Annotated in this window: 50 protein-coding genes and 1 riboswitch (1 of these 51 only partly in view); of the genes, 28 read left to right on the top strand and 22 right to left on the bottom strand. The window is 71.4% G+C overall.

The annotated features are described in order from the left end of the window. Positions 1–584 carry the 5' portion of an IclR family transcriptional regulator gene (locus AP234_RS07440; RefSeq protein WP_235558010.1) on the bottom strand. It extends 193 nt beyond the left edge of the window, so the window shows 584 of its 777 coding nt (coding positions 1–584); the start codon lies at positions 582–584; its stop codon lies off the left edge, out of view. 145 nt (positions 585–729) lie between these two features. On the opposite strand from AP234_RS07440, the gene betA reads away from it, so the two are divergent. The 7 genes from betA to AP234_RS07405 all read left to right on the top strand — a co-directional run bounded on the left by betA (position 730) and on the right by AP234_RS07405 (position 10,627). Next, complete coding sequence (betA, locus tag AP234_RS07435) at positions 730–2,385, top strand: choline dehydrogenase (protein WP_055478755.1); 1,656 nt, start codon at positions 730–732, stop codon at positions 2,383–2,385. Positions 2,386–2,394: 9 nt separating this feature from the next. Then, entirely contained in the window at positions 2,395–3,195 is an 801-nt protein-coding gene (locus AP234_RS07430; RefSeq protein ID WP_055478754.1) for an IclR family transcriptional regulator, read from the top strand. Between the two features lie 113 nt (positions 3,196–3,308). Continuing rightward, positions 3,309–4,787, top strand: a complete 1,479-nt coding sequence (locus tag AP234_RS07425) for an aldehyde dehydrogenase family protein (RefSeq protein ID WP_055478753.1) — start codon at positions 3,309–3,311, stop codon at positions 4,785–4,787. Between the two features lie 13 nt (positions 4,788–4,800). Beyond that, positions 4,801–5,985: a quaternary amine ABC transporter ATP-binding protein gene (locus AP234_RS07420; protein WP_083501853.1), complete on the top strand. Its 1,185-nt coding sequence runs from the start codon at positions 4,801–4,803 to the stop codon at positions 5,983–5,985. Beyond that, on the top strand, positions 5,985–7,994 hold the full coding sequence (locus AP234_RS07415; protein ID WP_083501852.1) for an ABC transporter permease subunit: 2,010 nt from the start codon (positions 5,985–5,987) through the stop codon (positions 7,992–7,994). Before AP234_RS07420 ends, AP234_RS07415 begins: the two co-directional genes overlap by 1 nt. Positions 7,995–8,021: 27 nt before the next feature. Continuing rightward, on the top strand, positions 8,022–9,017 hold the full coding sequence (locus AP234_RS07410) for an ABC transporter substrate-binding protein (protein ID WP_055478752.1): 996 nt from the start codon (positions 8,022–8,024) through the stop codon (positions 9,015–9,017). Between the two features lie 650 nt (positions 9,018–9,667). Continuing rightward, complete coding sequence (locus AP234_RS07405; RefSeq protein WP_055478751.1) at positions 9,668–10,627, top strand: NucA/NucB deoxyribonuclease domain-containing protein; 960 nt, start codon at positions 9,668–9,670, stop codon at positions 10,625–10,627. A gap of 68 nt (positions 10,628–10,695) precedes the next feature. On the opposite strand, the gene AP234_RS07400 is transcribed toward AP234_RS07405, so the two are convergent. After that, on the bottom strand, positions 10,696–11,406 hold the full coding sequence (locus AP234_RS07400) for a hypothetical protein (RefSeq protein WP_152990277.1): 711 nt from the start codon (positions 11,404–11,406) through the stop codon (positions 10,696–10,698). A gap of 275 nt (positions 11,407–11,681) precedes the next feature. Beyond that, positions 11,682–11,804, bottom strand: a complete 123-nt coding sequence (locus tag AP234_RS39135; protein ID WP_268778020.1) for a hypothetical protein — start codon at positions 11,802–11,804, stop codon at positions 11,682–11,684. Positions 11,805–11,863: 59 nt separating this feature from the next. Between AP234_RS39135 and AP234_RS07395 the strand changes: the two genes are divergently transcribed. The 8 genes from AP234_RS07395 (at position 11,864) to AP234_RS07360 (ending at position 24,199) form a co-directional block, all read left to right on the top strand. Continuing rightward, positions 11,864–14,296: a GcvT family protein gene (locus tag AP234_RS07395; RefSeq protein WP_055478749.1), complete on the top strand. Its 2,433-nt coding sequence runs from the start codon at positions 11,864–11,866 to the stop codon at positions 14,294–14,296. A gap of 109 nt (positions 14,297–14,405) precedes the next feature. Next, a complete protein-coding gene (gene glyA / locus AP234_RS07390; protein WP_055478748.1) occupies positions 14,406–15,665 on the top strand; it encodes a serine hydroxymethyltransferase in 1,260 nt (419 codons plus the stop codon). After that, entirely contained in the window at positions 15,662–16,879 is a 1,218-nt protein-coding gene (locus AP234_RS07385) for a sarcosine oxidase subunit beta family protein (protein ID WP_055478747.1), read from the top strand. The genes glyA and AP234_RS07385 overlap by 4 nt, the downstream gene beginning before the upstream one ends. 33 nt (positions 16,880–16,912) lie before the next feature. Continuing rightward, the gene (locus AP234_RS07380; protein ID WP_055478746.1) at positions 16,913–17,191 is read left to right on the top strand and encodes a sarcosine oxidase subunit delta; all 279 of its coding nucleotides are present in this window, start codon (positions 16,913–16,915) and stop codon (positions 17,189–17,191) included. After that, complete coding sequence (locus tag AP234_RS07375) at positions 17,188–20,007, top strand: 2Fe-2S iron-sulfur cluster-binding protein (RefSeq protein ID WP_055478745.1); 2,820 nt, start codon at positions 17,188–17,190, stop codon at positions 20,005–20,007. The genes AP234_RS07380 and AP234_RS07375 overlap by 4 nt, the downstream gene beginning before the upstream one ends. Beyond that, positions 20,000–20,605: a sarcosine oxidase subunit gamma family protein gene (locus tag AP234_RS07370; protein WP_055478744.1), complete on the top strand. Its 606-nt coding sequence runs from the start codon at positions 20,000–20,002 to the stop codon at positions 20,603–20,605. Before AP234_RS07375 ends, AP234_RS07370 begins: the two co-directional genes overlap by 8 nt. A gap of 463 nt (positions 20,606–21,068) precedes the next feature. Then, positions 21,069–22,655: a pectate lyase family protein gene (locus tag AP234_RS07365; protein WP_055478743.1), complete on the top strand. Its 1,587-nt coding sequence runs from the start codon at positions 21,069–21,071 to the stop codon at positions 22,653–22,655. A 374-nt stretch (positions 22,656–23,029) separates the two neighbouring features. After that, entirely contained in the window at positions 23,030–24,199 is a 1,170-nt protein-coding gene (locus tag AP234_RS07360) for an alpha-hydroxy-acid oxidizing protein (RefSeq protein WP_055478888.1), read from the top strand. An 8-nt stretch (positions 24,200–24,207) separates the two neighbouring features. Here AP234_RS07360 and AP234_RS07355 read toward each other — a convergent pair whose 3' ends face one another. From AP234_RS07355 to AP234_RS07345, 3 genes are all read right to left on the bottom strand, one after another. Further along, positions 24,208–24,564 (bottom strand): arsenate reductase family protein, encoded by a 357-nt coding sequence (locus AP234_RS07355; protein ID WP_055478742.1) that lies wholly within the window; start codon positions 24,562–24,564, stop codon positions 24,208–24,210. Between the two features lie 15 nt (positions 24,565–24,579). Beyond that, positions 24,580–24,999 (bottom strand): hypothetical protein, encoded by a 420-nt coding sequence (locus tag AP234_RS07350; RefSeq protein ID WP_055478741.1) that lies wholly within the window; start codon positions 24,997–24,999, stop codon positions 24,580–24,582. Positions 25,000–25,071: 72 nt separating this feature from the next. Then, entirely contained in the window at positions 25,072–25,629 is a 558-nt protein-coding gene (locus AP234_RS07345) for a DUF2231 domain-containing protein (RefSeq protein WP_055478887.1), read from the bottom strand. A 120-nt stretch (positions 25,630–25,749) separates the two neighbouring features. Here AP234_RS07345 and AP234_RS07340 point away from each other — a divergent pair, with 120 nt between their 5' ends. Further along, complete coding sequence (locus tag AP234_RS07340) at positions 25,750–26,568, top strand: helix-turn-helix transcriptional regulator (RefSeq protein ID WP_200926258.1); 819 nt, start codon at positions 25,750–25,752, stop codon at positions 26,566–26,568. A 17-nt stretch (positions 26,569–26,585) separates the two neighbouring features. On the opposite strand, the gene AP234_RS07335 is transcribed toward AP234_RS07340, so the two are convergent. After that, positions 26,586–26,954 (bottom strand): DUF3140 domain-containing protein, encoded by a 369-nt coding sequence (locus AP234_RS07335; protein WP_055478740.1) that lies wholly within the window; start codon positions 26,952–26,954, stop codon positions 26,586–26,588. 205 nt (positions 26,955–27,159) lie between these two features. Here AP234_RS07335 and AP234_RS07330 point away from each other — a divergent pair, with 205 nt between their 5' ends. The 3 genes from AP234_RS07330 to AP234_RS07320 are packed head-to-tail and all read left to right on the top strand — an operon-like array spanning position 27,160 to position 29,816. After that, a complete protein-coding gene (locus tag AP234_RS07330) occupies positions 27,160–28,593 on the top strand; it encodes an MFS transporter (protein ID WP_055478739.1) in 1,434 nt (477 codons plus the stop codon). A 38-nt stretch (positions 28,594–28,631) separates the two neighbouring features. Then, the gene (locus tag AP234_RS07325; protein WP_055478738.1) at positions 28,632–29,261 is read left to right on the top strand and encodes a TetR/AcrR family transcriptional regulator; all 630 of its coding nucleotides are present in this window, start codon (positions 28,632–28,634) and stop codon (positions 29,259–29,261) included. Between the two features lie 9 nt (positions 29,262–29,270). Beyond that, a complete protein-coding gene (locus tag AP234_RS07320) occupies positions 29,271–29,816 on the top strand; it encodes a YceI family protein (RefSeq protein ID WP_055478737.1) in 546 nt (181 codons plus the stop codon). A 4-nt stretch (positions 29,817–29,820) separates the two neighbouring features. Here AP234_RS07320 and cobC read toward each other — a convergent pair whose 3' ends face one another. The 3 genes from cobC to AP234_RS07305 form a co-directional block, all read right to left on the bottom strand. Next, positions 29,821–30,945, bottom strand: coding sequence for an Rv2231c family pyridoxal phosphate-dependent protein CobC (gene cobC, locus AP234_RS07315; RefSeq protein WP_055478885.1), 1,125 nt, complete (start codon positions 30,943–30,945; stop codon positions 29,821–29,823). 11 nt (positions 30,946–30,956) lie between these two features. Next, the gene (locus AP234_RS07310) at positions 30,957–32,474 is read right to left on the bottom strand and encodes a cobyric acid synthase (RefSeq protein ID WP_055478736.1); all 1,518 of its coding nucleotides are present in this window, start codon (positions 32,472–32,474) and stop codon (positions 30,957–30,959) included. 113 nt (positions 32,475–32,587) lie between these two features. After that, positions 32,588–32,701: riboswitch (cobalamin riboswitch) on the bottom strand. Positions 32,702–32,796: 95 nt separating this feature from the next. Continuing rightward, entirely contained in the window at positions 32,797–33,111 is a 315-nt protein-coding gene (locus tag AP234_RS07305) for a hypothetical protein (RefSeq protein WP_055478735.1), read from the bottom strand. Between AP234_RS07305 and AP234_RS07300 the strand changes: the two genes are divergently transcribed. Next, positions 33,110–33,508 carry a hypothetical protein gene (locus AP234_RS07300; protein WP_055478734.1) on the top strand — a complete coding sequence of 133 codons (399 nt, stop codon included), beginning with the start codon at positions 33,110–33,112 and terminating at the stop codon, positions 33,506–33,508. The genes AP234_RS07305 and AP234_RS07300 overlap by 2 nt on opposite strands. 170 nt (positions 33,509–33,678) lie before the next feature. Here the strand turns inward: AP234_RS07300 and AP234_RS07295 are convergent, their stop codons facing one another. The 4 genes from AP234_RS07295 to AP234_RS07280 all read right to left on the bottom strand — a co-directional run bounded on the left by AP234_RS07295 (position 33,679) and on the right by AP234_RS07280 (position 39,515). Beyond that, complete coding sequence (locus AP234_RS07295; protein WP_055478733.1) at positions 33,679–34,032, bottom strand: hypothetical protein; 354 nt, start codon at positions 34,030–34,032, stop codon at positions 33,679–33,681. A 183-nt stretch (positions 34,033–34,215) separates the two neighbouring features. Beyond that, positions 34,216–34,596, bottom strand: coding sequence for a hypothetical protein (locus AP234_RS07290; protein WP_152990276.1), 381 nt, complete (start codon positions 34,594–34,596; stop codon positions 34,216–34,218). A gap of 173 nt (positions 34,597–34,769) precedes the next feature. After that, positions 34,770–37,742: an FAD-binding and (Fe-S)-binding domain-containing protein gene (locus AP234_RS07285; protein ID WP_055478731.1), complete on the bottom strand. Its 2,973-nt coding sequence runs from the start codon at positions 37,740–37,742 to the stop codon at positions 34,770–34,772. Between the two features lie 6 nt (positions 37,743–37,748). Beyond that, positions 37,749–39,515: a thiamine pyrophosphate-dependent enzyme gene (locus AP234_RS07280; RefSeq protein ID WP_055478730.1), complete on the bottom strand. Its 1,767-nt coding sequence runs from the start codon at positions 39,513–39,515 to the stop codon at positions 37,749–37,751. A gap of 83 nt (positions 39,516–39,598) precedes the next feature. Between AP234_RS07280 and AP234_RS07275 the strand changes: the two genes are divergently transcribed. The 3 genes from AP234_RS07275 (at position 39,599) to AP234_RS07265 (ending at position 42,558) form a co-directional block, all read left to right on the top strand. Continuing rightward, on the top strand, positions 39,599–40,780 hold the full coding sequence (locus tag AP234_RS07275; RefSeq protein WP_083501850.1) for an enolase C-terminal domain-like protein: 1,182 nt from the start codon (positions 39,599–39,601) through the stop codon (positions 40,778–40,780). A 230-nt stretch (positions 40,781–41,010) separates the two neighbouring features. Continuing rightward, a complete protein-coding gene (locus AP234_RS07270) occupies positions 41,011–41,562 on the top strand; it encodes an SPW repeat protein (protein ID WP_063842797.1) in 552 nt (183 codons plus the stop codon). 84 nt (positions 41,563–41,646) lie between these two features. Then, positions 41,647–42,558 carry a LysR family transcriptional regulator gene (locus AP234_RS07265; protein WP_055478729.1) on the top strand — a complete coding sequence of 304 codons (912 nt, stop codon included), beginning with the start codon at positions 41,647–41,649 and terminating at the stop codon, positions 42,556–42,558. A 134-nt stretch (positions 42,559–42,692) separates the two neighbouring features. Here AP234_RS07265 and AP234_RS07260 read toward each other — a convergent pair whose 3' ends face one another. Genes AP234_RS07260 through AP234_RS07240 form a run of 5 tightly spaced genes read right to left on the bottom strand, consistent with a single transcriptional unit; the run spans position 42,693 to position 47,872 of the window. Next, complete coding sequence (locus AP234_RS07260; RefSeq protein WP_235558009.1) at positions 42,693–43,538, bottom strand: serine hydrolase; 846 nt, start codon at positions 43,536–43,538, stop codon at positions 42,693–42,695. Next, positions 43,535–45,136 carry an amidohydrolase family protein gene (locus AP234_RS07255; protein WP_055478728.1) on the bottom strand — a complete coding sequence of 534 codons (1,602 nt, stop codon included), beginning with the start codon at positions 45,134–45,136 and terminating at the stop codon, positions 43,535–43,537. Before AP234_RS07255 ends, AP234_RS07260 begins: the two co-directional genes overlap by 4 nt. Continuing rightward, positions 45,133–45,948, bottom strand: coding sequence for an amino acid ABC transporter ATP-binding protein (locus AP234_RS07250; RefSeq protein ID WP_055478727.1), 816 nt, complete (start codon positions 45,946–45,948; stop codon positions 45,133–45,135). Before AP234_RS07250 ends, AP234_RS07255 begins: the two co-directional genes overlap by 4 nt. Beyond that, positions 45,945–46,997 carry an amino acid ABC transporter permease gene (locus AP234_RS07245; protein ID WP_235558008.1) on the bottom strand — a complete coding sequence of 351 codons (1,053 nt, stop codon included), beginning with the start codon at positions 46,995–46,997 and terminating at the stop codon, positions 45,945–45,947. Before AP234_RS07245 ends, AP234_RS07250 begins: the two co-directional genes overlap by 4 nt. Beyond that, entirely contained in the window at positions 46,988–47,872 is an 885-nt protein-coding gene (locus AP234_RS07240) for an ABC transporter substrate-binding protein (RefSeq protein ID WP_055478726.1), read from the bottom strand. The genes AP234_RS07245 and AP234_RS07240 overlap by 10 nt, the downstream gene beginning before the upstream one ends. A 177-nt stretch (positions 47,873–48,049) precedes the next feature. Between AP234_RS07240 and AP234_RS07235 the strand changes: the two genes are divergently transcribed. Then, positions 48,050–48,913 (top strand): SDR family oxidoreductase, encoded by an 864-nt coding sequence (locus AP234_RS07235; protein ID WP_055478725.1) that lies wholly within the window; start codon positions 48,050–48,052, stop codon positions 48,911–48,913. Between the two features lie 62 nt (positions 48,914–48,975). Then, entirely contained in the window at positions 48,976–49,857 is an 882-nt protein-coding gene (locus AP234_RS07230; protein WP_055478880.1) for an alpha/beta fold hydrolase, read from the top strand. 151 nt (positions 49,858–50,008) lie between these two features. Here AP234_RS07230 and AP234_RS07225 read toward each other — a convergent pair whose 3' ends face one another. Together AP234_RS07225 and AP234_RS07220 are read right to left on the bottom strand one after the other, a co-directional pair. Next, on the bottom strand, positions 50,009–50,386 hold the full coding sequence (locus AP234_RS07225) for a hypothetical protein (protein WP_200926257.1): 378 nt from the start codon (positions 50,384–50,386) through the stop codon (positions 50,009–50,011). 211 nt (positions 50,387–50,597) lie between these two features. Then, the gene (locus AP234_RS07220) at positions 50,598–51,848 is read right to left on the bottom strand and encodes a GAF domain-containing SpoIIE family protein phosphatase (RefSeq protein ID WP_055478723.1); all 1,251 of its coding nucleotides are present in this window, start codon (positions 51,846–51,848) and stop codon (positions 50,598–50,600) included. Between the two features lie 517 nt (positions 51,849–52,365). On the opposite strand from AP234_RS07220, the gene AP234_RS07215 reads away from it, so the two are divergent. From AP234_RS07215 to AP234_RS07205, 3 genes are read left to right on the top strand one after another with little or no spacing between them, the layout of a single operon-like run. Then, positions 52,366–52,965, top strand: a complete 600-nt coding sequence (locus tag AP234_RS07215) for a DUF4956 domain-containing protein (RefSeq protein WP_055478722.1) — start codon at positions 52,366–52,368, stop codon at positions 52,963–52,965. After that, entirely contained in the window at positions 52,962–53,792 is an 831-nt protein-coding gene (locus AP234_RS07210) for a polyphosphate polymerase domain-containing protein (protein WP_055478721.1), read from the top strand. Before AP234_RS07215 ends, AP234_RS07210 begins: the two co-directional genes overlap by 4 nt. Continuing rightward, a complete protein-coding gene (locus AP234_RS07205) occupies positions 53,783–55,864 on the top strand; it encodes a CotH kinase family protein (protein WP_200926256.1) in 2,082 nt (693 codons plus the stop codon). The genes AP234_RS07210 and AP234_RS07205 overlap by 10 nt, the downstream gene beginning before the upstream one ends. 328 nt (positions 55,865–56,192) lie before the next feature. On the opposite strand, the gene AP234_RS07200 is transcribed toward AP234_RS07205, so the two are convergent. Next, positions 56,193–56,843, bottom strand: coding sequence for a DUF6461 domain-containing protein (locus tag AP234_RS07200; protein ID WP_055478878.1), 651 nt, complete (start codon positions 56,841–56,843; stop codon positions 56,193–56,195). Positions 56,844–57,003 lie beyond the last annotated feature (160 nt).

Below are 57,003 nucleotides of genomic sequence, written 5' to 3'. Positions count from 1 at the left end.
TAGCCGCGCTCCAGCACCCCGGCCAGCTCACGCTCCAGGGCCTCGCGCGAGGTCACGGTGTTGGGGGTGAAGGCCTCCAGGCCGGTGGCCCGCAGCAGCTCGGCCCGGCGCGCCGCGTCGAGGTGGGCCAGCAGCACCTTGCCGCTCGACGTCGCATGCAGCGGGGTGAGCTGGCCCACCCAGTTGTGCGCGGTCACCGCGGACGGTCCGCGCACCTGGTCCAGGTTGACGGCGTAGTGCGAGCGCAGCACGGCGATGTTGACCGTCTCGCCGATCTCCTCGGCGAGCCGCCGGCAGATCGGCCTGCCCTCCCGGGTGACGTCCATCCGGGCGGCGACGCTCCCGGCGAGGCGGACGACGCCGAAGCCGAGACGATACTTGCCGCGTTCCTCCGTCTGCTCGACCAGGCCGCGCGCCTCGAGCGCGCCGAGCAGCCGGAACGCGGTCGACTTGTGGACGTCGATCTCCGTGGCGAGCTCGGTGACCCCCGCCTCCCCACGCCGGGAGAGGATCTCCATGATGCTGATGGCGCGGTCGACCGACTGCACGCCACCCCCGTTGCCCGCGCCGGCGTCGTTGCTCACAGCGCAACTGTAGGCGCGTCGACAACCCCGGTCCACTTGATCCACACAACCCGTTGATATTTCCTGTTGCGGGTAGTGCAACACGATGCACGATTCGATACGCTTTTCGGTCAGACAATCGTCGCGCGAGCGAGACGAGGGCAGATTGAGCGCACAACAGTACGACTTCGTCATCGTCGGCGGCGGTTCGGCGGGAAGCGCTCTCGCGAACCGGCTGTCGGCGGACCCCTCCACCCGGGTGCTGGTGCTGGAGGCCGGCCGGTCGGACTTCCGCTGGGACGTCTTCATCCACATGCCGGCGGCGCTGACGTTCCCCATCGGCAGCCGGTTCTACGACTGGCGGTACGAGTCGGAGCCGGAGCCGCACATGCACGGCCGCCGGATCTACCACGCCCGCGGCAAGGTGCTCGGCGGTTCCAGCAGCATCAACGGCATGATCTTCCAGCGCGGCAACCCGCTGGACTACGAGCGCTGGGCCGCCGATCCCGGGATGAAGAACTGGGACTACGCGCACTGCCTGCCGTACTTCAGGCGCATGGAGAACTGCCTGGCCGCCGATGACGGGGATGTCTGGCGTGGCCACGACGGCCCGCTCGCGCTGGAGCGCGGCCCGGCGTCGAGCCCGCTGTTCGGCGCGTTCTTCCAGGCCGTGCAGCAGGCGGGATACAACCTGACCGACGACGTCAACGGCTACCGTCAGGAGGGCTTCGCCCCCTTCGACCGCAATATCCGCTCCGGCCGCCGGCTGTCCGCCGCCCGCGCCTACCTCCATCCCGTGATGAACCGGCCCAATCTGAAGGTCGTGACCCGTGCCTTCGTGACGAAGGTCGTCTTCGAGGGCGGGCGGGCCGTCGGCGTGGACTTCTCCTTGCGGGGCGGGCCGGTGCGCCGGGTGCGGGCCGGTGAGGTCGTCCTGTGCGGCGGCTCCATCAACACGCCCCAGCTCCTCCAGCTGTCCGGCCTGGGCGACGCCGCCGAGCTGGAGGCCCTCGGCGTCGACGTGGTGCACCACCTGCCCGGGGTGGGGGAGAACCTCCAGGACCATCTCGAGGTCTACGTCCAGTACGGCTGCAAGCGGCCGGTGTCCATGCAGCCCTACCTCAAGCGGCGGCACCGCCCGTGGATCGGGGCGCAGTGGCTGTTCCTGCGCGGCGGCCCCGCCGCGACCAACCACTTCGAGGCCGGCGGCTTCGTACGGAGCAACGACGACGTCGACTACCCGAACCTGATGTTCCACTTCCTGCCGATCGCGGTGCGGTACGACGGCTCGTCCCCGTCGGGCGGGCACGGCTACCAGGTGCACGTCGGGCCGATGTACTCCGACGCCCGGGGCACGGTGAAGATCAAGAGCAGGGACCCCCGGGTGCATCCCGCGCTGCGCTTCAACTACCTGTCCACCGACCAGGACCGGCGGGAATGGGTGGAGGCCGTCCGCGTCTCCCGGAACATCCTGAGTCAGCCGGCCTTCGACGAGTTCAACGCGGGCGAGCTGTCTCCCGGGCTGTCGGTGCAGAGCGACGAGGAGATCCTCGACTGGGTGGCCAGGGACGGCGAGACCGCGCTGCATCCCTCCTGCACCGCGAAGATGGGCGTCGACGACATGTCGGTCGTCGACCCCGACAGCATGCGGGTGCACGGCGTCGAGGGGCTGCGGATCGTCGACGCGTCGGTCATGCCGTACGTGACGAACGGCAACATCTACGCGCCGGTGATGATGGTGGCGGAGAAGGCGGCCGACCTGATCCTCGGCAACACCCCGCTGCCACCCGTCGAGGCGGCGTTCTACCGGCACCAAAGATGACCGTCGCGGATGGGTAACGCGCCGGGGGAGAGCGCGGTCCAGTCGGTGGACCGCGCGCTCACCATTCTCAAGCTGCTCGCCCGCGACGGAGAGCTCGGGATCAGTGAGATCGCCGTCGAGCTGGGCGTCCACCGCTCCACCGCCTTCCGCCTGGTGGCGACGCTGGAGAGCCACGATCTCGTCGAGCAGGACAGCGAGCGGGGCAGGTACCGCCTCGGCGTGGGCGTCGTACGGCTGGCCGGGTCGGCCAGCGCCCGCCTCGACCTGGTGCGGGAGAGCCGCTTCGTCACGCCCCGCCTGGCCGCCGACGTCGGCGAGACCGTCAACGTGGCCGTCCTCGTCGGGCGTGAGGCGCTGTATGTCGACCAGACGGCCGGGCCGTCGGCGCTCCAGCTGCACAACTGGGTGGGGCAGCGGATCCCGCTGCACGCCACGTCCAACGGCAAGGTGCTGCTCGCGTACGGGCCCGGCGACCTCGCCGAGGAGGTGGCGGCCGGGCCGCTGAGCCGGTTCACCGCCGCGACGATCACCGATCCCGTACGGCTCGGGGCCGCGCTGGCGGAGGTGCGCGAGCGCGGCTACGCCACCGCCGTCGACGAGCTGGAGGAGGGGCTCACCGCGGTCGCGGCGCCCGTCAGGGGAGCGGACGGCACGGTCATCGCCTCAGTGAGCGCCTCGGGACCGACGTTTCGGATGCCCGAAACCACCCTCGCCGAGGTGGCCGGGCAGGTCATCGCGGCAGCTCGGGAGATCTCGCAACGCATGGGTTGTTACTCGACAGTGTCCGTAAAAAACCGGACATCGACTTGACTAAAGCCGACGAGGGGTCAATTCTGTTTCTCCATAAGCAAACAGGTGCGTATTGCGCAACTGAGTGACGACGCGGAGCGCGCCTGTGACCCCAACCGGAAGGCACGCTGCCCGTGGCAGACCTCTTCATCGACGGCGCCTGGACAGATCCAGTCGAGGGCGGACGCCGTACGATCCACTGCCCCGCTGACGGATCCCTCGTCGCGACCGTCTCGGAGGGCACGCGGGCGGACACGGAGGCCGCGATCGCGGCGGCCCGCCGGGCCTTCGACGAGGGCCCCTGGCCGCTGACCCCGGCCCGCGAGCGCGGGCGACTGCTGCTCCGCGTCGCCGACCTGCTGGCCAGGGACAAGAAGGAGTTCGCCCGGGCCGAGTCGCTGGACACCGGCAAGCGGCTCGTCGAGAGCGAGTACGACCTCGACGACGTGATCGCCTGCTTCCGCTACTTCGGCGGGATCGCCGGCACCGACGCGGGCCGGGTCGTCGACACCGGCCGCGACGACGCCGTGAGCCAGATCGTGTACGAACCGCTCGGCGTGTGCGGCCTCATCACCCCCTGGAACTACCCGCTGCTGCAGACCTCGTGGAAGGTCGCCCCCGCGCTCGCGGCGGGCAACACGTTCGTGCTCAAGCCGAGCGAGCTCACCCCGAGCACCGCGATCATTCTGATGCGGACGCTGGATGAGGCGGGTCTGCCCGCCGGTGTCGCCAACCTGGTGCTCGGCGCCGGGCCGCAGGCGGGGGCGCCGCTCGCCGAGCATCCCGCCGTGGACATGGTGTCGTTCACCGGGGGCCTGGCGACCGGCCGGCGCGTCATGGCCGCCGCTGCCGCGACCGTCAAGCGGGTCGCGCTCGAACTTGGCGGCAAGAACCCCAACATCGTCTTCGCCGACGCCGACTTCGAGACCGCGGTCGACTTCGCGCTCACCGCGGTCTTCCTGCACTCCGGCCAGGTCTGCTCGGCCGGGGCGCGGCTGCTCGTCGAGGACTCCCTGCACGACGCCTTCGTCGACGAGGTGGTGCGGCGGGCCGAGCGGATCCGACTCGGCGGGCCGTTCGACCCCGAGGCGCAGACCGGGCCGCTGATCTCCGCTGAGCACCTGGCCAAGGTCGAGGACTACGTCGCAGCGGGCCTCGCCGAGGGCGCGGTGCTGCGCTGCGGCGGCGGCCGGCCGGACGCCCCGGACCTGGCCGGCGGTCACTACTACCGGCCGACCGTGCTGGACGGGTGCCGCCGCGACATGCGGGTGGTCCGCGAGGAGTCCTTCGGGCCGGTCCTCACTGTCGAGCGCTTCAGCGGCGAGGACGAGGCGGTCGAGCTGGGCAACGACACCGACTACGGCCTGGCCGGCGCGGTGTGGACCACCGACGCGGGCAGGGCCCGGCGGGTCGCCGCCCGGCTCAGGCACGGCACGGTCTGGATCAACGACTACCACCCCTACGTCCCGCAGGCGGAGTGGGGCGGATTCAAGCAGTCGGGCATCGGCCGCGAGCTCGGCCCCACGGGCCTCGACGAGTACCGAGAGATCAAGCACATCTGGCAGAACATCCGCCCCCGGCCCCAGCGGTGGTTCCCGGATTTCCCTCACTAGCCGAAGGGTGGCCATGGCCGCACCGTCACTGACCGCGAAGTCCTCCCCGCCGGCCACCGCGCCCGGCGCCGACGACCCCCCGATCCTCGACGTCCGCGGACTGTGGAAGGTCTTCGGCCCGCGCGCGGATCGCGTCGTCGGCACCCCGCTGGCCGAGCTGTCCCGCGCGGAGCTCAAACAGCGGACGGGATGCGTGGCCGCGGTCCGGGACGTCTCCTTCTCGGTACGGCGTGGCGAGGTGTTCGTCGTCATGGGCCTGTCCGGATCGGGCAAGTCGACGCTGGTGCGCTGCCTCACCCGGCTGGTCGAGCCGACCGCCGGGCAGGTGCGGCTCGACGACGAGGACGTGCTCGGCTGCGGGGAGCGCAGACTACGCGAGCTGCGCCGGCACCGCTTCGGCATGGTGTTCCAGCACTTCGGCCTGCTGCCGCATCGGCGGGTGCTGGACAACGTCGCGTACGGCCTGGAGATCCGCGGCACGAAGAAGGACGACCGCTACGAGCGGGCCAGGGAGGTCCTGGAGCTGGTGGGGCTCGCCGGGTTCGAGGGGTCCTTTCCCGACCAGCTCTCCGGCGGCATGCAGCAGCGCGTCGGCCTGGCCCGGGCGCTCGCCGTCGACCCCGAGGTGCTCTTCTTCGACGAGCCGTTCTCCGCGCTCGACCCGCTGATCCGCCGCGAGATGCAGAACGAGGTCATCCGCCTGCACCGCGAGGTCGGCAAGACCATGATCTTCATCACCCACGACCTGAGTGAGGCGCTCAAGCTGGGCGACCGCATCCTCATCATGCGCGACGGCGCGCTCGTCCAGATGGGCACCCCCGACCAGGTGGTCGGCGCGCCGGCGGACGACTACGTGCGGGACTTCGTCAGCGACGTGCCCAGGTCCGACGTGCTGACGCTGCCGTGGATCATGCGGGATCCCCGTCCCGGTGAGCCGCTCGACGGGCCGGAGCTCGCCCCCGACACGGTGATCCGCGACGCGGCCAGGACCGTCCTGTCCGCCGGCCGCCCGGTCAAGGTCGTCTCCGGCGGAGCCCTGCTCGGCGTGGTCACCACGGCGGAGATCCTCGAGGTGATCGCCGGCCCGGACCCGGACACCACCCAGGACACCACCCCGGATGCCGCCTCGGATCCGGACCCGGACCCGGACGGCCCGGATCCTGTCGCCACGGACCGGGACGAGGACGGGCGGTCCTGATGGCGGCAGTGCCCACCACCGCGACCGCCGCCACCGGCGCGGCCGCTCCCGGCCGCGCGGGGTGGCTGCGCGGGCGCTACCTGACCGTCATCGTTCTCGCGGCCTGGGTGGCGCTGTGGGCCCTGCTCAGGGGCCGCGACACGCTCGCGCTCGGCGGCGCGGAGCTCACTCCGCTGCACACCCGGCTCAGCGAGGGCATGGACGCGATCGACGCCGGGCGGAACAGCAACCCGCTGTTCCTGTACTTCATCAACTACATCCGGCTGTTCATCGACGAGTCGGTCACCTTCGTACAGGCGCTGATCAGCCGGCCGTCGTTCGGACGGCCGGTCCCGGTCATCGGCTGGCTCGGCGTGACCGGCATCGCCACGGCCGTCGCGCTGCTGTACGGCAACCGCCGTACGGCCCTGCTGACCGCCGCCGGGTTCGCGTCGTTCGGCCTGCTCGGTCTGTGGGAGGAGAGCATGGACACGCTCGCCCTCACGCTGACCGCAGTCGTGCTGGCCCTCGCCGTCGGCATCCCCCTCGGCGTCTGGGCGGGTCTCAGCGACCGGGTCAACCGGTTTCTCACGCCGGTGCTGGACTTCATGCAGACGATGCCGACCTTCGTCTACCTGGCCCCGCTCACGCTGTTCTTCCTGATCGGCCCGGCCAGCGGCACCGTCGCGACGATGATCTACGCGACCCCGCCGGTGATCCGCATCACCGCGCACGGCATCCGGGAGATCCCGGTCAGCACGCTGGAGGCGAGCACCTCGCTCGGCTCGACCCGCGCGCAGGCGCTGCGCAAGGTACGGCTCCCGCTGGCCAAGCGGACGATCATCGTGGGGGCCAACCAGACCATCATGGCCGCCCTGTCCATGGTCACGATCGCCGCCCTGATCGACGCGCCCGGCCTGGGCAAGACCGTGCTGAAGGCACTGCAGACCCTCGACGTGGGCACCGCGTTCAACGCCGGGCTGGCCATCGTGATCATGGCGATCGTGCTCGACCGCGTCACCTCGGCCGCCGGCCGGCGGGTCGAGGCCGAGCGCAGGTCGGGCAGGGCACGCGGCACGCGGGCGCGGCGGATCGAGGCGGGCCTGGTCCTCGCCGCCACCGCCGTGCTGGTCTACCTCTCGCACGTCTACGTCTGGGCGGCCGAGTTCCCCGGCGGGGCCGGCCTGGGCTCGTACGTGAAACAGGGCGCGGGGGCGGCGAGCCAGTGGGCGCAGGACACGCTCGTCACGTACACGGACGCGCTGAAGAACCTGATCACCTACGGGCTGCTCAACCCGTTCCAGTCGCTGCTGGCCGGCTCGCCGTGGTGGCTGGTGGCCCTGGTCGTTGTCGCGCTCGCGCTGCTGCTGGCCGGAGCGCGGGCCGCCATCGTCGCCGGGGTGTCGCTCGTGCTGCTGGTGCTGCTCGGCCTGTGGCACGACAGCATGGTGACGCTGGCCACCACGCTGGTGGCCACCCTGATCGTGATGGTCCTCGGCGTGGTGGCCGGGGTGTGGATGGGACGCAGCGCCCGGGTCGACCAGGTGCTGCGCCCGGTGCTCGACGCGGGTCAGACCATGCCGGCCTTCGTCTATCTCGTCCCGATCCTGGGGCTGTTCGGCGCGACCCGGTTCACGGCCATCATCGCCGCCGTGGCGTTCGCGGCGCCGGTGTCGATCAAGCTGGTGGCCGAGGCCGTACGCGGCGTGTCGCCGACAGCGGTGGAGGCGGCGACGGCGGGCGGGTCCAGCACCTGGCAGCTCATCGCCAAGGTCCAGCTCCCCATGGCCCGCGCCGGGATCACGCTCGCGGCCAGCCAGGGCCTGATCTACGTGCTGTCGATGGTCGTCATCGGCGGCCTCGTCGGGGCCGGCGCGCTCGGATACGACGTGGTGGCCGGGTTCTCGCAGTACCAGTTGCGGGGCAAGGGGCTGGCCGCCGGGCTGGCGATCGTCGTGCTCGGCATCATGCTCGACCGGATCATGCGGGCGGCGGCGCAGCGCGCGGCCGCGCGTCCGGCACCTCACTGAATGAAATCAACGGGTCTGGAGGACCTCATGGCAGTTTCCTGGATCGCCGGCCTGCGCGCGTGCGCGGTCGTGGCCGGCGCCGCCCTCCTGCTCTCCGGGTGCGGGGGAGCGAAGGTGGGCGAGGACACCGGCGCCCAGGCCTCGGGCGACGGCGGCGGCAAGTCGGCGTGCGGCACGTTCAACCTGGCGGTCAACCCGTGGGTCGGCTATGAGGCGAACGCCGCGGTGATCGCCCACGTCGCCGAGAAGGAGCTCGGCTGCAACGTCGTCAAGAAGGACCTCAAGGAGGAGGTGGCCTGGCAGGGGTTCGCCACCGGAGAGGTGGACGCGATCGTCGAGAACTGGGGCCACGAAGACCTCAAGAAGAAGTACATCGACGAGCAGAAGGTCGCGGTGGCGGTCGGCCCGACCGGCAACAAGGGCGTCATCGGCTGGTTCGTGCCGCCGTGGATGGCCGAGAAGTACCCCGACATCACCGACTGGAAGAACCTCAACAAGTACGCCGACCTGTTCAAGACGTCGGAGTCGGGCGGCAAGGGCCAGCTGCTGGACGGCGACCCGTCGTTCGTGACCAACGACGAGGCGCTGGTCAAGAACCTGAAGCTGGACTTCAAGGTGGTCTACGCCGGCAGCGAGGCGGCTCTGATCACGGCGTTCCGCCAGGCGGAGAAGCAGAAGACCCCGCTCATCGGCTACTTCTACGACCCGCAGTGGTTCATGTCCGAGGTGAAGCTGGTGAAGGTCGACCTGCCCGAGTGGACCGAGGGCTGCGATGCCGACGCCGCCAAGGTGGCCTGCGACTACCCCGTGTACGACCTCGACAAGATCGTCAGCAAGAAGTTCGCCGACTCGGGCAGCCCCGCCTACGAGCTCGTCAAGAACTTCAACTGGACCAACGACGACCAGAACGTCGTGTCCAAGTACATCTCCGAGGACGGCATGACGGCCGAGCAGGCGGCCGAGAAGTGGGTCGCCGACAACCCCGACAAGATCAAGGCCTGGCTGCCCGCCGCGGCCGGCTGAGCTCGAGCCGCCCTCCCTCCGCGGCTCGACGCGCCCGGGGCCGGTCGTTTCGCCGACCGGCCCCGGGCACTACTTTTTAGGACGCCGCATCTGCTGTCGATCGGTCCCTATGAACGGCTGGGGGAGTTGTTCACCGTCGCCGCCGGCGTACGCGACGTGGCCGCCGGGCGTCTGCGTCCTACACCGCTGTCGAGATCGGTTCGCTCCCCAAAATGATCACGGCCTCGATGATCGCCCCTATGCGGCCACCCTCCCGGCCGCCCACTCCACGGAGATCACGACCTTCGGCCGTCGTGACGGAGCAGGGCTTTCCCATTACTAAAAATGATCTTTACTTTTATAGCTTCCTTATGTCATGATCACTCCGGTCCGCTGCAGGCGTCAACGGCGCCTGGACCACCTGGCACACCGCCACGATCAATACCGCCGGTGGAGGCCAGCCCATTCCCAGCGGCGAGCGGGCGACCCAGTCCACTGTTGCTGCCGCGGACAGTTTCGATCTGGAGCACATCTCGACAGAGACCTGCCGGGACGAAGGCTGGAAGGGTTTCCCACCCCAACCCATTCTCCACGACCAATATCGGCCCTTCACGTGGTGCTACACCTGGACCTACGGGGTCGTCCTCTTTCACAAGGTCATCGTCGATGGCGTGAAGGTGAAAATCCCTGCGGGATTCACGCAGTTCACCGCCACCACGGTGATTCTCACTCGCATCGGCAACTACTTAACCCAGGCCTGGGATGACCCCAGCAGACACAGCCGCGACATCGACGTCTGGTACAAGATCGAACCCGAGGGTCTCAGCATCAACGACAACGGCATCATGCTGAACGCCAACATCACGACGGCGGGCGACCCCGGTCCTGGCGTCTGTGCCGTCGACGGGCCCTCTTCCAGAAATGCGTCGCGCGCGGCCTGGAAGTTGAACCCCTACGCACACTTCAAAATCAAGTCCCGTACCACCGACAGCAGCGGACCCGACCGGGTCGGCACCTGCAAGATAGGCCCGTACATCGAAGTCGGGGGATATCTCAACGGCAAGCGCCTGAAGGATGAGGACGTCAAGAACTTTTGCAAGGAGCCGGAGGTGATGTGCGACACCTCGCCCAGGTATCGGACCCATTACGGGGGCTGCATTTTAGGCAAGGGGAACAGGTTCATCACCTACTACGAAAAGAGCGTGAAACACGGGGAGGTCGCTGGTCACATCAAAAGCGCCTTCGCCAACACCAACAAGGTGATCCCGGGAGACTTCCTGGAGTACATCGTAAGCGGTGTCAGGGGCCGCGGCGCTCCGCTGCACAGGATCTGGGATGAAGACAACAACCCTCTCTACGCGGAGAACACCAGGGAGAAGGATAGGGCGTGTGCGCTGATCACGAGGCCAGCCGGGTACCAATGCGATGAGCACCCCTTCGCCAGTGCCTACGAAGGAGCCGGAAGGGACTACGCCGGGAAGCTCACGGCGAATATCAGCTACAAGTACGTGTCGCAGCCGCACAACGGCAGTGCGGGCACGTCCTTGAGATGGTTCTACCAGCGATACAGGCTTCTTGAGGAAGACCCCTTTTGGGTTCTCATCTCCCCAGGTGCGGAGCCTACGTCGTAGGCTGACACCGCTTTTCCAGAACGGGCGTCGCCGGCTTCATCGGTGGCATGGAGCTGGCGACGCGAGCCTCAGCTCTGCGACGGGCGGCCCATGAAGTGGGCGAACTCGGCATCGCTCATAGCTGGTAACGGGCTGGCGATGGTGAATCCCGCATCGGGCGAATCCGGCCTTTCGACATCCGCTGGAAAGGTGGCGCCCGAAATGCGTTCCATGAGAGTGACGCAGGCGTACTTGTGCCGGGGAATGGTGCGCCGACCCGACCTCGAACCCCTCCCGGACTGCTGTGTCGCGACCGTAAGAGGGCTGAAGTCCAGGTCGTGCAGGTACGGGTCGACCGCCCCGGTATTCCAGCCGCAGCGGGCGGACGGGTCGGCTCTGTTGAAGTCATAAGGGTCGAACCCGACGTCCAGTCTCCCGTTCGCGGCGTAGGCGAAGTAGGTCAGCGATGCACCCGCAGCGTGCCATGGGTCCATCCTGGAGTAGGTCTTCGCCCACGGGAGGAGCGAGATTCCCCACACCACACAGACGGCCAGATGGCCATGGCGTGACAGGGCGCTCATGACCTCTTGGCGGGCACATTCGTACCCGTAGTAGGGCTGTGCGATCAGGATCCCGTCGCCCCAGCGGATGATGGTGGCGGTGCTCGGGCTGAGAGCCTCTGGGGAACGGTAGTCCACCGCTAAAGGGACTCCGCCGATCAGCGACGCGACAGTCTCAACGTCGTCGTGGGTTGTGAACGTGGTGCAGAAATCCGCAACGACGGAGAGATCCAGTGTCACGCGTTCCACTCCCTGGGCCCTATCGTCGCGCTCCATCATGATATCCACCGCAGGTCTGGAAATTGGGGGCTATCTCGCCCAAACGCGCCGACCGAGTCCCTTGTCACCTACCTCACGCCACTGACGGCAGGCAGGTCCTCAGAATATTCAATCAGAGGAAAATCCGTGGAGCCGGACGAGAGCATTAGTTAGTTCGGCATTGGCGCTGATCGGACGGATCACAGTAACAGCCGTGGCCGCCGACTGGCTCGAGGCGTTGCACTCTCGCATCAGACCTACCTCTTGAGCCGCGCGCAGGTGATCGTCTCGCCCTGGTCGTGGACCGCCACTTCCTTGGCTTCCTGCTCGCCGCTGGCGGGCGGAATCTCGTTCTTGACACTCGGCGGGCTGCGCGTCACGCTTGTTGCGTTGGGCGCATGATGTTGCATTATGCGCAACCTCTCGCCTGGAGGTGGGAATGACGGGCCCCCGCGTCGTCATCATCGGAGCCGGTGTCGTCGGGGCAGCGCTCGCCGACGAGCTGTCCGCCCGTGGCTGGTCGGACATCACCGTCGTCGACCAGGGCCCCGTGCCCGCGACCGGGGGATCCTCGTCCCACGCCCCCGGGCTGGTCTTCCAGATCAACGCGTCGAAGACCATGGCCGAGTTCGCCCGCTACACCGTCGAGAAGCTCGGCGCGCTCGACCTGGACGGCGAGCCCTGCTTCCGCCAGGTCGGCGGACTGGAGGTGGCGACCACCCCCGAGCGGCTCGCCGAGCTGCACCGCCGCCACGGCTGGGCCACGGCCTGGGGGATCGAGTCCCGGCTGCTGACCCCGGAGGAGTGCGCCGAGCGCCATCCCCTCGTCGACCCCGACGTGGTGCTCGGCGGCCTGCTCATCCCCACCGACGGCCTGGCCAGGGCCGTACACGCGGTCGAGGCCCAGCTCCGGGCGGCCCGCTCCCGCGGCGTGCGGGTCCTGGAACGGCACGAGGTGCTGGACGTGCGGACCGAGGACGGCCGCGTGACCGGGGTGGTGACCGACCACGGCGAGCTCGCCGCCGACATCGTGGTGTGCTGCGCCGGCATCTGGGGGCCGCGGATCGCCCGCATGGTCGGGCTGCCCCTGCCGCTCACCCCGCTCGCCCACCAGCTCGCCTGGACCGGCCCCGTGCCGGCCCTGGCCGGACGTACGGACGAGGCGACGCTGCCGATCCTGCGGCACCAGGACGCCGACCTCTACTACCGGCAGCGCTTCGACGGCCTCGGCATCGGCTACTACGGGCACCGGCCCATGCCGGTCGACCCCGACGACATCGTCTCCGTGGACAAGGCCGAGGTCATGCCGTCGGTGCTCACCTTCACCCCCGGCGACTTCGCCCCCGCCTGGGCCGAGACGCACCGGCTGCTGCCCGCCACCGCGGCCGCCGAGATCACCGAGGGCATCAACGGGCTGTTCTCGTTCACCACCGACCAGATGCCGCTGATGGGGGAGGCCCCGGACGTCAAGGGCTTCTGGGTCGCCGAGGCGGTGTGGGTCACCCACTCGGCGGGCGTCGGCCGGGCGATGGCCGAGTGGCTGGTCGACGGCCACTGCTCGTCCTTCGACCTGCACGAGTGCGACCTGAGCCGCTTCGAGCCCCACCAGCTCGCGCCCGACTACGTGCTGGCCCGCGACTGCCAGAACTACGTCGAGGTCTACGACATCCTCCACCCGCTCCAGCCGATGGAGGAGCCCCGGCCGCTGCGCCTGAGCCCGTTCCACTCGCGCCAGCGGGAGCTGGACGCCTTCTTCCTCGAGGCGTCCGGCTGGGAGCGCCCGCAGTGGTACGGCGCCAACGCCCGCCTGCTGGACGGGCGGGACATCCCGGTGCCGAACGACTGGGCGGCCCGCTACTGGTCGCCGATCGTCGGCGCGGAGGCCCTGGCCTCCCGCGAGTCCGTGGCCCTCTACGACATGACCGCGCTGAAGCGGATCGAGGTCTCCGGCCCCGGCGCGGTGGCCTTCCTCCAGCGCCTGACCACCGGCGACGTGGACAAGTCGGTCGGCTCTGTGACGTACTGCCTGCTGCTCGACGTCGACGGCGGCATCCGCAGCGACATCACCGTGGCCAGGCTCGGCCGCGACCTGTTCCAGGTCGGCGCCAACGGCAACCTCGACCTCGACTGGCTGCACCGGCACGCGGACGACACGGTCGTGATCCGCGACGTCACGGCCGGCACCTGCTGCGTCGGGGTGTGGGGACCGCTCGCCCGCGACCTCGTCCAGCCGCTCGCCGACGCGGACTTCTCCAACGAGGGCTTCCGCTACTTCCGCGCCAAGCGCGCCCACATCGGGGCGGTCCCGGTCACCGCGCTGCGGCTGTCGTACATCGGCGAGCTCGGCTGGGAGCTCTACACCACGGCGGACATGGGGGCCAGGCTGTGGGACACGCTCTGGGCGGCCGGCCGGGAGTACGGGATCATCGCGGGCGGCCGGGGGGCGTTCACCAGCCTGCGGCTGGAGAAGGGCTACCGCTCCTTCGGCACCGACATGACCTTCGAGCACGATCCGTACGAGGCCGGGCTCGGCTTCGCCGTCAAGATGGACAAGGGCGACTTCATCGGCCGCGCCGCGCTGGCGGAGCGGGCCGCGTCGATCCGCCGCAGGCTCACCTGCCTGACCATCGACGACCCGGCCGATGTCGTGATGGGCCGGGAGCCGGTGTACGACGGCGCGACCTGCGTCGGGTACGTCACCAGCGCCGGGTTCGGCTACACGATCGGCAAGGGCATCGCCTACGCCTGGCTGCCCGCCGAGCTGGCCACCCCGGGCCGGGCGCTCGACATCGGCTACTTCGACCGGAGGGTGGCCGCCATCGTGGCCGAGGAGCCTCTGTACGATCCCGCGATGCGGCGTCTTCGCGCATGAGGATCTTCGAGTGCGAGGGCCGCCGCGCATGCGGGGCTCCCAGGGCTCCGCACCCGAGGCGCTCCGTGCGCACCACGCGTAGAAAGGCTGGAAACCGGTGACAGAACCGATGATCGACACACCGCTCGCCGAGGTCGACCCCGAGATCGCCGCCGCGATCGGCGACGAGCTGCGCCGCCAGCGGACCACGCTGGAGATGATCGCGTCGGAGAACTTCGCCCCCGTCTCGGTGATGACGGCGCAGGGCTCGGTGCTCACCAACAAGTACGCGGAGGGCTACCCGGGCAGGCGCTACTACGGCGGCTGCGAGCACGTCGACGTGGTCGAGGCGCTCGCCATCGACCGGGTCAAGGAGCTGTTCGGCGCGCAGGCCGCCAACGTGCAGCCCCACTCGGGCGCGCAGGCCAACGCCGCGACGATGGCCGCGCTGCTGGAGCCGGGCGACACGATCCTCGGGCTCGACCTGGCGCACGGCGGCCACCTCACCCACGGCATGCGGATCAACTTCTCCGGCAGGCTCTACAACGTGGTCGCCTACCACGTCCGGCGCGAGGACAACCTCGTCGACATGGACGAGGTGGAACGGCTGGCCCGCGAGCACCGGCCCAAGCTGATCATCGCGGGGTGGTCGGCCTACCCCCGCCACCTCGACTTCGCGGCCTTCCGGCGGATCGCCGACGAGGTCGGCGCCTACCTCATGGTCGACATGGCGCACTTCGCCGGTCTGGTCGCCGCCGGGCTGCACCCCTCGCCCGTGCCGCACGCCCACGTGGTGACCACGACCACCCACAAGACGCTCGGCGGGCCGCGCGGCGGGGTGATCCTGTCGACCGAGGAGCTGGCCAAGAAGATCAACTCCGCGGTGTTCCCCGGACAGCAGGGCGGCCCGCTCGAACACGTGATCGCCGCCAAGGCCGTCTCCTTCAAGGTCGCGGCGGGCGAGTGGTTCCGCGACCGCCAGCGGCGCACGCTCGAGGGAGCGCGGATCCTCGCCGACCGGCTGCTCGCCGCCGACGTCGCCGGGGCGGGCGTACGCGTCCTCACCGGCGGCACCGACGTCCACCTCGTGCTGGTCGACCTGCGCGAGTCCGAGCTGGACGGCAGGCAGGCCGAGGACCGGCTGCACGAGGCGGGCATCACGGTCAACCGCAACGCCGTGCCGTTCGACCCCCGGCCGCCGATGGTCACCTCCGGCCTGCGGATCGGCACGCCGGCCCTGGCCACCCGCGGGTTCGCCCGCTCCGAGTTCGAGGAGGTCTCCGACGTGATCGCGCAGGTGCTCAAGCCCGGCGCCGACCTGGCCGCGCTGCGCGAGCGGGTCGGGGCCCTCGCGGCCAAGCATCCCCTCTACCCGGAACTGACCCGATGACAGAGAGTTCGCCGGACCACCCGGACCGGCTGTGGGCCGCCGCCGAGCCGAAGCGCTCGTACGACGTGGTGATCGTCGGCGGCGGCGGCCACGGCCTCGCGACCGCCTACTATCTGGCGAAAAATCATGGCATCACGAACGTCGCGGTGCTGGAGCGCGGCTGGCTCGCCGGCGGCAACATGGCGCGCAACACGACGATCATCCGGTCCAACTACCTGTGGGACGAGAGCGCGGGCATCTACGAACACGCGCTCAAGCTCTGGGAGGGGCTCGAGGACGATCTCGGCTACCCGCTGCTGTTCAGCCAGCGCGGCGTGCTCAACCTCGCCCACAGCCTCCAGGACGTGCGCGACGGAGTCCGCCGCGTGCACGCCAACCGGCTCAACGGGGTCGACGCCGAGTGGCTCGGACCGGAGCAGGTCAAGGAGGTCTGCCCGATCGTCGACGTCTCCCCGGACGTGCGCTATCCCGTGCTCGGCGCGACGTACCAGCCGCGCGCCGGCATCGCCAAGCACGACTACGTGGCGTGGGGGTTCGCCCGCGCCGCCGCGGCGTACGGCGTGGACCTGATCGAGAACTGCGAGGTCACCGGGCTGGACGTGCGCGACGGCCGGGTGACCGGGGTGCGGACCACCCGGGGGCCGATCGCGGCGGGCCGGGTCGCGCTGTGCGCGGCCGGGCACTCGTCGGTGGTCGCCGCGATGGCCGGGGTGGCGCTGCCGCTGCAGAGCCATCCGCTGCAGGCGCTGGTGTCGGAGCTGCTGGAGCCGGTGCACCCGACCGTGGTCATGTCCAACGCGGTGCACGTCTACGTCAGCCAGGCCCACAAGGGGGAGCTGGTCATGGGGGCGGGCATCGACGCGCCCAACTCCTACCGCCAGCGCGGGGCGTTCCACGTCATCGAGCGGCAGATGTCGGCCGCGCTGGAGCTGTTCCCGATCTTCGCGCGCGCCCACGTGCTGCGGACGTGGGGCGGCGTGGTCGACGTCACCCCAGACGCATCGCCGATCGTCGGGCTCACCGGAGTCGACGGCCTGTACGTCAACTGCGGCTGGGGCACCGGCGGGTTCAAGGCCACCCCCGGGGTCGGCTGGTGCTACGCCCACACGATCGCGCACGGCGAGCCGCATCCGCTGAGCGCCCCCTTCTCCCTCGACCGATTCACCACCGGGGCGCTCGTCGACGAGCACGGCGCCGCCGCCGTCGCCCACTGATTCCGCTTGCCGTGCACTGAGGAGCCCCTCCGAATGCTGCTGATCCCCTGCCCCTGGTGTGGGCCGCGTGACGAGATCGAGTTCCACTACGGCGGTCAGGCGCACGTGGCCTATCCGGACGACCCCGCCGCTCTCTCCGACGAGGAGTGGGCGCGCTACCTGTTCTTCCGGGACAACCCCAAGGGGCCCTTCGCCGAACGGTGGAGCCACTCGGCGGGCTGCCGCCGCTGGTTCAACGTCGTACGGGACACCGCGACCAACGAGATCCACGCCGTCTACCGGATCGGCGAGCCCCGGCCGGTGATCGCATGACGGCGACGGAACGGCCGGTTCAGGCCGATCGGCCGGGCGAGGTGCTGCGGTTCCGCTTCGACGGCCGCGACTACGAGGGCCGCAGCGGCGACACGCTCGCGGCCGCGCTGCTGGCGTCCGGCGTCCGGCGGGTGGCCACCAGCGTGAAGCTCGGCCGGCCCAGGGGGATCTTCTCGGCCGGCGTCGAGGAGCCCAACGCGCTCGTCCAGGTCGAGAGGCCGTTCCCCGAGCCGATGCTGCCCGCCACGACCGTCGAGCTCTACGACGGCCTGGTCGCCACCGGCCTGCCCGGAAAGGGACGGCTCGCCGACCGGCCGGACCCGGCGCGCTACGACAGCGTGCACGCCCACTGCGACGTGCTCGTGGTCGGCGCGGGACCGGCCGGTCTGATGGCGGCCGCCGAGGCCGCGCGCGGCGGGGCCAGGGTGATCCTCGCGGACGAGCGGCCCGAGCCCGGCGGGAGCCTCCTCGGCACCGCCGAGACCGTCGACGGCCTGCCCGGCCGCCGCTGGGCCGCCGAGCGCGCCGCCGAGCTGGGCGGCTTCGACGACGTGCGGGTGCTGTGCCGTACGACCGTCTTCGGCCACTACGACGACAACTACGTCGTCGCGGTCGAGCGGCGGACGAACCATCTGGGTGCGGCCGCGCCCGCCACGATGGCACGCGAACGGATCTGGCGGATCCGGGCCCGGCGGGTGGTGCTGGCGACCGGGGCCCACGAGCGCTTCCCCGCCTTCGCCGGCAACGACCTGCCCGGCGTCATGCTCGCCGGGGCCGCCCGCGCCTACGTGAATCAGTACGGCGTGCGGCCCGGGCGGCGCGCGGTCGTCTTCACCACCAACGACAGCGCCTATCCCGCCGCGCTCGACCTGGCCGGCGCCGGGATCGAGATCGCCGCGATCGTGGACGTACGGCGGGCGCCGGGCGAGGAGTGGGCGCGCCGGTGCGCCGAGCGCGGCATCGAGGTGCGCACCGGGCATGTGGTGCGGGCAGCGGTGGGAGACGGCGAGGTCGCCGCCGTCTCGATCGCATCCGAGGCCGGTGGGCAGGCCCGCGAGGTGCCCGCCGACCTGCTGCTCGTCTCCGGTGGCTGGACGCCGGTCGTCCACCTGTTCAGCCAGGCCGGCGGGGCGCTGCGATTCGATGAGGAGATCGGCGCGTTCGTGCCGGGCGAGATCCGCCAGGCGGTGGAGGCGGCCGGGTCCGCCCGTGGCGTGCCGACCCTGTCCGGCTGCCTGCGCGACGGCGCGGAGGCCGGTCGGCGGGCGCTCGCCGCCGCGGGCTTCGCCGTACCGGACCCGGCTCCGCCGCCGGCGGTCGAGCACGAGCCCGAGGCGGCGCCCGCGCGGCACCTGTGGCTCGTGCCGCCCGCCGACGGCGCCGACCACCGCGAGCACTTCGTCGACCTGCAGCGGGACGTGACCGTCGCCGACGTGCTGCGTGCCACCGGGGCGGGCCTGCGCTCGGTCGAGCACGTCAAGCGGTACACCACGGCCGGGACCGCCCACGACCAGGGCCGCACCTCCGGGCTGCTGACCAGCGCGATCACGGCGCACGCCCTGGGCGTCGACGTCGCCGACCTCGGCGTGACGACCTTCCGCGCGCCGTACGCGCCGGTCTCCTTCGCCGCCCTGGCCGGGCGCGACCGGGGGAGTCTGCACGACCCGGTGCGCGTCACCGCCATGCACGACCGGCACGTGGACAGCGGGGCGCTGTTCGAGAACGTCGGGCAGTGGAAGCGGCCGTGGTACTACCCCAGGGAGGGGGAGGACATGGCGGCCGCGGTGCTGCGCGAGTGCCGCGCCGCCCGCGAGGACGTGGCGATGATGGATGCGTCGACGCTCGGCAAGATCGACGTGATCGGGCCGGACGCCGCCGAGTTCCTCGACCGGCTCTACACGAACATGATGAGCACGCTCGCCGTCGGCTCGATCAGGTACGGCGTGATGTGCCGCCCCGACGGCATGGTCTTCGACGACGGCACCGTCATCCGGCTGGCCGGCGACCGCTTCCTCGTCACCACGACCACCGGCAACGCCGCGGCGGTGCTCGACTGGATGGAGGAGTGGCTGCAGACCGAGTGGCCCTCGCTGCGGGTGCACTGCACGTCGGTCACCGAGCAGTGGGCGACGGTGGCGCTCGTCGGGCCGCGCTCGCGCGAGGTCCTCGCCGGACTCGCGCCGGGCCTCGCCGTGGACAACCCGAGCTTCCCGTTCATGACCTGGCGGGACGCGGAGGTCGCCGGCATCCCGGCGCGGGTGTGCCGCATCAGCTTCTCCGGCGAGCTCGCCTACGAGATCAACGTGCGGTCATGGTACGGCCTCGCGCTGTGGGAGGCGGTGGAGGCCGCCGGCGTCACGCCGTACGGCACCGAGACCATGCACGTCCTGCGCGCGGAGAAGGGATATCCCATCATCGGGCAGGACACCGACGGCACCGTCACCCCGCAGGACCTCGGCATGGCCTGGGTGGTGTCGAAGAAGAAGCCCGACTTCATCGGCAAGCGGTCGTTCGGCCGGGCCGACACCGCCCGGCCGGACCGCAAGCAGCTCGTCGGGCTGCTGCCGGAGGACACCGGTCGGCTGCTGCCCGAGGGCGTCCACCTGGTGGAGCCCGGCGGCACGCGCCCGCTCGGCCACGTCACCTCCAGCTATCGCAGCGCGGCCCTCGGGCGGACCTTCGCGCTCGCTCTGATCAGCGGCGGACGCGAGCGCATCGGCGCGCGGCTGCACGCGGCGATGGGGGCGGAGACGGTCCCGGTGACGGTCGCTCATCATGTGCTGTACGACCCGGAAGGAGCACGCCGCGATGGCTGAGCGCCGGAGTCCCCTGGCCGGGTTCGCGGCCAGGTTCGAGGCGGCGGGCGCGGGCGGGCGGCTGCGCCTGGCCGAGCTTCCCTTCCTGACGCAGATCAACGTCCGGGTGCACCCCGAGGGCCGGGCGGCCGGGCGGATCGGCCGCGCGCTCGGCGTCCCGCTGCCCGCCGAGCCGGGCGGAGCCGTACGATCCGGCGACCTGACCGTGCTGTGGCTCGGCCCCGACGAGTGGCTCGTCGTCGGCCCGGATGAGGGCGAGGACGAGGGCGATGCCCGCGGCCCCGGGCTGCGGGACCGGCTGGCGGAGACGGCGGCCGGGACGGCGGGCGATCACGTCTCCGTGGTGGACGTCTCGGCGCAGCGGACGACGCTGGTGGTCGCGGGAGCGCGGTCGCGCGACCTGCTGGCCCACGGCTGCGCGCTCGACCTGCATCCCCGGGTCTTCGGCCCCGGCCGGTGCGCGCAGACGCTGCTGGCGCGGGCCCAGGTCGTGCTCGTCGCCCGGGAAGCCGACGAGTTCTGGGTGCTGTGCCGCGCGTCCTTCGCCGGCTACACGGCCGAATGGCTCCTCGACGCCGCCACCGAGTACGTCACCTGACGATCGGCGGCCCCGCCCTGACTTCACCGTGCGTGAAGGCCGGCGACGCCGGGGTCCGGCAGGACTCCGCCGGACGGACGGCATGAAAGTTTCTTCGCCTCCGCCCGGCCGGGCACGGGCCGCCCAACTCCTCCCGCCACCCGCGTCGACCTGCGTGAATCCGTGATCCACGACGGTCGGCGCGGCTCGGTCCCGCAGGCCGTTCGCGGCGTCGGGATCGGGCGCCGCCGCGAAATCGGCCGTTTTCGCTTCACATGCTCCCCGTGCTGTGCTTCACTCGCCTCTGAAAGCGCTTTCAGAGGAAGTTCGACGGTACGCAGGTCGCCGCACCACCCTGCGCGGATCCGTGCGCCATATCCGATCCGAGCAAGGCTCAGTACGGGCAGGCCCCGACGTCCGCCGCCGCTTCCGCATCCTCGCGACCGAGAACCCCCCAGCCCGTGAAGAGGAAAGGCGAGAAGAGATGAACCGAGCAGCCGTACGGCGAAACGCGGCGGCGCTGGCCGCCGCGGCCCTCGCGACCACGATCGGTGTGGCCTTACCGCAGACGCAGGCCTCGGCCGCCGCCGGCGGCGCCACCGGCTACGCGTCCGTCAACGGCGGCACCACCGGCGGCGCGGGCGGGCAGACGGTGCGGGCCACCACGGGGACCGCCATCCACGCGGCCCTGTGCAACCGGGCCAGCAGCAGCACCCCGATCATCATCGAGGTCGAGGGCACCATCAATCACGGCAACACCAGCAAGGTGTCGGGCAACAGCTGCAACACCAACGACGGCGTGATCGAGCTCAAGCAGATCAGCAACGTCACGATCATCGGGGTCGGCGGCGGGGCCGTCTTCGACCAGCTGGGCATCCACATCCGCGAGTCCAGGAACATCATCATCCAGAACGTGACCGTGCGGAACGTGAAGAAGTCGGGGTCGCCCACGTCCAACGGCGGGGACGCCATCGGCATGGAGAAGGACGTGCGCAACGTCTGGGTCGACCACGTCACGCTGGAGGCCTCCGGCGGGGAGTCGGAGGGGTTCGACGGCCTCTTCGACATGAAGAACAACACCCAGTACGTGACCCTGTCGTACAGCATCCTGCGCAACTCCGGCCGCGGTGGGCTCATCGGGTCCAGCGAGAGCGACCTCTCGAACGGCTTCGTCACCTTCCATCACAACCTGTACGAGAACATCGACTCCCGTGCGCCCCTGCTGCGCGGCGGCATCGCGCACATCTACAACAACTCCTACGTGAAGCTCAACAAGTCCGGCATCAACTCCCGGGCCGGGGCCCGGGCCAAGGTGGAGAACAACTACTTCAAGGACTCCAAGGACGTCCTGGGCACCTTCTACACCGACGCGACCGGCTACTGGCAGGTCGCCGGCAACATCTTCGACAACGTGACCTGGTCCGCCCCCGGCAGCAAGAACCACCCCGCGGGACCCGACCCCCGGTCCAACACCACGGTCAGCGTCCCGTACTCCTACGGACTGGACGGGGCGTCCTGCGTGCCGGACATCGTCCGCCAGACGGCGGGCGCCAACAAGGGCCTGCGGGTGTCGAACGGCAGCTGCACGCCCCAGACGCCGGCACCGACGCCGACGCCGACGCCGACGCCCACTCCCAAGCCGACGCCCACCCCCACACCGACCCCCACGCCGACCCCCACGCCGACGACCGACCCGACACCCGGCGGGACCAACCTCAGCATCGGGGCCGGCTCCGACGGCTCGAGCAAGGCCTCCGGAACGAGCTACGGCGACGTGCGGGACGGCGACATGAGCACCTACTGGTCGCCGAACGGCTCGACCGGTGACATCTCGATCAAGTGGGGCTCCGCCAAGACGGTGTCCAGGATCATCATCCGTGAGGCGGCGGGCTCCGCCGGCACCATCCGCTCCTGGCAGGTGCTCAACCACGACACCGGCGCCGTCCTGACCTCCGGCAGCGGGGCGGGCTCCATCGGCTTCGCCCCCACCACGCTGAAGAAGATCACCTTCAGGATCACCGGGTCGAGCGGCACGCCGAAGGTCGCCGAGTTCGAGACCTACGCCGGATAAGTGGCCAACGCCTGGAGAGTCGGTCAGGTAGCCGCCATCCGGGGGCAGGGAGCGGAGCGGGCGGGAGCGAGGACCGCACGGGAAGCCCGCGGCCGGCGGGCTTCGCAGCGGACCGGAGCTTCCTCCCGGCGCATCCTCGAACTCCGCGGAAATTCCGAGCCTGCGAGGAATCTTCGTGGGTGGAGGGACCGACGCCGCAGCAGCGGTGACGACACCTGACCGATGCTCCAGGGAACCCACGCGGGACGGGGGACCCTCGCCGGAAGAGGACCGTCCCGGCCGCCCGCCATCGGAGCGGCCGGGAACGCGGTGGGCCCGTCAGACCGGCGGGCCCACAGGTCGCATCACGTGGAGATCGGGGAATGAACCCCCGCATGGGTTCGCCGGCTGACTTCCAGAACGAGATCTACCTGAACGGGCTCGGCGACGTGCTGCCGGAGCTGCCCACCGACCTCACGATGCTGGAGCGGCTCGCGGGCGAGCGGATGGCGCCGGCCGCGTACGGCTATGTGGCCGGGGCGGCGGGCACCGAGGCGACGGCCCGCGCCAACCGGGAGGCGTTCGAGCGCAGGCGGCTCGTCCCGCGCATGCTGCGCGACGTCGCCGTACGGGACCTGTCGGTGCGGCTGCTCGGGCAGACGCTGCCGGTCCCGGTGCTGCTCGCGCCGATCGGCGTCCTGGCGATCATGCATCCCGAGGGGGATCTCGCCGTGGCGCGTGCCGCCGCCGACCTCGGCGTGTCGTTCGTGGCGAGCACGGCGGCCTCCCACTCGATGGAGCAGGCGGCGGAGGCGAACGCCGGTGGCCTGCGCTGGTTCCAGCTCTACTGGTCCAGCGACCGCGACGTGGTGGCCGGCTTCCTGGCGCGTGCCGTTGCCGCCGGTTACACGACGCTGGTCGTCACCCTCGACACGCACACGCTCGGCTGGCGGCCCCGCGACCTCGATCAGGCGTACCTGCCGTTCCTGCGCGGCGTCGGCGTGGCGAACTACTTCACCGATCCGGCCTTCCAGCGGGCGATCGGGAGCCGCGGCCCGATCGAGGACGCCGACCGGGACGCGGCCGTCATGCGCTGGGCCGCGACCTTCGGCGACCCCTCGCTCACCTGGGACGACCTGGCCTTCCTGCGGGAGCACTGGGCGGGGCCGATCGTGCTCAAGGGCGTCCAGCACGCCGACGACGCGCGGCGGGCGGCCGACGCGGGGATGGACGGCGTCGTCGTGTCCAACCACGGCGGCAGGCAGGTGGACGGCGCGATCGGTTCGCTGGACGCGCTGCCCGGGGTGGCCGCCGCCGTGGGAGACCGGATCACCGTGCTGTTCGACAGCGGCATCCGTACGGGCACCGACGTGCTCAAGGCGCTGGCGCTCGGGGCGAAGGCCGTCATGCTGGGCCGTCCGTACGCCTATGGCCTCGGCCTGGCGGGAGAGGCCGGAGTGCGGCACGTGATCCGCTGCCTGCTGGCCGAGCTGGAGATCGCGATGGCGCTGACCGGGGTCACCTGCCCGGCCGAGATCACGCCCGAGCTGCTCGCGTCGCCCTGAAACACGACTCAGGGCAGGACGGACCGCACCGCCTCGGGAGAGCGGCCGACCACCGCCGTCCCGTCGTCGGCCGTGATGATCGGCCGTTGGATCAGGGAGGGGTGTGCGGCCAGGGCCTCGATCCACCGCGCGCGATCCGCCTGACCACGCGGCCACGAGGCCATGCCGAGATCGACGGCGGGCGGTTCGCCGAGGCGGGTGATGTCCCAGGGCTCCAGCTTGAGCCGGTCCAGCACGTCCCCGATCTCCCGGGCCGTGGGCGGCTCCTCCAGGTAGTACCGGATGGTGTATTTCGCGCCCTCGTCGTCCAGGAGGGACAGCGCCGACCGGCACTTCGAACAGGCCGGATTGATCCAGATCTCCATGGGTCCATTCTCGCCTCAGAGCACGCCGCCGGCATCCAGCGCGGACAGCAGCACGAGCACCACGGTCGCGACGGCGAACAGGCCGTGCGCCACGACGACGGGCACCGGGAAGCCCCGCTCGGCGGATGTGTGCCGCCCGGCGGCGGCCTGGCCCGCCCTGCGCTGGGAGATCCAGCGGGCGAACATGGTGAACCCCAGCAGCGCGACCGGCACGAGCAGGACGAACGCGGCCCACGCCAGCGCGGTGCCGCCCATGATCAGGTGGGCGATCCACACGATCAGCCCGACGGCGGCGAGGGCGAAGTGGCCGAGGACGACCGGGACGGGCAGCCGGCTCGCGCCGCTCCGGGCGCCGCCCCGTGAGATCCAGATGCCGAGCATGTAGAAACCGCCGAGGGCGGTGACGAGCCAGGTGACGAGTGCGGCGATGTCCATTGTCTCTCCAGACGGGGGTTGGGAGCGGCCGTCGCGGGATGGCGGCCACGGAAACGGGGGAGGGAATGCGGGTCAGCGGGCGCCGGCGCCGTCCCTGTCGGCGTCGGTCTTGTTCACCGGGACGAAGCCTTCGGCCTGGGTCGTCTCGTCGGCGACCCGCACGCCGTAGCGGTAGGCGAGCATGCCGCCCAGATATCCGGACACGGCGAGCACGGCCAGGCCGGCGGCGTTGAGCGCGAGCTGTCCCGGCTCGACGCCGCCGCTCGGCGGGGGACCGGCGTGACGCCACCAGAAGCCGCCCGCGTAGGCGGCGGTCACCAGCAGGTTGAGCGCCATATGGGTCAGACCGACGCGGAAGGCCCGGGTGCCGGGCGGGATGGCGAGCAGGTCGAGGAACCCGACCATGGCGGCCGCCAGCGCGCCGATCACGCCGAGCCCGATCAGCCACATCGCCGCCCGGGCCGGGAACTCCGGCTCGCTCGCGAACAGCGAGGCGACGTCGAAGACGAGGCTCGCCACCCATGCCCCGATCGGCACCGTGACCAGCATGGGATGGAACGGGTGTCCGTACGGCCCGGCGAGCGCGGCGCTGACCGGCCGCTTGGCCTGCGGTCGCGTGGTTCCGCTCACGTCGACCACCTCCTTTTCACCAACGAATATTGGTCTTATTGGGGGCGGGTGGTCAAGCGCTCCTGATGAAAAGGCCGATGCTCGGCTCGGACCCATGCTCGTCGGCGTTACTGTGGGACCGTGGCCGCCCAACCGACCCCGCCCGACATGCCCCCGCCCGACGCCCCGGGCACGCCTCCGCCGGACGCGACCCCGACTGACCCGACCGATGTGATTGATCAGGCCGAGGCGGATCGCTCCGGCGACGCGGCGATCGAGTCGGTCAGCGTGCTGGGGGAGCGCACCCGGCGTCAGATGTTCGCCTTCATCCGCCGCGCCCGCCGTCCCGTCACCCGGGACGAGGCGGCGGCCAGCGCCGGCATCTCCCGCAAGCTGGCCGCCTTCCACCTCGACAAGCTGGTCGACGCGGGCCTGCTGCGGGCCCGCTACGCGGCTCCCGGCGGCGTACGGAAGGTCGGACGGCAGCCCAAGGCGTACGAACCCACCGACACGCAGATCCGGGTGAGCATCCCCGACCGCCGCCACGAACTGCTGGCCGACATGCTCATGCGGGCGGTGCTGACCGAGCGCGACGACGAGACCGCCGGGCAGGCGGCCACCCGCACGGCGGGGGAGACCGGGCGGGAGCTGGGCGAGGCCGAGCGCGGACGGACCCGGCTCGGCCGGCTCGGCGCGGAACGCGCGCTCACGATCTGCCGGCGGATGCTCGACGAGCATGGATTCGAGCCCGTCCGGGAGACCCCCACCCGGCTGCGGATGCGCAACTGCCCGTTCCATCCTCTCGCCGCCAAGGCCCCCGACCTGGTCTGCGGCATGAACCTCGCGTTCCTTGAGGGCTATCTCGGCGGGCTGCGCTGCACCGCCGTCGAAGCCGTGCTCGATCCCCGTCCCGGCGAGTGCTGCGTCGAGCTCCGTCGGTCGGCGGCTCCCCGGCCGTGAGGGGTCTCCTCAGCGGGTCATGATCCTCGGGGGGATTCGCCCTGTCCGGGAGTGGGCTGCAACGGGTCGTGGCCCACGGTCATCAGCGCGTGGCGCCAGTCGGCGTCCTCGAGCGGACGGGGCTCGGCCAGCAGGTCCCGGATGCGACGGATCACGTGCCGCATCACCTCGACGTCGGCATCGGTGAGATCGACCTTGCGCTTGCCCTGGATGTGCACCACGCCCCGGCCCAGATCGGGGAGGTTCAGGTCCGGGCCGGCCCCGAAGCCCTCCTCGCCCGATGCCTGGGTGAGCAGCCAGGTACGCAGCTCCTCCGAGCTCATGTTCACCAGTCCGTGGAACTCCCCCCAGAGTCGCTCCATTTCGGGGTCGAAACGATCGGGCATCGGTGTCCCCTCCTCCGGACGCGACGGCGGGTCAGCCCGCCGCCCTACCCGGACCCACCCTCGGCAAACCCTCCGGCTCGCGGTCGGGCCGACGCCGTACGGCCTGGTCCGCGAACGTCCGCCCAATTAAGCCGAACGCTCGTGTTCGGGTTATGTTACCTTCAACTCGAACAGTAGTGTTCGACTTCGGAAGGTGAAGGTTGCCATGACCCATGCGTCCCCCGGCCACGCCCCGCCCGCTCGTTCCACCCCGGTTCCCGCGCCGCACCGGTGGTGGGCGCTCGCGGTGCTCGGCCTGGCCCAGTTCATGGTCGTCCTCGATGTCACGGTGGTGAACGTCGCGCTGCCCGACATCCGTGCGGATCTCGGACTCGGCCTGTCCGCCGCGTCCTGGGTCGTCACCGCGTACACGCTGTGCTTCGGCGGCCTGATGCTGCTGGGCGGACGGTTGGCCGACATTCACGGCCGCCGCCGGGTCTTCCTCGCCGGTCTCGTCCTGTTCACGCTGGCTTCGCTCGTCGCCGGGCTCATCGGCCGGGGCCTCACCGGTTCGGGAGCCGCGCTCATCGCGGCCCGAGCCGTACAGGGCGTCGGCGCCGCGCTGCTGTCCCCGTCGGCCCTGTCGATCGTGACCACCACCTTCCACGGGCCGGAACGGCACCGCGCCCTGGGCGTCTGGGCGGCGATCGGCGGCGGGGGAGCGGCCGTGGGCGTCCTGCTGGGCGGCCTGCTCACCTCGGGCCCCGGCTGGGCGTGGGTGTTCATCGTCAACGTGCCGGTCGGTGTCCTGGTCGCGATCGCCATGCCCCGCCTGGTGACGGCAGGAAAGCCCGACACCCCCGGCCGCGGAGGGCTCGATCTGCCCGGTGCGCTGTCGATCACCGCAGGCGTCGCACTGATCATCTACGGCATCCTCAAGACCGGCGACGGGGGGTGGCCGAGCCCGGCCGCGCTGCTGCCGCCGGCGGCCGGGGCGGCGCTGATCGGGGTGTTCGTGCTCGTCGAACGGCGCGCCGCGGCCCCGCTGGTGCGGCTCGGCCTGTTCGCCAGGCGTCCGATCGCGTCGGGCGGCATGGTCATGCTCGCCGCGTCGGCGCTGCTGCTGTCGGCGTTCTTCCTCACCTCGCAATATCTTCAGTACGTCGCCGGTCTGTCCGCGCTTCAGACGGGCCTGGCGTTCCTCCCGGCGGCGCTGGCCACGGTGGCCGGGGCGCATCTGGCGGCGCACCTCATCCCACGTACGGGTCCCAGGCCGGTCGCGGTCGTCGCCTTCCTGATCACGGCGGCCGGGATGTGGCTGCTGTCGCGGCTGCCGGCCGCACCGGAGGTCCTCCTCGACGTCGAGCCCGGATTCGTGCTGGCCGCGCTCGGCCTCGGCGCGGCCTTCGTCACGGCGACGACCACCGCGATGACGCACGTCGCGGATGAGGAGGCGGGCGTGGTCTCGGGAACGGTCAACATGGGTCACGAGCTCGGGGCGAGCCTCGGCATCGCCGTGGTCGCGGCGGTCGCCTCCGGCGGTTTCGCCCAGGGATATCTCGTCTCGGCCGTCACGGCGATCGTGGTCGCGGTGGCGGCGGCGCCGGCCCTGCCCAAGGGCAGGCCGCCCGCGCACACCGGCCCGATCTTCGCCCACTGAGCCGTCCCGTCACCAAGCCGGGGCCGTACGCTTCAGACATGCCCACTGATCGGAAACACGGCGGCAGACGCCGGGCCGACGCCGAGCGGAACATCGAGGCCATCGTCGCGGCGGCGCTGGCCGAGTTCTGCCGGAACCCGGGCGTGAGCATGACCGACATCGCCCGGGCGGCCGGCGTCGGACGGGTCACGCTGTACGGTCACTTCCCCTCACGGGAGGATCTCCTCGACGCCGTGATGGCCCGGGCGATCGAGGACGCCCGGGCCACGCTCGGGGCCGTCCCCACCGATGGCCTGCCGGCACGCGACGCGCTCGCCGCTCTGATCAGGTCGGCCTGGCAGGTGCTCGACCGCCACCGGCGGCTGCACGCGGCGGCCGTGCAGATCATCGGCCCCGACCGCCTGCGTGAACACCACGAGCAGCCGCTCCTGCTGGTGGAGGATCTCCTCGATCGCGGCCGCCGGGACGGCACGGTCCGCGCCGATCTTCCGCCCCACTGGCTCGCGACCACCGTCTACAGCATGCTGCACGCCGCCGCGCTCGAGGTCGACGCCGGCCGGCTCACCTCCGCGGGCGCCGCCGACGTCCTCGAGGCGACCCTGCTACCCGCGATCTCTCCGGTACGGCAGCGCGACGGGGGCGGCCGCGGTCCCGGGGACACGGCCTAGCCTGGGGATATGGACGTCGCTGCGGGAACACATCAGCTGGGGACGCGGTCCGGCCGGCTTCTCGTGCGGACCGGCCGGACCGGACTCGGCGCGAAGGCGGGTCACGATCTCGTCATCGAGGTCGCACGCTGGCACGGGGAGGCGGTGGTCGACCCCGGCGACCCGGCGGCCTCCTCCCTGACCGTCGAGGCCGAGGCCGGCTCGCTGGAGGTCAGGGAGGGCACCGGGGGCGTGAAACCGCTCACCGACTCCGACCGCCGGGAGATCGAGAAGAACATCCGGGAGAAGGTCCTGCACACCGCGGAGCACCCGACGATCGCCTTCCGGTCGACCGGCGTCGAGGGGACACCGGAGTCGTTCCGGGTGCACGGCGATCTCACCATCGTCGGCGTGGCCCGGCCGGTGACACTGGACTGCCGGTTCGAGGGGGACCGGGTGCGCGGCACGGCGACCGTCACCCAGAGCCGCTGGGGGATCAAGCCGTACTCCGCGTTCTTCGGCGCGCTCAAGCTCAGCGACGACGTCGAGGTGCGGTTCGACGTCGGCCTCGACTGAACCGTCAGGCGCGGTCCGGGAGAGCCGGGGCCGAGGCCCCGGCGATGACCGATGCCAGCTCGGTGAGCAGGCGGTCGGTCAGGGCGGGCGGCCGTACGGCGATGCGCAGGTGGTCGGGGCCGAGACCGGGGAACGTGTCGGCCCGGCGGACCGCGATGCCGGCCGCGCGCAGCCGTTCGCGTACATCGAGGCCGCCCGCCGTGCGGACGAGCACGAACGAGGCGGACGACGGCGCGGCGACCTCGATCCCGAGCTCGGCGAGACCGGCGACCAGACGGGTACGGTGCTCACCGAGCAGCGCCGCGGCCCGGTCGGCCTCGGCCAGCGCGGCGGGCGAGCAGCACGCCACGAGCGCGGCCAGCGCCGGTGTGGACACCGACCACAGCGGCTGCGCCCGCGCCAGCGTGCGGACCATCGCCGGTTCCGCCAGCACGTAGCCCACCCGCAGCCCGGCCAGCCCCCACGTCTTGGTCAGGCTGCGCACCACGACGAGGCCGGGGACGTCCCGCCGGGCCGCGAGACTGCCCCGCTCGCCAGGGACGGTGTCGATGAACGCCTCGTCCACGACGAGGATCCGGCCCGGCCGGGCCAGCCGCACCAGGTCGGCGGGGTCGTGCAGCACGCCCGTCGGGTTGGTCGGGTTGCCGAGCACGACGAGGTCGGCGTCGGCCGGGATCAGATCGGCCGGGATGGAACCGGCGGAGGCCGGCTCGGGCCGCAGGCCGTACGGCTCGGGCAGCACCACGCGCTCGACGGCGTGTCCGGCCGCGCGCAGCGCCGCCTCGGGTTCGGTGAACGACGGGTGCACGCACACGGCACGGCGCGGCCGAAGCGCCCGCGCGAGCAGTACGAACGCCTCGGCCGCACCCGCCGTCGGGAGCACCTCGTCGACGGGCCTGCCGTGCCTGGCGGCCGCGGCGGCGGTCGCCGCGCCCGCGTCCGGATAACGGCCGAGCGTGCCGAGCGCGTCGACGAGCACGGCACGCAGCCATTCGGGCGGCGCGGTCAGGCGTACGTTGACCGCGAAGTCGAGCATCCCCGGCACGGCCTCGGCGTCGCCGTGGTGCCGGAGATCGTAGTCACCGTGTCCGAGGTCGTGCCCGGTCGCGGGGGTGGTGGCAGCGTTCATCACCGGGTCCATCAGATCTGGTGGTCGGGCGAGGTCAGGGCGACGGTGGACAGCCCGGCGGGCACGCCGCGCTCGATCAGCCGCCACACCGCGTCGGTGTCCAGGTGCTCCTCGACCAGGTCGCCGACCGCGTCGAGGCGGGCCTCACGGCGCTCGGCGAACGACTCGGTGCCGGGCAGCCAGGTGCGGCCGGCCGCCCGGGCCACCTCGGCCAGGAACGCCCGCCGGAATCCGTCGCGCTCGAAGATCCCGTGCCAGGTCGTCCCCCACACCTGACCGCTGCGGCAGCCGTCGAGGAACGGCTCGCCGCCGTCGACGGAGATCCGGCCGTGGTGGATCTGGTAGCCCGACACCTCCTGGTCGCGCCAGCGTCCGGTCGCCGACGCCAGCACCTTCGACCGGGTGAAGACGGTGCGCACCGGCAGCAGTCCGAGACCGGGGACGGCGGCCGTCCCGCTCTCCACGCCGTCGTCGTCGCCGATCTCGGTGCCGAGCATCTGCAGCCCGCCGCACACGCCGAGCACCGGCCGGCCGTCCCCGGCCCGGCGCCGCAACTCCGCGTCGATGCCGCGCGCACGCAGCCAGGCCAGATCCGACACCGTCGAACGGGTGCCCGGCACGATGACGAGGTCGGCCTCGGCCATCTCGGCGGGGGTGGTGACCAGCCGCACGCTCACGCCGGGTTCGGCGGCGAGCGCGTCGGCGTCGGTGACGTTCGACATCCGCGGGAGCCGTACGAGCGCGACCCGCAGGATGTCCCGCCCGACGGGCGGGGTGAGCAGTCCGGGCCGGCTGTCGAGGTCGAGGGAGTCCTCCACGTCGAGCCAGAGTCCGGCTCGCCAGGGCAGCACGCCGAGGCAGGCCCGCCCGGTGGCCCCGCGCAGCCAGTCCAGGCCCGGCCGCAGCAGCGCGGGGTCGCCGCGGAACTTGTTGACCACGAAACCCGCGATGTGCCGCTGGTCGGCCGGGTCGAGGACGGCCAGGGTGCCCGCGAAGTGCGCGAGCACCCCGCCCCGGTCGATGTCCCCGACGACCAGGACGGGCAGGTCGGCGGCGCGTGCCAGCCCCATGTTCGCGATGTCGCGGTCGCGCAGGTTCACCTCGGCCGGGCTGCCCGCGCCCTCGCAGATCACCACGTCGAAGCGGCGGCGCAGGTCGGTCAGCGCGGCCACGGCGACGTCGAGCAGCGCGGGCTTGTGCCCCCGATAGGAGAGCGCGTCGACCTCGGCGTGCGGGCGGCCGAGCACGACGACGTGGGAGTGCCGCTCCCCGCCCGGCTTGAGCAGCACGGGGTTCATCGCCGCCTCCGGCTCGACCCGTGCGGCGGCCGCCTGCATCGCCTGGGCGCGGCCGATCTCGCCGCCGTCAGCGGTGACCATCGAGTTCAGCGACATGTTCTGCGCCTTGAACGGCGCGACCCGCACGCCGCGGCGGGCCAGCCACCGGCACAGCCCGGCCGTGAGGACGCTCTTGCCCGCGTCGGAGGTGGTGCCGGCGACGAGCAGCGCGCCGCCGTTGTGTCGTGGCACGTCAGAGGATGGGCCGCGAGGCCGGCGATGAGGTGCGTGCGCGCGGGCCGGAGCCGGCCATGGCGTGTCCTCCCTGGGGTCCGCGCCCCCGGTCGAAGGTCCGACGGCCGGAATATCCTGGCTCCCGGTCGGGCGCTCTCCCGGCCTCGCCCATGAGGGCGGCGGCCGAGATCGAGGGTCACCCCCGGTGACAGTGGCGGGACCGCGCCGGATTCACACCGGACTTCACTCCGCTTCCGTCGCTTGCGGCTCGGAGCCTACACCAGGCCTCCGGCGCGGGCCGCGCGCGGGGGCCGGGGGCTCGTACGGCTCGGCACGCGTGTCACAGCAGCGTCCGGACCAGGCCGAGCCCGGTGCCGGCGAGCCCGCCCAGCAGCGGAGGCGCGGCGGGCGCGGACGCGTCGGCGGCCCGGCGCCGTACGGGCCGAGACCCGACCCGCTCCGCCGTCCCGACGCGCTCCGCCGCCGCGGTCGGCCGGGTCTCGGCGGCCGGGATTTCAGCGGCCGGGGCTTCGGCGGGCACGGTTCCGGCGGCCGGGGTTTCGGCGGGCTGCATTTCGATCGGGGGCAGGGCGGGCACCGGAGGCACGGAAGGCACGGGCACGGCGGGCGGCGACGGGATCTCCGGCAGACTCATGATCGGCGTTTTCCGCGATTTCCCCCGCATCGCTTTTCTGATCTTCTTTTTGAACTTCTTGAAATTCTTGGGCACGACGAGAACTATTCTCTGGACCACGTTGCAGACCTTCGCGCCCTGGCACTGGGCGTTCTGCATGTTCGCCATCCGAGTTTTGATCTTGGATGAGTTCCGCCGAATGCGCTGGTCGCGTCCCGCGCTCGGGGAGGGGCCGCGGACACCTTTTCCGCCGCGGTCGGATCTGAGGTTCTTCGACGTCTTCCCGGCCGGATGGGGCTCGGTGTCCGGGCCGGCCGAGGCGGGGGCGGCGCCGCCGAGGAGGAGTACGGCCGAAATGGACACACCGGCGGCGAGGCACGCGGAGAGCGATGTTCTGGATGCCTTGCCGTACCGCTGACGAATCATTCGCTTTCGCCCCTGGGAGTCGGACGGGTCCGGGCAGGCGCCCGGCCGACCGGACGCCTTGGTCAGCGTACGCGGCGGCATTCTCCGAGGTGCGTCTCCGACGATCAGGGGCGGGTCATGGACGTCCCATTTCCGTATGGTCCGCCGGAGGTCGTTCCCTGGTCACCATTGGGTCCACAATTGCTGGTTGATGTTGCACATCTGCATCCGCTGGTTGCAGACGGCCGCCTGAAAGGTGCTGAGCCCGTTCACCGTGATCGCCGCCTGCTGGATGGGGGTTCCGCCGCTGGAGTTGACGGCGCTGCCGGTGCCCGTGCCCGTGCCGCCCCCGTTTCCTCCTCCTCCCGCACCGGCCGGGGCGATGCCGGGAACGGCGGGGCGCGCTACCGCCGCGTGCGCGGCGACCTGCGGAGCGGCCAGGGCCCCCGCGGCCGCGATCGCGACGGTCGCGAGCGTGAGCCGTCGCGCACCGGCACGTACCCCGGCGAGCGGCGTCCCCGCACTGTGACGAACCATTTCTCTTCGCGCCCCCATCTTCCAGGTCGTGTGGTGAGCCCAGCCCATCCCCATTTGTGGGACATGACCGGTGAGAGGGTGTCTACCCCCTGCGTGCCGGCCGTCTCCGGTCCGAATGATCTCCGCTCCAGATCATTACCACTGCTTTTCCGCTGCCCCGGGCGTGATCGGCCGGCGCGCCTCTCACCACCCGCCGCGCCGGACCGCGGCCGTCTGGTGATGGTTGCAGACGCGGAAGTCCTGGTCGCAGCTGGCGGTCTGAAAGGTGTTGTATCCGTTGATGGTGAACACGGCCTGCTGGACGGGGGAGCCCGCGCTGGCGTTGTGGGCGTTCCCGCTGCCCGTGCCGACGCCGTCCCCGCCGTTCCCGCCCGCCGCACCGTCTCCGTCTCCGAGGCCGACCGCCGATGCGGCCGGAGCGGCCGTCCGCGGCGCCGTCGCGTGCGCGGCCCCCGGTGGGAACGCCAAGACTCCGGCGATCGCGAGCGCGGTGAACGCGGTCCGCCGTACGCCGGGCGCCGTGCCGTACGGCACCCGCGCACCGTGATGGATCACTTTCGTCACGCTCCTGTTCGTGCTGTTCGATTCGTGCCGTTCACACGGCGGGCAGGAAGTCACCGGCTTATCGCGACATGACCGGTGAGAGGTGCCTACCCCTCGGCGGGGCGCCGGCGGCCATCCGGATGATCTCCGTTCCGGATCATTACCTCGCCTTTCCCGTCCTCCCCGTGCGGATGTCAGCCGCCGATCAGGCGCTCGGGGTGGTCGCCGAAGGGGGTGCCCCGCTGGGTGGCGGCCAGGATCTCGGCGAGGTGCAGGCCCCGGCGGCCGCAGTGGGAGTGCTCGATCTGGGTGCGGCAGCTGAACCCGTCGGCCAGCACCAGCGTGGCGGGGTCGGCGGAGCGGATCGCGGGCAGCAGCTCCTGCTCGGCGCAGGCCATCGAGACCTCGAGGTGGCCCGCCTCGAACCCGAAGTTCCCGGCCAGGCCGCAGCAGCCGCCGACCGCGTCGAGCCGGACCCCGGCGGCCGCCAGCAGCTCACGGTCGGCGTCGTAGCCGAGCACCGAGTGCTGGTGGCAGTGCGGCTGGGCGACCGCGGCCCGGTCGATCCGCGGCGGGCGCCACCCGTCGGTGCCCGTGAGCAGCTCGGCGAGCGTCCTGGTCTGCCTGCCGAGCCGGGTCACGTCCCTGTCGTGCGGGAACAGGTCGACGGCGTCGGCGCGGAACACCGCGGTGCAGCTCGGCTCCAGGCCGACGATGGGGAGCCCGCGGCGCAGCGCGGGCGCGAGGGTCCGCAGCGTACGGCGCAGCACCCGCTTGGCGACGTCGAGCTGCCCGGTGGAGATCCACGTCAGCCCGCAGCACAGCGTGCGCGGCGGCAGCACGACCCGATAGCCGGCCTCCTCCAGCACCTCGACGGCGGCCTGCCCGACGTGCGGGGTGAGGTTGTCGGTGAAGGTGTCCGGCCACAGCACCACCGGCCCCCGTCCGCCGTCGCCGCGCGGTCCGCGCCTGCCGTACCAGTCGCGCAGGCGCTCCCGGGCGAAGCGCGGCAGGGGCCGCGCCGGCTCGACTCCGGCCAGCCGCTTGCCGAGCCGGCCCAGCAGCGGAGCGTGGGTGAGCGCGTTGACCAGACCCGGGGCCGCCGCGGCCAGCCGCGCCCACAGCGGCAGCCAGCCCATCGAGTAGTGGGCGGCCGGACGCAACCGGCCGGCGTAGTGGTGGGCCAGGAACTCGGCCTTGTAGGTCGCCATGTCGACCCCCATCGGGCAGTCGTGGCGGCAGCCCTTGCAGGCCAGGCACAGGTCGAGCGCGTCGCGCACCGCATCCGAGCGCCAGCCGTCCCCGACCGCCGAGTCGGCGTGGCCGTTCAGCATCTCGAACAGCAGCCGGGCCCGGCCGCGGGTGGAGTGCTCCTCCTCGCCGGTGGCCCGATAGGAGGGGCACATCACGCCGTCGCCGTGCTGCCGGCACTTGCCGACGCCGACGCAGCGCATGACCGCCCGCTGGAAGCTGCCCTCGTCGTCGGGATAGCCGAAGTGGCCGGCCGGGTCGGCCGGCGTCCACCCCGGACCGAGCCGCAGGTTCTCGTCCAGCCGGTACGGCGCCACGATCTTGCCGGGGTTCATCCGGTCGCCGGGGTCGAACACCGCCTTGACCTGCTCGAAAGCCCTGATCACCACCGGGCCGAACATCTTGGGCAGCAGCTGCCCGCGCGACTGGCCGTCGCCGTGCTCCCCGGACAGTGACCCGCCGTAGGAGACGACCAGGTCGGCGGCCCGGTCGAGGAAGGCCCGGAACGCCGCGACGCCGTCGGCGGTGACCAGATCGAACGGGATGCGGGTGTGCACGCAGCCCTGCCCGAAGTGCCCGTACAACGAGGCGTCGCCGTAGCCGAACTCCCGGAACAGCCCGCGCAGGTCGTTCAGGTAGCCGGCGAGCCGGTCGGGCGGGACCGCGGAGTCCTCCCAGCCCTCCCAGGTCTCGCGCATGCCCGGGACACGGGCGGTGGCGCCCAGCCCCGACTCGCGGACCTCCCACAGCTCCTTTTCCACCCGCTTCTCGTCGGTGAAGTCGATGTGCGGGGCGTGCTCGGTGCGGCGCAGCTCCTCGACCAGGGTGCGGGCCCGCCGGTCGGCCTCCTCCCGGGTGTCGCCGCCGAAGGAGACCATCAGCCAGCCGCCGCCCTCCGGCAGCCGGGTGAGGGCGTCGGGATGCATGTGCTTGCGGCGCTCGTAGTCCACGAGCCTGTCGTCGACGCCCTCGAGCTGGAGCGGGCCGTACGCCGCGATGTGCGGCACCGCGCGGGCGGCCGCGACGATGTCGTGGTAGCCGAGCAGGACCAGGGCCTCCGCCTTGGGCGCCGGCACCAGGCACAGCTCGGCCCGCAGCACCGTGACCAGTGTGCCCTCGGTGCCGACCAGCGCCCTGGCCAGGTTGAAGCCGCCCTCGGGCAGCAGCTGTTCGAGGTTGTAGCCCGACACGCGGCGGGGGATGTCGGGGAACCGGCGGCGGATCTCGCCGGCGTGCGTCTCGACGATCGAACGCAGCTCCCGGTAGATCTCCGCGCGTCGTCCGCCCGCGGCGACGATCCGCCGGAACTCCGGCTCGTCGGTGGAGCCCACCCACATGCGCAGCCCGTCGTAGGTGACGATCTCCAGCCGGGAGACGTTCTCCGCCGTCTTGCCGTACGCCTGGGCGGTGGACCCGCAGGAGTTGTTGCCGATCATCCCGCCGAGCGTGCACTGGCCGTGGGTGGACGGACGCGGCCCGAACATCAGCCCGGTGCCGGCCAGCTTCCGGTTGAGCACGTCGAGCACGATGCCGGGCTCGACGACGCAGGTCGCGGCCCCGGCGTCCACGGACACCAGGCGGTGGCAGTACTTCGACCAGTCGATGACGACGGCGGTGTTGCAGGTCTGCCCGGCGAGGCTGGTCCCGCCGCCCCGGGAGGTGATCGGCGCCCGGTGCGCACGGCACACGGCGATCGCCTCCACCGCCGCGTCGACCGTGCGCGGCACCACCACGCCCAGCGGCACCTGCCGGTAGTTCGATCCGTCGGTCGAGTACGCGCCGCGCGTGCCCGGGTCGAACCGCACCTCGCCGTCGACCCGCTCGGCGAGGTCCCGCTCCAGGTCGCGCAGCCGCACGTACGGCTCGGCCCGGCGGGCGGCGGAGACCGACGGAGGGAGGGTCACCTGGCCGGTCATCGGTGATCACCCGCCCAGTTGGGAGATCTTGTCCTTGAACAGCGTGGTGGCGATGGACGCCTTGCGCGGCTGCCCCTTGATGAACGCCTTGGCGAACTTCACCGCCTGGTCGTGCGTGACCTTGCCGGGCATCGGCGGCTCGTCGGGGTTGACGTCGACGTCCACCAGTGCCGGCCCGTCGTGCGCCAGCGCCTGCCGTACGGCCTCGTCGACGTCCGCCGGGTCGGTGACCTTGCGGCCGTAGCCGCCGCAGGAGCGGGCCCAGGCCGAGAAGTCGGCGGCCGGAAGGCCGAACCGGACGCCGTGCTCGGGGAAGCCGAGCACCATCTGCTCCCACAGGATCTGGCCCAGCGAGTCGTTGTTGTTCACGACGACCGTGATCGGGAGGTTCAGATGGGCGGCGGTGCGGAACTCGGCCATCAGCATGGCGAATCCGCCGTCGCCGATGAACGCGATCACCTGCCGTCCGGGGAAGGCGAGTTGCATCGCGATCGCGTACGGCAGGCCGGGCGCCATCGTGGCGAGGTTGCCGGACAGATAGAACCGCCGGTCCCCCCTGATCGTCCAGTGCCGGGCCGCCCAGGTGGCGATCGTGCCGGAGTCACAGGTGAGGATCGCGTCGTCGGCGGCCGCCCGGTCGATGCAGCCCATGAGGTACTGCGGGGCGATCGGGTCGCGCTCCGGGGACTGCAGCGCGGCCATGTCGTCGCGCCACCGGTCCATCGCCCGCCGGTACTTCTCCAGATGGGAGCGGTCGGAGCGGGGCTTGAGCAGGGGCAGCAGGGCGGCCAGCCCCTCCTTGGCGTCGCCGACCATCGGCACCTCGGTGGGCACGCGCACCCCGGCGCGGATCGGGTCGGCCTCGATCTGCACCACGCGGGCCCTGCCCGGCTCCGGCAGGTGCTTGGTGTAGGGGAAGTTGGTGCCGGCCATCAGCAGCGCGTCGCAGTCCTCGATCAGCTCCTCGCCCGGCCGGGTGCCGAGCAGGCCGATGCCGCCCACGGCGTACGGAGAGTCGTCGGGGATGACGGCCTTCCCGGGCAGCGTCTTGATCACCGGTGCGCCCAGCGCCTCGGCGACGGCGAGCACCTCATCGCGGGCGTGCAGCGCGCCCGCTCCGGCGAGGATGGCCGGTCGCTCGCTCGCGTTCAGCACGTCGGCGGCGGCCTCCAGGTCCTCGGTGCGCGGCAGACCCGGCGGGGACAGGTAGACGGGCGCGGTCGCCGGCGGCCTGGCCGGGGCCACGTGCTGGTACGGATCGGCGTCGGCGGGGGCCACCTGGACGTCGTTGGGGAGGCTGAGATGGGCCACGCCGCGCCGGGCGTACGCCGTGCGGATCGCGATGTCCACCACCCCGGGCAGCTGCGTCGGGTTGTCGACGATGAGGTTGTACTCGGCGACGTCGGAGTAGAGGTGTTCGAGGTGGACCTCCTGCTGGTAGCCGGTGCCCAGCACGCTGGTCTCCTGCATGCCGGTGATCGCCAGCACGGGCTGGTGGTCCAGCTTGGCGTCGTAGAGCCCGTTGAGCAGATGGATGCCGCCCGGCCCCGAGGTGGCCAGGCACACGCCGACGCGGCCGGTCGCCTTCGCATGCGCGGTCGCCATGAACGCCGCGGCCTCCTCATGGTGGACGAGGACGAAGCGGACCCGGTCGGTCTGGCGGCGCAGCCCTTCCATGATCCCGTTGATGCCGTCGCCGGGCAGGCCGAATACCGTGTCGACCCCCCAGTCGGCCAGACGTTCGATGAGCACTTCAGCGGCGATTCGGGTCATACTCTGCCGCCTTGCCGCCAGGTGATGGGACAAACCATCGCGTTCCGGAAAATTGCGAAACGCGACGGGTAGGGGACGGGGTGATGACCGAGATCCCCGGCGGGGCCCACGACCCGCTCGACGGCGTGACCGACCGCGTGGCCGACCGCGTGACCGACCGTGCGATCGACGCGGTGGTCGACGACGTGCGCGCCGCGGCCTACCGCGTGCCGACCGACCGGCCCGAGGCCGACGGTACCTTCGCCTGGGACGCGACGACGCTCGTGGTGGCCGAGATCAGCGCGGGGGAGGTCACGGGCACGGGCTGGACCTACGCGCCCGCCGCGGCGGCCCCGTTCCTCGAGCGGACGCTGGCCCCCGTGGTGACGGGCGCCGCCGCGCTGGACATCCCGGGGATCTGGCGTGCGATGGTCCGCCGGGTGCGCAACGCCGGGCGGCAGGGGATCGCCGGTTACGCGATCTCCGCGGTCGACGTGGCCCTGTGGGACCTCAAGGCGCGGCTGCTGGGCGTGCCGCTGGTGCGCCTGTTCGGCGCCACCGGCGACCGCGTCCCCGTGTACGGCTCGGGCGGCTTCACCACCTACGACGACGACACCACCGCGGCGCAGCTGCGGCACTGGGTGCACGACCAGGGCATTCCCCGCGTGAAGATCAAGATCGGTGAGTCGTGGGGCACCGAGCCGTTGCGCGATCTGCACCGCGTCGCCCTCGCCCGGAAGGTGATCGGACCGGACGCCGAGCTGTACGTCGACGCCAACGGCGGCTACACGGCCAAGCAGGCCGTCCGCCTGGAGCGCCGGATGCGCGACCACGATGTGCGGTGGTTCGAGGAGCCGGTCTCGTCCGACGACCTGGCGGGGCTGCGGCTGGTGCGCGAGCGCTCCGAAGCCGACGTGGCCGCCGGAGAGTACGGCGGGGACCAGGTCTACTTCACCCGGATGTGCGCTGCGGGCGCGGTCGACTGCCTGCAGATCGACGCCACCCGCTGCGGCGGCTACACCGGCTGGTTCGCTGCGGCCGCGGTCGCGGCCGGGCACAACCTGCAGGTGTCGGCGCACTGCGCGCCGAACCTGCACCTCCCGGCGGCCGCGGCCACCCCCGGCCTGCGCCACGTGGAATGGTTCCACGATCACGCGCGGATCGAGACCGAGCTGTTCGACGGCGCCGCCGACCCGGCCGGTGGCGGCCTGCGACCGGGGGCGGACGTCCCCGGTCTCGGCCTGACCCTGCGACACGACGCCGCGGAACGCCATCGCGTCGCCTGACCGCGTCGCCTGGCCGCGTTGCCTGACCGCGTCGCCTGACCGCGTTGCCTGGCCGCGTCGCCCGACCGCGCCGGGCATTCGTTTTTCCCGATGGCCGAACGCGGACGCTGCCGCCTTTCCCGCTGCCAAACCAAGAAAAGACGTGCTTATTGGAAATTTTGGAGAATGGGGAGATGAGGGCGGGTAGGGCCGCGATTGTTCGTCCAAATCAGCAGGAAGGCGGTACGGACATGGTTCGACCCACCGGCTTAGAGCGCCATCCCGATCTCGCCGAACTCCGGCAGACATACGACCGGGTGGGGTCGACGACCCCCGCCCAGATCGTTGACGGGCTCACCTTCCTGAGCGGGCTCTATCTGGCCCTCTCGCCCTGGATCGTGGGGTTCAATCGCTTCTCGGGGCTCGCCGTCAGCAACCTGGTCGTCGGGCTGTCGGTCGCCGCCCTCGCGCTCGCGTGCGCGTCGGCCTTCGGCCGTACCTACGGCATCAGCTGGCTGCTCCCGCTCCTCGGCATCTGGACCCTCGTCTCACCGTGGGTGGTGCGGGGAGGCCGCACTCTCACGCCGGGGGCGACGCCCGGGATGCCCGGGACCCCGGGACTGCCCGGAGCGGGCGCCTCGGCGCTCACGGCCGGGACGATCTGGAACAACGTGGTGACCGGGATCATCATCCTGCTGCTCGGCGCGGCGGCGCTGGCCATGGCGCTGGCGTTCCGTAACCAGGGGCGTGGCGGCGAGCGCGCTGGTGGTGGCGGCGGCGGTCACCGGCCCGGAAACTGGTAGAAACCGGTAGAAAACAGGAATCGGTAGAAACCGGCAGCAACTGCTAGGAACTGGTCGGTCTGCCCTGCACCCATACTGGGGTGCATGCTCAGCAGCCACCGCCTGAAGGTGCTCCTCGAGGTCTTCAGGGCCGGGAGCATCGCCGGAGCCGCCCGGAGCCTGCGGCTGTCGCCCTCCGCCGTCTCCCACCAGCTCTCCCGGCTAGAGGAGGAGGCCGGGGTGGGACTGGTGGAGCGGTCGGCCCACAGCCTCCGGCTCACGGCGGCCGGCCGCCGGTTGGCCACCCGCGCCCAGGAGGTGCTCGACCTCATCGAGGCGGCGGAGAAGGACCTGCTCGCCCAGGCGCGGGCGGACGCCGGGCAGCTGCGCATCGGCTTCTTCGCCTCGGCGGGCTACCGGCTCCTGCCGATGGCACTGTCCAGCTTCACCGCGCGGCATCCCGCCGTGGAGCTCGACCTGGTGCTGGGCCAGCCGCACGAACTCCTTCCCGACGTGGAGCGGGGCGCGCTCGACGTGCTGGTCGTGTTCGAGCACGCGCTCGATCCGTGGAAGCCGCCGGTCGGGGTGGAGGTGACCCACCTGTTCGACGAGCCGCAGTTGCTCGTCATGCCGCTCGGCCATCCGGCCGGGCAACGCCCCAGGGTACGCCTCGCCGACCTGGCCGACGAGCCGTGGATCACGACCTTCGGCACGGACACCCCGGTGTCCGTGCTCGAACGGGCGAGCGCGCTGGAGGGGTTCAGCCCCGCCATCCGCTGCCGCAGCGACCACTACGAGGTGACTCTCGGGCTCGTCCGGGCCGGACTCGGCGTCGCCCTGGTGCCCAGCCTCGGCACCCAGGGCGCCGAGGGCGTACGGATCCGCCAGGTCGACGGCGCCCGGCTCTACCGCCGCATCGGCGCCGCGGCCCGCCCCACCAACCCCAACCCGGCACTCAAGTCGTTCATCGGCTACCTCCGCGACGCCGCGGCCCGCCTGCGCGTCGTCGGCCGCTGAATCCCGGGGTGAGGCCCGGTCCCTCCGCCCGACTCCACCGGAATCGAGGGAGCGGAGCGGGGACCGCAAGCGAAGCCCACGGAAGCGGGCTTCGCAGCGGCTTCCTCCCGGCGCAGCGACCGGGTGGAGTCCGTTCAGCGCACGGCCGCAGCGATGGCGAGCCCGGCCCGGCGGATCGCCAGGACGAGCGCGTGCTCGCCGCCGGCCGGCCCGCCGGGGGCGTGGGCGAGCACCGCGTAGCCGGTCGCGCGGGCGCCGACGAGCACCCCCACGTCCGCCCGGATCCCCGCGTCCGTGCCGGTCTTGTTCGCCACCCACACCATCGGGTACGGCACGGCCGCCGCCGGGATCCGCCGGTCCTCCGCCTCGTGCGGCAGCAGCGCGGGCACCAGGCTCCGATCGGTGTTGTGCGCCATCCAGCCGAGCATCAGCCGCTGCCACGGCTCGCCGTCGCCGAGGGAACCGGCGGCCAGATGGGCCGACGAGGCCAACGAGCAGGCCAGCGCGGCGAGCTCGCGCGCCGTCCCGGTCGCGAAGGCGGGCGGGTGCCCGGGCAGCCGAGGCTCGCGAATGCGGTCGTGGATCCGCGTCCTGGTCAGTCCGAGCGCACGGGCCACGGCGGCCACCCGGTCCAGGCCGAGCCGCCGCAGCAGCGCGTTCGTCGCCGTGTTGTCGCTCACCGACGCGGTGAGCAGGGCGAGGTCGGCGATCGTCCACCGCCGGGCCGACAATGCGGTCAGCAGCCCTGATCCCGCCGCGTGGTCCTCCGCCACCAGGTCGAGCGGCTCGTCGGGATCGAGGTCGCCGTCCGTCACCTCCCGGGCGACCGCGGCGAGCAGCAGCAGCTTGCCGGTGCTGGCCAGTGGCAGCTCCACGTCCTCGTTCACCCCGGCCAGTCCGGGCACGCACACCGCCAGCCTTCCCGGGCACCCGGCCGCCAGCCCGGCCAGCTCGCCGGCGATCTCGGTCGGGCCAGTCACGGGGTCAGCACCGTCCCGGGCCGGGCGCCGGTCTCCTCACCGTCGCGTACCACCACGATCCCACCCACGATCACCGCCGCCACGCCGGAGGGCGGCAGCAGCGGTTCCGTGAACGTCGCCCGGTCCGCCACCGCCGCCGGGTCGAACACCACCAGGTCGGCGTGCGCGCCGTCGCGGATCACCCCCCGCCCGGCCAGGCCGAAGCGCATCGCGGTCAGTCGCGTCATCTTGTGCACCGCCTCCTCGAGCGACAGCAGGCCGAGCTCGCGCACGTAGCGGCCCAGCACCCGGGGGAACGTGCCCGCCCAGCGCGGATGCGGCCGCCCGCCCGGCTTGGGCACCCCGTCGGAGCCGATCACCGCGTACGGCGCGGCCAGCACCCGCCGCACGTCCTCCTCCACCATCGAATGACTGATGATCGTCACCTCGCCGCGCTCGGCCACGAGCAGATCGGCGGCCACGTCCAGGGGATCGGCCGCAGCCGCGGCGGCGAGCTCGGCGATCGTCCTGCCCTCCGCCGTCGGATGGCGCGGCGCGCACGCCACCGAGATCCGATCCCAGCCGCCGTTGCCGACCGTGTTCTCCCAGCCGGGCACGCCCTCGGCGATCGCCAGCCGCATCCGGTCACGCGCCTCGGGATCGCGCAGCCGGGCGGTGAGCGCGGCGAGGCCCCCGTCGTTGGCCCACGGCGGCAGCATCGCGGCCAGCGCCGTGCTGCCCGCCGTGTAGGGGTAGACGTCGCAGGTGACGTCCATGCCGCCGGCCCGCAGCCCGGCGATGCGCGGCAGGGTCCGAGCCGTACGGCCCCAGCCGTGCCGGCCGGCCGTCTTGTGGTGCGAGACGTGCAGCGCCGCGCCGCTGCGGCGGGAGATCTCCACCGCCTCCTCCAGCGCCTCCTCCACCCGCGACATCTCGTCGCGCAGGTGGGTCACGTAGGGCTTGCCGTGCCGGGCCGCCACGGCGGCGAGCGCCACCAGTTCCCCCGTGTCGGCGTACGTCCCGGGGGCGTAGATCAGTCCGCTGGACAGGCCGGCCGCGCCCTGGGCGAGGGACCGGTCGAGCAGCTCGCACATCGTGCGCAGCTCGGCCGGCGACACCGGCCGGTCCACCGGGCCGACCACCCCGGCGCGCAGCGTGCCGTGCCCCACCAGCGAGACGAGGTGGTTGATCCTCGGCACGGCGGCGTGCGCGGCGGCGAAACCGGCGAAGTCCGGGTAGGCGCCCACATCGCCGCCGAAGGAGATCTCCGCCTCGGCCCGCATCGCGTCCAGCCGCTCCGGTAGCGCGGGAAACAGGCTGGAGCCGCAGTTGCCGCAGATCTCGGTGGTGACGCCCTGCAGCACCGCCGCCCGCACCAGCTCCCGGTCGCGGCCGCCGTCCAGGATGGCGACGCCGTCGGAGTGGGTGTGCGCGTCGATGAAGCCGGGGGCCACCACGAGCCCGCCGGCGTCGACGACCCGCGCCGCCGCCGCCCCGGACCCCGGGGGCAGCACCGTCAGCCGCCCGGCGTCCGACGCGACGTCCGCCGGTCTCGCCGGCCGGGCCGTACCGTCGACGACCAGGCCGTCGCGGATCAGCAGGTCGAAGGGGCGGCTCATCCGACCTGCCCGAGGAAGGCACGCAGCCGCTCGTGCCGCGGCGCGTCGAGCACCTCGCGCGGATGCCCGCGCTCGACGATCCTGCCGTCGTCGATGAAGACGAGCTGGTCGCCGACCTCGCGGGCGAAACCCATCTCGTGCGTCACCACCATCATGGTCATCCCGCTCGCGGCCAGGTCGCGCATCACGGCGAGCACCTCCTGGACCAGCTCGGGGTCGAGCGCGCTGGTCGGTTCGTCGAACAGCATCAGCTTGGGCCGTATGGCGAGACTGCGCGCGATGGCCACCCGCTGCTGCTGGCCGCCGGAGAGCTGGGCGGGATAGTGGCCCGCCCGGTCGGCCAGACCGACCCGCTCCAGCAGTTCCGCGGCAGCGCGCCTGGCCCTCGCCGCCGGAGTGCCGAGCACAGTGACCGGGCCCTCCATCACGTTCTCCAGCGCGGTCCGGTGCGGGAACAGGTGGAACCGCTGGAAGACCATGCCGATGCCGCGCCGCTGCCGCGACAGCTCGGCCGGACGCAGCTCGTGCAGCCGTCCGCCGCGCTCGGCGTGGCCCATCAGCTCGCCGTCCACCCAGATCCGCCCGGAGTCCGGCGTCTCCAGCCGGTTCACGCAGCGCAACAGGGTCGACTTACCCGAGCCGGACGGCCCGACCACGCAGACCACCTCGCCGGCGGGGACGTCCAGGCTGATGCCCTTGAGCACCTCGACCGCGCCGAACCGCTTGCGCACCGAGCGGATCCGGACCATGGGAAGCCCCGGATCCGCCGGCCGGTCCCGGTTCGGTTCGCCGGGCTCGTCCGGCCTGTTCATGCGGGCTCCTTCGCGAACGGGCGCAGGTTGCGGCGCACCCGGGTGGACAGCCGGGCGTGGCCGCGCTCGAAACGCCTCTCGATGAAGTGCTGGCCCACGCTCGCGACCGTGGTGAGCACCATGTACCAGATCGACGCCACGATGAGCATCGCGATGACCTCGAAGTTGCCGAGGTAGATGCGCTGGGCCACGGTCAGCAGCTCGGCCCCGGCGATCACGGAGACCATCGAGGTGGTCTTCAGCATCGAGATGAACTGGTTGCCGGTCGGCGGGATGATCACCCGCATCGCCTGCGGCAGCACCACGCGGCGCAGCACCTGCCGGTGCGACATGCCGAGCGACTCGGCCGCCTCGCGCTGACCCGGGTCGACCGATCTGATGCCCGCCCGCACGATCTCGGCCATGTAGGCGCCCTCGTTGATGGCCAAACCGAGCAGCGCCGCCGTGAACGGAGTGATCAGCTCGTTGGCCTGCCACTCGATCAGTTTCGGGCCGCCGAACGGGACGCCGATGCCGAAGGTCGGGAAGACCAGGCCGATGTTGAACCAGAAGATCAACTGCACCAGCAGCGGGGTGCCGCGGAAGAACCAGGTGTAGAGCGCCGAGGTGCCGCGCAGCACCGGGCTGTCGGACAGCTGCATCACCGCGGCGAGCACGCCCAGCACCAGGCCGATGACCATGGACAGCACGGTGAGCTGGATCGTCACCCACAGGCCGCCGAGGATCCTGCCGTCGCCGAGGTAGGCGACGATCACGTCCCAGTGCAGGTTCTCGTTGACGACGATCGTGTAGGCCAGCCAGGCCAGGAAGGCGATGGCGGCCGCGGCCGCGAACCACCTCCCGGGCCGGGCCGGGCGCACCGCGTCGATCGGCAGCTCGGGGTCGATCGGCAGCTCAGGGTCGATCGGCGGCTCGGGGTCGATCGGCGGGTCAGGGTTCATCGATGGGTCGGGGTTCATCGGGGGCTCGTGGTCTGCCGAGAGCTCGGGGTCGATCGGCGATCCGGGGGCGGCGCCGGAATCGGCGTCCCGGGCCGGGGTCACTTCCATGGACGGGTGTTGACCAGGACGCCCTGCACCGCGTTGGCCGTCACGCCGTACTTGTCGAGCACCTCCCGGTAGCCGCCGTCGGCCTGCAGTTCCTCCATGGCCTTGGCCACCGCGTCGCGGAGGCCGGTGGCGCGCTTGTCGATCGCGATGCCCCACGGCCCGGCGTCGTACTGCTCGGGCAGGACGTCGTACTTGCCGGTGTCGTTGGCGTACATGACGGCGACGGGGGAGTCGACGATCGTGGCCACCGCCCGGCCGGAGTCCAGGGAGAGCAGGCCGGTGGGCGCGTCCTCGCTCTGCATGATCTTCATCTTGTCGGTGCACTTCTCGTTCTGCCGCTCGCCGATCGCGAGGTTGGAGGTGCCCTTGGCCAGGACCACGGTCTTGCCGCACAGGTCGTCGAGGGTCCTGATGCCCTCCGGATTGCCCTTCTTGACCATGATGGCGCCGCCGGCGTTGAAGTAGTCGACGAAGTCGACCGCGGCGCGCCGCTCCTCGGTGTCGCTCATCGAGGACAGCACGATGTCCCAGCGGCCGCTCTGCAGGCCGGGGATGAGGCCGTCGAAGGCGGCGTTCGTGATCGTGAATTTGAGCCCGAGCTTCGCCGCGATGGCCGCCCCGAGGTCGGGGTCCACCCCGGTGAGCTCCTGGGTGCCCTCCTTGTACATCTCCATCGGCGGGTAGCCCTCGGAGGTGGCCACCCGAAGCTCCCCGGTCTTGCGCACGGCCTCCGGCACGAGATCCTTCGCCGTCTTGCCCGCCGCGGCCGCAGCGCCCTCGCCCGCGGTGGTTCCCGACGACGCCCGTCCGCAGCCGCCGGCGAGCGCCGTCACCACCAGCGCACCGACGATGGCCGTAAATAGGCGATTTGTCATGAAACCTCCTCTTGTGAACGATTGAGATTATGCTGCTGGCAGGAGGTCACACGCCAAAGCGTCCTGAAACCTTGCGGGTCTGAGCATCGAAACCTTCGATGCTCGAGGTCGGCGTGCGCGGAGACCGGGTCGTACGGAGGCTCGTTTGCCCGGTCACGGCAGGGGTACCCGACGGGCATGCCAGAGCAGCCGAACGCCACACCGCCACCGCAGACCCAGCCGTATCCGGGCGAGACGGGCGAGATGCGCCCGGCGCCGAGGGACGAGATGCGCGACTACACCGGCCGCGAGCTGCTGGCGGGCCGGCGCGCGCTCGTCACCGGCGGCGACTCGGGCATCGGCCGGGCCGTCGCCGTCGCGTTCGCCAAGGAGGGGGCCGACGTCGCGATCGCCTATCTGAGCGAGCACAAGGACGCCGACCACACCAGAGAACTGGTGGAGCGCGAGGGACGCCGCTGCGTGACCATCCCCGGCGACCTCGCCGACCCCGCCCACTGCCGGCGGGTGGTCGAGGAGACCGTACGCGAGCTCGGCGGGCTCGACGTGCTCGTCAACAACGTGGCCACCCAGGCGCCGGTCCGGTCTCTGGAGGAACTCTCCGACGAACAGTGGGAGCGGACGTTCGCGGTCAACATCCACAGCTATTTCTGGGTGACCAAGGCCGCCCTCGCGCACCTGCCCAGGGGAGGCGCCATCGTCAACACCTCGTCGATCAACGGCCTGCGCGGCAACAAGTCGCTCATCGACTACGCGGCCACCAAGGGCGCGATCAACGCGTTCACCTATTCGATGGCGCAGGCGCTGGTCGAGCGGGGCATCCGGGTCAACGCGGTCGCCCCGGGCCCGGTCTGGACCCCGCTGATCCCGTCGACCTTCCCGGAGGAGAAGGTGGCGGCGTTCGGCGCCCAGGTGCCGATGGAACGGGCGGCCGATCCCGACGAGATCGCCCCGTCGTACGTCTTCTTCGCCGCCGGCCGGTTCTCGTCGTACTACACCGGAGAGGTCCTCGCCCCCATCGGCGGCGAGACCCTACCGGGGTGATCTATCCCGGTACGCGGGAAAACGAGTTGGTAGGGCGGTTCGTGCTCATTACGATGCGGCGCATGGTTCTGGGGGTGGCCGCGCCCGAGCGCAGGGAAGAGATCAAGACGCCCGACGGCCGGGTGCTCGGCCGGGCTGAGTGGGGGCCGCGGGACGGGACACCCGTGCTGTTCTTCTCCGGCGCCGCGATGGGCGGCAGCCTGGGGTTCGGCGCCCACCTTCTCGACGAGCAGGTCGTACGGCTGATCGCGGTCGACCGTCCCGGTCTGGGCGCGTCCGACCCCCGGCCCGGCCGTACCCTCACCGACTGGGCATCGGACGTCGAGGCCCTGACCGCGGCTCTCGAGTTGCCGCCGTACGGGATCGTGGGGTTCTCCCAGGGGGCGCCGTTCGCCCTCGCGTGCGCCGCCGCCGGCCTGCCGGCAGCGGTGGCGGTGGTGTCCGGGCAGGACGATCTGCGTCATCCCGGCCTCGCCGGCCTGCTCGATCCCGATGTAGCGGGCATGCTGGAGGCGCTGACCGCGGATCCGGACGGGTTCGAGGAGTCGTTCGCCCGCACCGCCCGCCCCGAGATGCTGTGGCGGCTGGTCACCGAGACGTCGTCCGAGGTCGATCTCGCCGTTTATCGGGACGAGGCCTTCGCCGAGCATTTCCGGCGGGCTCTGGACGAGGGATTCCGCCAGGGCGCGGCGGCCTACGCACGTGATCTGGCGCTGGCCTTCGCCCCCTGGCCCTTCGAGGTCGAGTCCATCACCGTTCCGGTCGACCTGTGGTACGGCGGTCACGACGTGAGCCCGGTCCACTCGCCCGACCTCGGCGACCTCCTGGCACGGCGGATCCCCGGCGCCCGCCGTCACCTGCGCCCCGACGCCGGAGGATCCCTCCTGTGGACCGTCGCCGATGAGATCCTGGAGACCCTGCTGAATCGGCTACGCGGCGGGTAGGTCAGGCGTTACCGGCGATGGTGCCGAAAGGTGGTCTGCCATGCCTGGCAACTTCAAGATCCGTCCGCTCGGGGGAGCGGCGGGCTGCATGATGATGATCGCGATTTCGATCATCGCGTCGATCCTGCTCACTCTCATCGTGAACATCCTCCTACGCTGATCGGCGATGGGCGGGCAGCGGCGGGCGGGAGTCCGCGGAGAGTCCGCACCACGCCATGATCCATCCGGCCTCCATGGCCGCGTCGATCAGGTAGGTCGGCCGGATCCGGCCGAGCGGCACGTAGATCAGATCGATCGCGAGCAGGGTGGCGGCGGTGGCCACGCCGATCCGCCGGGCCTGCCGTACGCCTTCGGGGGTGGGCGCCGCGGAAAGCTGGCTCCAGCCGATCCCCACGAGGAGCCCGGCGGTCGTACGCTCCAGCCACTTGTCGGCCTTGGGGCCGAACACCATCTCAAAGCTCGGCAGGTGCACGAGGGGCCATAACCCGCCCACCAGATTGAAGAGCCCATGGGCACGGGCGAGGCGCACCTCAGAAGGATTGTCCCGATTGTCTTGATTGTCCATGGCCGTCCGATGCCCGGTCAGAAACCGGTCAATCCCCCTCTGCTCCCGGGGGGGTGGGCCGGATGTTCCGGCGGGAGAGCGATCCGCGTGAGGGCCGGTGAACCATGACCGGGGGTTCCGCCGGCGAGGCGGCGGGGCATCGGGCTCGACACGGCAGGCCATGCCGGTCGGGTCGTCACACGCTTAGCTGGCGCAGCCGCTCGGTGCGCCACTCCACCAGCATCACGGTGGCGTCGTCCTGCAGCCGGCCGCGCTGGTGCAGCAGGATGGAGTGGACCAGGCGGCGCAGGGTCTCCGGTGCGGAGAGGCCGTCGGCCTCGCGTTTGATGACGAAGTCGGTGAAGCGGTCCAGTCCGAACATCTCCCCCTCGGGAGTCTGCGCCTCGAGGATGCCGTCGGTGTAAAGGAGCAGCCGGTCGTCCGGCTCGAACTGGCGGCGGGAGAGCACGGTGGCCGGGCCCAGGCGCAGGCCCATCGGGGTGTCCGGCGGGGTCTCCAGCATGGAGGCCACCCGCCCCTGCCGAAGGATCAACGGCGGTGGATGTCCCCGGTTCACCCAGGTCAGCAGGCCGCTATGGATGTTCAACTCGGCCAGGATGCCGGTGGCGAACCGGGACCTGCTGAACTGGTCGGCGATCGCCTCGTCGATCGCGTCGCTGACCGCGAGCAGATCGATCCCCCGCCGGCGGCGGTTGTTGCGGTACGCCCCCAGTGCGATGGTGGCGGTCAGCCCGGCGGACAGGTCGTGCCCCATGGCGTCGAAGATGCCCAGGCGCAGGATGTCACCGTCGAGCGAGTAGTCGAAGGCGTCCCCGCCGACGGAGTAGGCCGGTTCCAGCGCGGCGCTGACCGAGATCTTGTCCGTGGAGTAGTTGCGGATCGGCATCAGAGCCCACAGCACCTCGGCGGACAGGTCCATCTCCTCCGTGCGGATCATCCGTATGTATGCGTCGCTGGAGGTGCGCTTGCTCACCACCAGAAGGGCGATCAGCGCGCCCAGCTCCGCCGCGATCCGCTTGGTGTGGTCGTCGACCACGGGCACGGTCACCCCGAGCACGCCGACCCGTTCGGTCCCGTCCAACATCGGCACCCACAGCCGCCGTGGTCCTTCACCGCCGAGCGGTTCGGCCTCCACGGAGGAGAAGACGGTGGTGGGCCGGGCCTGGACGATCTCCAGATTGCGGAAGGCCCGTCCGGCCAGCGTCGTGTCGACGGGGAGCCGATCGAGCGGTTCGCCGTGCACGTCGCGCTGGCCGGGAAGCGGCACGAGGTAAAGCGGCCGCAGGCTGGCCACATAAATCATGATCTCGGTGAAGCCGAGCGGCCGGACATGCTCGATGACCGAGTCGGCCAGGTCGTCCAGCGGGGTCAGGTGATGGGAACGCGCCAGACCTCCCCAGATACGCCCGACGTCAGGATCGTTCACGTGTCGCTCTCCCCGTTGTGTCTCCCGCCTCTATCCCTCTTACCCCCGGGACCGGCGTTGGCGCCGACCACCACGTTCGGCCGACGCATCGGTCCCCGCCGGGCCACACCGCCGCCTCACGCTCGCGCCCTCGAGTTGGTGTATTTCGGGCAGATGGCGAAAGTTTCAAGTCGGATGGTGTGGGCGCACCCGGTCTGCGTCACCCTGCGCTCTCGGCGGTTGGTGCCGGCCATCGGCCTGTGACCGGGTCGTATCGGCGAGCTCGTCGTCTCGCCACACGATGACGTCAGGATTGTTTACACGAGGAGTAATGGATTCTTGTACGCAGTGTAAGGGCCGAAATGCGCATCGTAGGGAAGTTCATTGACTCGTCACCCGGCATTCATCTATGGTTCCGGGCGAGTTCCCGAAAGTTTATATAAAGAGCCGAAATTTTCGGCTACCTGTCCTGCGGACCCGGCCAGGAAACGGGCGGTGTCCGGCCAACTCCGGCAGCGGCTCAGGAGGAACGAACGTAATGTCACAGCTCGTCCTGTTCGCGATCGACATCTGCGCGGTGGTGCTGCTCGTCTTCGGGCTCTACTTCCCGCGACACCGCCGCCGCGATCTGGTCGTCGCCTATCTGGGGGTCAATATCGGCGTCCTCGCGGTGGCGAGCGCGCTCAGCGCCAGCAACGTGGGCGCCGGGCTCGGGCTGGGGCTGGCGCTGTTCGGCGTGCTGTCCATCATCCGCCTGCGCTCGACGGAGCTCGACCAGCACGAGGTGGCGTACTACTTCTCCGCTCTCGCCCTGGGCATCCTCGGCGCGCTGAGCACCACCTCGGTCTGGCTCAGCGGCGGCCTGATGGCGCTCATCCTCGTGGTGATGTTCCTCGGCGACCACCGGCGGCTGTTCCGGCACTACCGGCATCAGATCCTCGTGCTCGACTCGGCAATCACCGACCACGTCGCGCTCGTCGCGCACCTGGAACAGGTGCTGCACGCCCGGGTGCACGCCGTCACCGTCCAGCGGCTCGACCTGGTCAACGAGACCACCATCGTCGACGTCCGCTACGCACTGACCGAACGCCTGACCGCCGAGCCCGGCGCGCCCGTGGCCGCGGGAGCACGCCGATGAGCACGACGCCCATCGTGCCGGAACTGGCGCGGTTGGCCCCGGTCGGGGTCGCCGAGCTGGTCGACCGCGCCGCGTTGCAGACCAGGGTGGACCGCAAGTACCTCGTCCCCACGGAGGAACTGCCACGCCTGCTGGAGCAGCTCACGCCGCAGGCCCGGGTGCTGGACATCGACGGCGAACGCACCTTCCGCTACAAGTCGGTGTACTTCGACACCCCGCAACTGGCCAGCTACCACTGCGCGGCGTACCGCAGGCGCCGGCGTTTCAAGGTGCGCACCCGCACCTACCTCGACTCGGAACAGTGCTGGCTGGAGGTCAAGATCCGCGGCGCGCGGGGGAGCACCAGGAAACACCGGCTGCCCTACCACCCATGGGACAGCGGCACCGTTCAGCCGGGGCGTGACTTCGTGGACGAAGCGCTCGTCCGTGAGTCGATCGGCCCCGCGGCCGGGAGCGTACTCGACCCGGTCCTGGTCACCGAATACCGGCGCGCCACCCTGCTGCTGCCGGAGACCGCGAGCCGGATCACCATCGACACCGGGCTCACCTGGCGGGACGGCACCGCCACGCTGCGACTGCCCGGCCTCGCCGTGGTCGAGACCAAGACCGCCTCGGCCGCCACGCAGGTCGACCGCATGCTGTGGCGGAGGGGGATGAGACCCGCCCGGATCTCCAAGTACGCCACCGGTCTGGCCGCGCTCCGCCTGGACCTGCCCGACGTGCCGTGGCGCCGGACGCTACGTCGCCACTTCCGCGGCACCGCCTCGTCGACATCCCCGGAACCGACCATCTCCCCCCGACCCGAACAGGAGACATCGTGCGTTTGACCCATCGCACGACGGTGGTCGCGGCCGCCGCCGTGCTTCTCTCGGGGCTTCTCACCCCGTTATCGGCCCAGGCGGAGACGGTGTCCGCGCAGACCACTGCCACGAGCGCGGCCGCCACGGCGGCGGCGAGCGCGGCCGACGACCTGGTCGGCGACATCGTCTTCTCCGTGCCGAGCGGCACCTTCCAGGGAGAGGTGAGCGTGTCGCTGAGCACCGCGATCAGTGGTGCTCAAATCCGCTACACCACCGACGGGAGGCCGCCCACCGCGCAGTCGACGCTCTACCAGGGAGCCCCGCTGCGCTTCACCCGCACCACCCAGCTCAGGGCCCAGGCGTTCACCGATCAGACCGCGTCCGGGGCGCCGGGAACGGCCCTGTACGTCGCCCGCGGCACCACCACGGCCCACGACCTGCCGGTGATGGTGCTCGATTCGTACGGCAAGGGCAAGCCCGGCCGGGAGTACTTCGACGCCGCCGCCATGATCTTCGACCCGGGCGGCGGCGGGACGACCTCGCTGGCCGCGACCCCGGCCGTGGCCACCCGCGCCGGATTCAAGCTGCGGGGGCAGTCGTCGGCCACGTTCGCGAAGACGCCGTACCGCATCGAGTTCCGGGACAACGACGATGACGACGCCGACTACCCGGTGCTCGGCATGCCCGAAGACTCCGACTGGGTGCTGCGCGGGCCGTTCCCCGACAAGTCGCTGATCCGGGAGGCCTTCGTCTACGACCTCGGCAGGGAGATGGGGCTGTACGCGCCGCGATACCGGTTCGTGGAGCTCTACCTCAACACCGACACCACCTCGGTGGGCGCCGACGACTACATGGGCGTCTACATGATCGTCGAGACGATCAAGAACAGCAAGAACCGGCTCGACCTCAAACAGCTCGACGAGGACGACGTCACGCTGCCGAAGATCCAGGGCGGCTACATCTGGAAGTTCGAGTGGATGGCCGCCGAGGAGCCGACGCTGTCGTGCACCGGGGCGTCGGCCACCTGCTGGAACTACCTCGAGGTGGCCGACCCCTCGCCGCTGCAGCCGGAGCAGAAGGACTGGCTGCGCAACCACATCCAGACCTTCCACGACGCGCTGCACGGGCCGAACTTCGCCGACCCGGAGACCGGCTACCGGGCGTACATCGACGTCGACTCCTTCATCGACCAGCTGATCATCTACGAGCTCAGCCGGAACATGGACGCCTACGTCCGCAGCGCCTACTTCTACAAGGACCGGGACACCAAGATCTTCGCGGGCCCGCTGTGGGACTACGACCTCACCTTCGGCGTGGGCGGATTCTTCCAGAACGACCAGACCTCGGGCTGGCAGTACCAGCAGACCCGGCAGCCGCTGGCCAACGACTGGTTCAACCGGCTCGTGCAGGATCCGGCCTTCGTCGACCAGGTCAAGGCACGCTGGCAGACGCTGCGCCGCGGTCCGCTCTCCGACTCGGCCATGCAGGCCAGGATCGACGCGCTCGCCGGGCCGCTGACCAACGCCGCGCAGCGCAACTTCCAGCGCTGGCCGAACCTCACGACATCGATGATCGGCTTCTTCATCACCCCGACCGCGTCCACCTGGCAGGGGCAGGTGCAGTACATGCGCGACTGGATGCTGCGCCGCGCGGCCTGGCTGGACTCGACCGCGGCATGGGGCGGTACGGTCACCCCCACGCCGAGCCCCACGCCGACGCCTTCGCCGAGTCCGTCTCCCTCCCCGAGTCCGTCTCCCTCCCCGAGCCCGTCGCCCAGCCCGAGCCCCTCGCCCGGCGGCGCGCGGTGTACCGCGACGTACACGGTGATCAACCAGTGGCCCGGCGGATTCCAGGGTGAGGTCCGGGTCACGGCCGGCTCCTCGGCGATCAGCGACTGGACCGTGTCCTGGAACCTCCCCAACGGAGAGGCGATCACCCAGGCATGGAACGCGACCGTCACGAGCCAGGGGACCGCGGTCACCGCACGCAACGTCTCCTACAACGGCTCGCTCGCGGCCGGTGCCAGCACCACGTTCGGGTTCCTCGGGTCCTCGACGGGAACCACCGGAACACCCGCGCTCACCTGCACGGGAAGCTGACGCCCGATCGACGGGCGTACCCGGCGCCGCCGCCCCACGCCGGGTACGCCCGTCGTCCCGGGATCGGGATCCCGATCCCGGGATCCCGATCCCGGGATCGGGATCGGAAATGATGCCGGGTGGTCGTCGGGCGTCGCGGGAGCGGCCGTTCTCGGTGGTCGCCGAGGCGGTGGGGCGTGCGGCATGGTCGACGCCGACGACTGTGTGAGCCGGGCCAGGCTCTGCCCTTGGCAGGAGACCATCGCAGCGCAGGCTGCCCTCGCGCAGGCTGCCCTCGCGCAGGGAGACGAGCAGATTCGAACACCGCTGTCGGGCGGCCACAAGACGGTCACCTTTCCGCGATGGACCCCACGAGCATCGGACGGTCGAGCATGTCCGCTGTGAACGGCACCCCGGTGACCTTCGCCGCCAGGGCGAAGCCCCTCGGTACGGCGGTGCGGTGGTCGTCCTCCCAGGCGGCCTCCCACGCGGCCTCGTCCTCCGGCTCCTCCGGTCTCATGCCCAGCTCCCGCATGAGGCCGTTGAGCCGGTCGGGGTCGGAGCCGTAGCGGGCGTAGGGACGCCGCAGTGGGTAGCCGGTGACGATCGTGCCGTCGATCGCGTACTCGAGGCTGTGCTCGGCGGCGTAGTCGTGGCGGGTGACCGCCAGCACCTCACAGCCCCGTGACAGCTCGGTCACCACCTCGTGGTCCGTGACCATCCAGCCGTAGGGCTCGACGGCCACGCACCACTCACCGGCCTGGAAGACGCCAACGTGGCCGCCCTCCCCGCCGTCCGTCGAGACGTACTCGCAGGCCTTGTCGTCGAGCTCCTCGAAATCCGATTCCTGGCCGGAGTCCTCGCCGCGGCTGAAGCGGCGTACCACCTCCACCGGGTCGGGCCCGCGGAAGAAGGCCACGCTGAAGATCGCACCCAATCGGCCGTAACCCTTGCTCACGTTGAGCCACTGGAAGGGGGCCAGGGGGTCGGTTGTCGTCATGCGGGTCATGGTGGCAGGCCGCACCGACATTCAGCCGGGAGCGGCCATCGGGTCACCTCGGCGTCCCCGCCGATCCCGTGAACGAGCCCTGTGGCCGGATGGCCGTACCGTACCGGCAGGCCGTCTTCCCGGGCCTCCGGCCGCCGCCGGTGAGCATCCG

This window comes from Sphaerimonospora mesophila, assembly GCF_001417795.1.
In the GTDB taxonomy this organism is placed as follows: domain Bacteria; phylum Actinomycetota; class Actinomycetes; order Streptosporangiales; family Streptosporangiaceae; genus Sphaerimonospora; species Sphaerimonospora mesophila.
The sequence above is the reverse complement of the archived record's forward strand: the minus strand, read 5'-3'. Positions and strand labels throughout refer to the sequence as shown.

Excerpts from the sequence above, each read along its gene's own strand:
- AP234_RS07430 (WP_055478754.1), top strand. The coding sequence starts at position 2,395 with ATGGGTAACGCGCCGGGGGAGAGCGCGGTCCAGTCGGTGGACCGCGCG.
- AP234_RS07420 (WP_083501853.1), top strand. The coding sequence starts at position 4,801 with ATGGCCGCACCGTCACTGACCGCGAAGTCCTCCCCGCCGGCCACCGCG.
- AP234_RS07415 (WP_083501852.1), top strand. The coding sequence starts at position 5,985 with ATGGCGGCAGTGCCCACCACCGCGACCGCCGCCACCGGCGCGGCCGCT.
- AP234_RS07410 (WP_055478752.1), top strand. The coding sequence starts at position 8,022 with ATGGCAGTTTCCTGGATCGCCGGCCTGCGCGCGTGCGCGGTCGTGGCC.
- AP234_RS07395 (WP_055478749.1), top strand. The coding sequence starts at position 11,864 with ATGACGGGCCCCCGCGTCGTCATCATCGGAGCCGGTGTCGTCGGGGCA.
- glyA (WP_055478748.1), top strand. The coding sequence starts at position 14,406 with ATGATCGACACACCGCTCGCCGAGGTCGACCCCGAGATCGCCGCCGCG.
- AP234_RS07385 (WP_055478747.1), top strand. The coding sequence starts at position 15,662 with ATGACAGAGAGTTCGCCGGACCACCCGGACCGGCTGTGGGCCGCCGCC.
- AP234_RS07380 (WP_055478746.1), top strand. The coding sequence starts at position 16,913 with ATGCTGCTGATCCCCTGCCCCTGGTGTGGGCCGCGTGACGAGATCGAG.
- AP234_RS07375 (WP_055478745.1), top strand. The coding sequence starts at position 17,188 with ATGACGGCGACGGAACGGCCGGTTCAGGCCGATCGGCCGGGCGAGGTG.
- AP234_RS07370 (WP_055478744.1), top strand. The coding sequence starts at position 20,000 with ATGGCTGAGCGCCGGAGTCCCCTGGCCGGGTTCGCGGCCAGGTTCGAG.
- AP234_RS07365 (WP_055478743.1), top strand. The coding sequence starts at position 21,069 with ATGAACCGAGCAGCCGTACGGCGAAACGCGGCGGCGCTGGCCGCCGCG.
- AP234_RS07360 (WP_055478888.1), top strand. The coding sequence starts at position 23,030 with ATGGGTTCGCCGGCTGACTTCCAGAACGAGATCTACCTGAACGGGCTC.
- AP234_RS07355 (WP_055478742.1), bottom strand. The coding sequence starts at position 24,564 with ATGGAGATCTGGATCAATCCGGCCTGTTCGAAGTGCCGGTCGGCGCTG.
- AP234_RS07350 (WP_055478741.1), bottom strand. The coding sequence starts at position 24,999 with ATGGACATCGCCGCACTCGTCACCTGGCTCGTCACCGCCCTCGGCGGT.
- AP234_RS07335 (WP_055478740.1), bottom strand. The coding sequence starts at position 26,954 with ATGCCCGATCGTTTCGACCCCGAAATGGAGCGACTCTGGGGGGAGTTC.
- AP234_RS07330 (WP_055478739.1), top strand. The coding sequence starts at position 27,160 with ATGACCCATGCGTCCCCCGGCCACGCCCCGCCCGCTCGTTCCACCCCG.
- AP234_RS07325 (WP_055478738.1), top strand. The coding sequence starts at position 28,632 with ATGCCCACTGATCGGAAACACGGCGGCAGACGCCGGGCCGACGCCGAG.
- AP234_RS07320 (WP_055478737.1), top strand. The coding sequence starts at position 29,271 with ATGGACGTCGCTGCGGGAACACATCAGCTGGGGACGCGGTCCGGCCGG.
- cobC (WP_055478885.1), bottom strand. The coding sequence starts at position 30,945 with ATGAACGCTGCCACCACCCCCGCGACCGGGCACGACCTCGGACACGGT.
- AP234_RS07300 (WP_055478734.1), top strand. The coding sequence starts at position 33,110 with ATGATCGGCGTTTTCCGCGATTTCCCCCGCATCGCTTTTCTGATCTTC.
- AP234_RS07305 (WP_055478735.1), bottom strand. The coding sequence starts at position 33,111 with ATGAGTCTGCCGGAGATCCCGTCGCCGCCCGCCGTGCCCGTGCCTTCC.
- AP234_RS07295 (WP_055478733.1), bottom strand. The coding sequence starts at position 34,032 with ATGGTTCGTCACAGTGCGGGGACGCCGCTCGCCGGGGTACGTGCCGGT.
- AP234_RS07285 (WP_055478731.1), bottom strand. The coding sequence starts at position 37,742 with ATGACCGGCCAGGTGACCCTCCCTCCGTCGGTCTCCGCCGCCCGCCGG.
- AP234_RS07280 (WP_055478730.1), bottom strand. The coding sequence starts at position 39,515 with ATGACCCGAATCGCCGCTGAAGTGCTCATCGAACGTCTGGCCGACTGG.
- AP234_RS07275 (WP_083501850.1), top strand. The coding sequence starts at position 39,599 with ATGACCGAGATCCCCGGCGGGGCCCACGACCCGCTCGACGGCGTGACC.
- AP234_RS07270 (WP_063842797.1), top strand. The coding sequence starts at position 41,011 with ATGGTTCGACCCACCGGCTTAGAGCGCCATCCCGATCTCGCCGAACTC.
- AP234_RS07265 (WP_055478729.1), top strand. The coding sequence starts at position 41,647 with ATGCTCAGCAGCCACCGCCTGAAGGTGCTCCTCGAGGTCTTCAGGGCC.
- AP234_RS07255 (WP_055478728.1), bottom strand. The coding sequence starts at position 45,136 with ATGAGCCGCCCCTTCGACCTGCTGATCCGCGACGGCCTGGTCGTCGAC.
- AP234_RS07250 (WP_055478727.1), bottom strand. The coding sequence starts at position 45,948 with ATGAACAGGCCGGACGAGCCCGGCGAACCGAACCGGGACCGGCCGGCG.
- AP234_RS07245 (WP_235558008.1), bottom strand. The coding sequence starts at position 46,997 with ATGGAAGTGACCCCGGCCCGGGACGCCGATTCCGGCGCCGCCCCCGGA.
- AP234_RS07240 (WP_055478726.1), bottom strand. The coding sequence starts at position 47,872 with ATGACAAATCGCCTATTTACGGCCATCGTCGGTGCGCTGGTGGTGACG.
- AP234_RS07235 (WP_055478725.1), top strand. The coding sequence starts at position 48,050 with ATGCCAGAGCAGCCGAACGCCACACCGCCACCGCAGACCCAGCCGTAT.
- AP234_RS07230 (WP_055478880.1), top strand. The coding sequence starts at position 48,976 with ATGGTTCTGGGGGTGGCCGCGCCCGAGCGCAGGGAAGAGATCAAGACG.
- AP234_RS07215 (WP_055478722.1), top strand. The coding sequence starts at position 52,366 with ATGTCACAGCTCGTCCTGTTCGCGATCGACATCTGCGCGGTGGTGCTG.
- AP234_RS07210 (WP_055478721.1), top strand. The coding sequence starts at position 52,962 with ATGAGCACGACGCCCATCGTGCCGGAACTGGCGCGGTTGGCCCCGGTC.
- AP234_RS07200 (WP_055478878.1), bottom strand. The coding sequence starts at position 56,843 with ATGACGACAACCGACCCCCTGGCCCCCTTCCAGTGGCTCAACGTGAGC.